We start from the raw sequence: 55,684 nt of genomic DNA, 5'->3' as shown, positions 1-55,684 counted from the left end.
ATGCCACGCCGTTCCACCGCGAGCTCTATGGCAAGAAGGCCTGCATCACGCTGGCCAGCCGGGAGCCGGTCTGCTTCGACACGCGCGCGGGACTGGAAGACATGGCGCACTGGTTTGCCGGGGAGCACCCACGCGCGTTGGCGGACGGATTTGTGATTACCGATGGCGGCCGGTATCTGGGCCTCGGCACGGGCGCGGACCTGCTGCGTGCGATCACCGAGGTGCGCATGGAAGCTGCGCGCTATGCCAATCCACTGACGTTTCTGCCGGGCAACATTCTGCTAAACCAGCATATCGACCGTCTGGTCGGTGCCGGTAGTCCGTTCCATGCATGCTACGTCGACCTGAATCATTTCAAGCCCTTCAACGATCGCTACGGATACTGGAGGGGCGATGAAATGCTGAAGGGTGCGGCCGCCATCCTCGCGGAGGCCTGCGATCCGGCACGGGATTTCCTGGGTCACGTGGGCGGCGACGATTTCCTCGTGCTGTATCAGGGCGATGACTGGGAGCGACGCCTCCGCGAGGCAATGACCCGTTTCAACGATGCCGCGCGGGCCATGTACGCACCGGCTGACCGCGCGGCGGGCGGCATTCACGGCGAGGATCGGTTTGGCCGGCCGGTGTTCTATGCTCCGGTCACGATGGCAGTCGGCGTGGTGCGCGTGAGCACGGAGGCCATGGCGGCGCAGCGGCTGGGCAGCCGGCACATAGGCGCGGCATCGGCCATTGCCAAGCGCGACGCCAAACGCGCGGCAAGCGGCATGGCGGTGATCGATCTGGGAGAGTTAGCCAGCCAAGGCGGCCTGGACAGCTGAGGCTGCCTGGGCAGGTCAGGGCAGGTGATGGGCGTTATCCGCTACGCCACTAGAAACGGCCGGGGTGTCTCGCCAAGGTCATGTCGGGCCACATGGTCGATGATATCGAGCCGGTAGCCCTGGGCGTAGACGACATTCACGGTAACGCCGCTCTCCGGACACAGGTTCAGTGTCCTACGCATGCGGGACACCAGTCCGGCCAGGGCGCGCGACAGGGGCGGGAGGTCGTGCCCCCAGATCGTATGTTCAATGCGCTTGCTGGCGAGGATCCGTCCCGCGTTGGCGAACATCAGCGTGGCGAGGTCGAATTCCTTCGGTGTCATCCGGATGCGTTTGCCGTTGAAGACAGCGAAACGTCCGATGTTGTTCAGTTCGTAGGGGACGGCACGGACGTGCATGGTGCCGCGAATGCGTGTGTCCGACATGCGCCGGCGCAGTGCGGCGATGCGCGCCAGCAGCACCCGGGGGGCAGCGGCCCGACTACGTAATCGTCAGCGCCCGCATGGAGGGCTTCGACGAGGTCGTCGTCATTGTTCTGGCTGGACAGCATGACGATGGGTACGTCGCGGGCACGCACCGAGCGGACCGCGCGAATGATGTCGATGGCGGAGACGTCGGGCAGTTCGCTGTCGATCAGCAACATGTCATAGCTGTCGTGCCCGAGGCCGTGGATCAGGTCCCGGCCGGCCCGGAAGAGACTGCATCGAAAGCCGGCGATGGACAGCATTTCCTGCAGAGGATGGCGGGGCGACTCGCGGGTGGCCAGCAGCGCGATGTTGGTGGTGACATTTATACAGCGGCTATCGGAACCTGAAACGGATTGAAAGACGTAAAAACACGGTTCAGCGTACCCAGCGCCCGGGGCACGAACAATAGGAGAATCTTGAAAAAATTCAGGGGACGTCGGCAAGCGACAAGCTGTTACATTGGATAGCCGGAACATTCTTATCCACAGATTGTGTGGATAACTGCCAGGCCCGGACGACCTGGCGCGCGTCCGCAAGCCGTGGCATCGGCGCGCCTAAAAATGAGGCAGCCCTGCCGAATGGAATGCGCCGGACGGGGGATGCCGGTCAGCGGCGCGCTATGCCAGAATAGCGCTCATCGTGTACGGGTCTGCCAAGGCTGAAACCTGCCCATGTTGCTGAGTCCTAGCGTGATTGCCGCGGTCGTCGTGACCTTCCACGCTGTCGGCGTACTGGCCGCGCTGCACGCTGTCATGACGGTGCGGACGGCGCCGGGCGCCATCGCGTGGGCCGGATCGCTGGTGATGATGCCGTACTTCGCGCTGATTCCCTACCTGATCTTCGGTCGCAGCACGTTCGCCGGGTACGTCAACGCGCGGCGCTTCAACAACGATCGCCTCCGCGAAATTCGCCAGGGGATGAGTGCGCCGGAGCGAGACGCCCTCAGGGCGTGCGTGGTGGCCTCGCCCGCGCAGGCCTGCATGCGGGCATTGCCGCGCCTGACCGGCCTGCCGTGCCTTGCCAACAACAACGTGCGGCTGCTGATCAACGGCACGGAAACCTTCGAGGCGATCTTCGCCGCGATCGAAGCCGCCACGCAGGTGGTGCTGGTCCAGTTCTTCATCGTCCATGACGACGAACTCGGGCGGGAACTCCAGCGCCGCCTGTGCGAGCGCGCCCAATCCGGCGTCAAGGTCTATTTCCTCTACGACAGCATCGGCTGCCATGGCCTGGGGCGCGGCTATGTGCGCGTCCTCCAGCAGGCGGGCGTGGAGGCGCGGCCGTTTGCCACGCATCCCGGCTTTGTCAATCGTTTTCAGCTCAATTTCCGCAATCACCGCAAGCTCGTGATCGTCGATGGCGCGCGCGCGTTCGTCGGTGGCCACAACGTCGGCAACGAATACCTGGGCAAGCATCCTCCGCTGGCGCCCTGGCGCGACACGCATATCGAAATTCGCGGCGCCGCCGTGCTGGAGTTACAGATGGCGTTCGCGGAGGACTGGTACTGGGCGGCACGCGACGTGCCGTATCTGATGCTGCCACCGCAGGAGGCGGTGGGGGCGATGGTGTGCCAGATCGTGCCTTCGGGGCCCGCCGATGCCCAGGAAACCTGCTCGCTGTTCTTTGTCGAGGCGATCCAGTCCGCGCGCGAGCGGCTCTGGATCACGTCGCCGTATTTCGTCCCGGACGAGGCCGTGTTCGCCATGTTGCGGCTGGCCGTGCTGCGCGGCGTGGACGTGCGCATCCTCATTCCGTCGCGGCCGGACCATCTGGTGGTCTACGCGGCCTCCACGCTCTACGCCTATCAGGCCATCTGCGCGGGTGTGCGGATCTACCGCTACCAGCCGGGTTTCCTGCACCAGAAGGTCATCCTGATTGACGACGAGGCCGCGGCAATCGGGACGGCCAATCTCGACAACCGCTCGTTCCGGCTTAACTTCGAGATGATGGTGATGACCGCCCATCTGGATTTCGCGCGTGACGTGACGCGCATGCTCGAGGCCGACTTTGCGCAGGCGCGGGAGATCGGCCGCGAGGAATTCTTGTCGTCACCGGCGATCATGCGGGTGGCCATGCACGTGGCGAAGCTGTTCGCGCCGATTCTCTGAAAGCTATTGCTCCGCGGCGGACTTCAGGCTGGCGAGTCCGGCCTCGAAGTCCTGCCCGACCATTTTGTCCATCGAAAAGAACAACTGCATGATCTTGCCGATAAAGGTATTGGGACCATGCATGGCCCAGGTGACTTCGGTGGCAGTGGCGCCAGCGGGGCGCAGCGTGAAGTCAACGTTGTTGTGCGCCTCGAACGGCTTGGTGAAGTCCAGCCGCAGGCTGACACGCGATGGCGCATGCGTATCGGTAATCTCCATGCTGCCCATGCCGATGTCCTTGTTGCCCTCCCACGCATAGGTGGCACCCTTGCCCTCGGGCGATCCGCCATAAGTGCGCTTCATCGATGGGTCTTTCTTCTCGTAGGGAGACCAGGCGTCCCAACGGTGGAAGTTCGCCAGGTACGGATATATCTTGTCGGGCGATGCCTGGATGGTGGTGCGGCGTTCCACGCGGAAGCTGTCGGGGCGGGTGGCCGCATAGAACAGCACAAGCGCGATCAGGGCAATCACAACAAGGGAAATGGTCTTCAGCACGGGCGTCTCCTGGGTCTCTTGCGTCAGTATCTGGCGGCATTTGTGTACACTGTCTACTATAAGCTAGCAGATAGTGTGGACAGCGTCCACATCGGAGTGGAAATGAACCGAACCGCCGCCGCAACGCCGCCCACGCCGCCTACGCCGCCCACGCGCACCACCTACCGGCACGGCGATCTCCGCCGCGCGTTGCTGGAAGCCGGCATCGACCTGGCCCGCACGGGAGGTCCGGACGCCGTCGTCTTGCGCGAAGCCACGCGCCGCGCGGGCGTGGTGCCCAATGCCGCCTATCGACACTTCGCCAGCCGCCAGGACCTGCTACAGGCGGTGCGCGCCGCCGCCTTGTCGGGGCTGGCGATGGCGATGGAGGCCCAGCTTGGCGCGCTGCCGCCAGATGCCTCGCCGGCGGACCGGGCGCGTGGCAGCCTGCGCGCCGTTGGGACCGGGTATTTGCAATTTGCGCTGGCGGAGACCGGCTTGTTTCGCACCGCGTTCTCGGTGCCGGATGACGTGGAAGACGATGCCGACCCCGCCAAGGCCGGTAACAGTGGACTCAATCCGTTCCAGCTGCTGGGCGCGGCGCTGGACCACTGGGTGGATGCGGGACTGCTGCCGCCCGAGCGCCGCCCCGGCGCGGAGTATGTCGCATGGTCCGCGGTGCATGGGCTTGCGATCCTCCTGATCGATGGCCCGCTGCGCGGCCGCGCGCAGGAGCAAGCGGGCATCATCGGGCAGCGGCTGCTGGACATGGTCGAGAACGGTTTGTAAATTCGCATACGACAAATCGTCCGATCAGATAAAAAAATGCCGCGTGGCGGGGACCACGCAGCATCGAAGGGTAGAACACCAGGGAGGGGTTGACCTTGGTGCCCATCGGGTTACCCGCATTGCGCGAGCGACGCCAAGTGTATTGAGACGAATCTGATCCGAAAATCGGAGATCGTCTAATTGCTCTGAGCAGGGAGTCGCGCCTGTCCGCATCCCGAATCGGACTTCCAGGCACGATTCCTGTCTAACATTGAGTCAGACCTTGCAGATATCGTCGCAGTCGAGGAGACCACGATGGGACGCGCCCGCAGGTGGGTATTGGGGGGGATCGCCGGAGCCACTTTGACTCTGGGCGGATGCGTGGCGTACCCGGGTTACGACGCCTATGGCTATGGCTACGCCGACGGCTACCCGCTGGGCTATTACGGCACGTACTACAACGGCTACGCGAGCGACTCCAGCTACTCCAGCTACTACGGCGGCAGCTATCCGGCCTATTCCGGGTACTACTACGGCGGCTATCCGTATTACTACGGTGGCTGGCCGGTCTACGGCGGGTTCTACGGCAGTGTCTGGTATCGCGGCGGGTATGGCGGCTACCGCGGCTACTACGGCGGCTATCGCGGATACCGGGGCTATCGCGGCTACGGCGGGTACGGTGGATACAGAGGGTACGGTGGATACAGAGGGTACGGTGGCTATCACGGCTACGGCGGCTGGCACGGCGGCGGACAAGGCAGCTATGGCGGCAGCCGTGGTGGTGGACGCGGCGGGCGCCGCTAGGCGATGGATCCGCCTGGCAAGCAGGCCCTAGCCGCACTACCATCAAAGCCTGCTGCTGCCGTCCACAGAGGAGTCTTGCGACATGACCAAGTCCAGCCCATCTCGGAAACCGGCCGCAAAGCCTCAGACCGGCAAGCCCGCTCCGTCACGCGACGACATGGTCGAAGCGGAGTTGGACGAAGCCTTGCGTGAGACATTTCCGGCCAGCGATCCGATCGCCGTGGATCCCAATCCGCGCAGCGCACCCGAAGGCGACCCGGCCAGGCGCTAAGGCGCTCTGGCCGTCGAGGTACTAAATCGCTGAGATGCCGGGTCGGCAGGCAGCCTATGGCAACTGCCGTAACTGACCGATGACAGACATCAGCCGACCGTGCGCGACGATGACCGATGACTCATCTTGCAGCGCCTCCTGGTAGCGCTTGCGGAAGGCTTCGTCGCCCCGTTCGCTGAATAGTTTCTGCGCGGCACCGGCCACGGCGCGGCAGGTGTCGTCGTGATGCTCATCGCCCTCGAGCTCCTCGTCGATCTCGATAATCAGACGCGATAACGGGTCCAGCCACCGGAAAAAGGTTTCCTCGGTGACCAGTTGCACGAATTGCCCCGCGGGGATCGGTCCATGAAGCCGCTCGTATTGGCCGCGGTCGTAGCCGATGACTTCCTTGTGCACCTGGAGCAAGGCCGCGCGCAAGGCGCGCAGTCCGGAACGGCGGGTTTCCTGGGTGGCAAGGAATTGTTCGCTGGGCATGCCCATCTCCACTTTCCTGTTCATGGGCAGGTTGTATCGACATGACCCGTCGGCAGCGTCCTCCCGGGAACCGCCTTCACCTGCCCGCTATTGTTGGGCCCACGCAACCACTCTTTTTGAGCGTGCACTGTGTGCAAGTCAGTATAGGTAGCAAGCGTGGGCCGATCTAGCGCGGCAGCCTAGCGAAATACCCGTATTGCGGCCCTGCGCCAAGGCGTGGCGGCCACGTCTGGCGCGGCGCCGCATCCTCGGCGCGTTGCAGTGCAATGCGCCTGCCTTTACTTCTGCGCAGGCAACTCCTGCATCAGTTGCACCAGGTAGCCCTTCCAGATTTCCGGATGCGCAAGCGTCTGGTGGCCGAAGGTGTGCTCGCTTTCCGGCATCTCCACAAACTTGCCTTGGGGCACCTTCGACACCGTACGCTGCATGACGCCAAGATCCACGGCGTTGATCATGTCATCCGCAAAGTTGACCGCAAAGAGCGGGGCGCGGATCTTGCCAAGGTCCGGCTCCGGGTTGTAGTCCCACGACGACTCGAACCAGTAGAGGTAGTCGTTCGCATCCAGGGTCCGGCTGTCCGATACGGCCTTGTCGAAATACTGGTTGACCTGGTCGCGCGTGGGCGCGGTGCGCTGCAAGGTGGCTGCGCTCTGCGTCATCAGCGCGAAGAGCGGCACGGTGTTGGTCCAGCGCGCGGGTTGCCGCGCGTAGTTGCCACCGTTCCACTCGGGGTCATTGCGGATTGCCTCGATCAGCGTGCGACGCCACAGCCAGTTTCGGCCGGACATCGCCACCGGCTGGCTGGCGATCGGCATCAGCGCATCCATCATCTCGGGGTGGCGCTGTCCCCATATCCACGTCTGCATGCCACCCATCGACGTGCCGAGCACCAGCCGCAGGTGATCCACCTTCAGCCCCTCCGTCAGCAGGCGATAGTGGCCTTCCACGACGTCGTTATAGCCATAGCGCGGAAAGCCGGCGCGCAGGCCATCGCTGGGTTTGCTCGAGCCGCCGCGGCCAATGCCGTCCGGCATGACGATGTAGTAGCGCGACGCGTCCAGCGGCTGCCCCGGTGCGAAGAGCTCCTTCTGCATCAGCGGCGTCAGAAACGCGCGGCCCGTCCCCGTGGTGCCGTGGAGCAGCAGCACGGCGTTGTTGACCTTGCCGTCGGCACCGCGCGTGGGGGTGCCCAGCGTGGTGTAGTGCAGCTTCAGGGTCGGCAACGTCTGGCCATCTTGGAAGCGGAAATCGCGTACCACTGCTTCGCCGTCCTTCGGCTGGAGGGCCGATGCGGGCGTCGCGGCCTGGGTCGGGCCCTGGCCCGGGGTTGAGGTCTGGGCCTGCGCCATGCCCCATCCCAGTGCCGCCGCGACGATCCATGGCGTCACGCCGCGCATTGCAGTCTTGCTCATCGAATATCTCCCTTGTGTTGTTTGAGTACGCGGGATCATACGCGCGGCGTGCGCGTTCTGCAGGCGCGCGTGTTGCGGCTACAACGCGGCCACCATGCGACCCTGATCCGAGCACAATGTAGCGCTTCAGCGATGCTGCGGCAGCCCCATCACGCCGGCTTCGGCGAGGCCTGCGGGTGCTGTCAGCCGCAGTTGCGCCAGCAGGGGCAAATGGTCCGATGCCAGGCGTGCCAGCGGGCTGCGATGGCTCGACACCGAGACCAGATGCGCGCGCGGCGAGGTCCAGATCCGGTCGAGTGCCAGCAGCGGCCGTCGCGATGGAAATGTCGAGACGTGCGGCGTGCGTTCGAAATACGCATGCAGCCAGCGCAGGGGACGGCCCCACAGGAACCACTCGTTAACGTCGCCCAGCAGGATCGTCGGTTGCGGGGGCGCCTCGGCTAGCGCAGTCAATAGCCTGCGCACCTGCCAACGGCGTTCGCTGGGGCGCAGGCCCAGGTGTGTGGCGATCACGCGCAGGGGAAAGGTGCCGTGCCCGATCGCGTCGCACGCCAGTAGCGTGTCGATGGCGCCGCGCGGCTCGCGGCCCTTGACGCTCAGGTCGATATGGCGGACGAGCAGGGGCTGGTAGCGTGTCAACAGCGCATTGCCATAGTCACCGTCGGCCCGCGCCAGCGTAGGACCCGGGATGGCAAGCAGACCACTGTGGCCGGCCAGGAAACGGAGCATGTCGAACCCCGTCTCCCGGGTTTCAACCTCTTGCAGGGCGATGAGGTCCGCGCCGAGCTCTCGCAGTACGTCCCCGATGCGATTGGGCACGAAACGGCCGTCCGTGCCGACGCCGCCGTGGATGTTGTAGCTGGCCACCGCGATGTCGGCGGGAAGTCCCGCCGTCTGCGGCGGCGCCGGGGCGTTCACGCGGCACCCTCGCGTGACGGCGTGCGCGCGCAGGCGCCGGACCGTGGCGGTGGTGCGGCGCCGTGGCCGTGGCCATTCGAGGCGTGGGCATGGCGTCGCCGGCGTCGGCGCAACACCCACAGCACGGTGGCAGGCACCAGCAATACCAGCGCCAGCAGGGCGAAGGTGAGCGCGCCGGGATTGCGCGCGACGGCGGCGATGCGGTCCACCAGCGACGCGGAGATGATGATGCCCGGCGTCATGCCAATCGCCGTGCCGAGCAGGCAGTCGCGCAAGCTGATGCGCGATGCGCCCACCGCCAGATTCACCAGCGTGAACGGCGCCACCGGAACCAGCCGCAGGACCACCATCGCCAGCAGGCCATGCTGCCCCACCTGCTGGCTCAGCCGGTTCAGCCGGCGTCCGCCAAAGCGGCGCACCGCGTTGCGTCCGAGCAATCGGCCCGCGGTGTGGCCGGCCGCCGTGCTCAGCACGGTGCCGCACAAGGCCAGCACGCCGCCGTAAAGCGGCCCGAACACCACCACCGTCACCACGATCAGCACGGTCACGGGCACCATCACCAACCCGCCCACGACATACGCCGCCATCATGGCCACCGGCGCCAGCGGCATGTCATCCACGCGGTGCACCAACGCCAGCAGGTGCCTGAAATCCGCCCATTCGCGCAGCGGCGTATAGCGCCATGCAAAGGCCAGCCCGGCGAGCACGACGACCAGCAGCACCACCATCGCCACGCGGCCCGCCACACGCGGGCGGGCTTCATGGCTGACGAACTCGGCCATGACCTCGTCACGGTCGATGGGTTCGATCGGGTCCAGCAGCGAGGCGTCCGGCAGGGCGGCATCCACATCCTCGGGCACCGTCGGCAAGAAGCGCTCAAGCGTGCGGCCGCCCCCACGGTGCAGCGTGGCGATGGCCGCGTGCAGGCCGTCGCTGCGCGCCAGGGCCGTGTCCAGTTCGCCGGGCGTCACGGCCAGATGCTCGCTCAGTAGCCGACCACGCATGGCGCGAATCGCCGATGCGATCCGTGCTTCGCCACGGCACTCGATCACGAGGTTGCATTCGGTATCGAGGCCGAACGAGCGGTTGCTCAGGTTGGCCGATCCGATCGTCAGCAGGCGGTCGTCGACCACCATGACCTTGCTGTGCACATTGACGCAGGCGTCGCCGAGATTCGGGACGTGCGGGCAGTAGAGCTGGAACCGCCCGTGCGTGTCGGCCTCGCGCAGTTGCCGGCAGATCCGTGCGCGCAGCACGCCCATGCTGGCTTCCTCGAGCCAGCCGCTTTCCGTGCGGCGCGATACCAGCGCGATATCCGGCCCATCGGGCTCGCGCAGACGTTCGGCCAAGGCATCGGCGATCAGGCCGGAGCTGAAGTACTGGTTCTCCAGATAGATGTCATCGCGCGCCGCGCCAATGGCGTCCTCGTAGAGCGCACGGATTTCACTGACGGCCGGCTCGTCGTCGCAGGCGGGCGCGGTGCGGCTGATACCGACGCGGGCATCGGTGAGATCGGGTTGTACGGCATCCGGCCAGGCGTCTCCCGCTGGTGCCACCGGCTCGCGCGGATGGCGACCCGTGGCACGCAGCCAGCGCGCCGCGGCCAGTTCACCCAGTGCCCCTGCGGCCGGACCATCGACCATGCACTGCACGTCGTGGAAAGGCGGATAGGGCTTGCCGTCCGGATCCACGCGACGGGGATCGTCGGCCAGGTGATGATGGGTATCCCAGCGTCGGATCGTGAGGTCCAGTCCGCCGACAAACGCCACCTGATGATCGATCACCACGACCTTCTGGTGATGCGATGCACCGGCCGGGTGGTTGCCGTCGAGCTGGAACGACAGGCGATGGTGCGTTTGCCAGTGCGTCCTCGCCGCCGGCAGCCATTCGCGTTCGAGGGCAAACACCATCGCGAAGTCCCAGCTCAGCACATAGACGTGCAGCCCGCGCCGGCGACGACACAGGGCATTCAGGAAATCGCGCAATCCGTCGGGCAGGCCGTCATCAGGAGCACCCGGAGCACCCGGAGCAAGTTGCATCCGGCTGTCGATGTCCCAGCCGAGGATGAACACGCTGTGCTCCGCGCGGATCAGCGATTGCCGCAGCGCCGAAAAATAGGCGTCCGCATCCACCAGCATCGCAAAGCGCTGGCAGGGCTTTACCCGCCAGCAGTTGGTGCCGGGTTGCAGGATTGAGGGGCTTGGGGTTGCGATCACGCCGGAGCCGGCGCAATTTCCGTACCGGTTGCGGCGACGCGGTTCGCCACCGCATCGCCGCGTGCGCGCCCGACGTACGCGTTACGGCGCCCGGTGCGATGGAGTTGCCGTTCCTACGAGCCTTGCCACCAGCCTTTGTAACTTGCCCTTGTAAATTCTTCCATCCCGTCCCCGGGACTTGTCACGAGGAATCGCCGGCGCGAGGCGTCGTGGCCGTCACGCAGGCGGCGCGATGGCAGCGGCTCGCCACGCCCCTGGCGGCATGCCGAAGCGCCGCGCAAACGCGCGCGTGAACGTCGTCTGGTCCGGATAGCCCACGGCAAAGGCAATCTCGGCCAGTGGCATCGTGCCAGCCATCAGCCACTGCACGGCCTGATCCAGCCGCAGACGGGTCTGGTAGCCATGCGGCGTGTCGCCGAACGCTTCGCAGAAGAGGGTATGGAAGCGCCGCGCGCCCCAGCCGAAATGCGCGGCCAGCTGGTCGCCGCGCAGGGGCGCGGCCAGGTTGGCTCGCAGGCAGGCATCGATCGCCATGACGGGGAAGCGGGCAGCCTCGTGCGATGCGGATTCCAGACCGAGCGTGGTCGCCAGATCTCCGGCCAGTGCCGCGGCATGTTGCCATGCGCGCTGCGGCGGGGCGCCGGGCGGGTCCGGACGTGCCGCCGCCAGCGACCGCACACGACTGGCGAACGCGCCTTCAATTGCAAACGTGCGCGGCCGCGCCATCAGCCGGCCGGGCAACGCGACCGAACCTGCGGGGAAGTCCGCTACTACCTGGAGGTTGGCGCGCAGGCCGACGCAGACGTGATGGTCGCCAGCGGGCACCACCAGTCCGTGCTCGCCATCCACGCGATAGGCGTGGCCGTCGATCTCCAGTTCGATAGCGCCATCCACGCCAAACAGCAACTGATGGTAGTCGTGCGCATGGCCGAGCGGCCACGGCTGGTAGCGCCGCAGGTCGACCAGCGGGGCGGCGTGATCAGCGCGCCTGGGCATGGCGAAGTCTGCCTTGTGTCTGGCACAGCCAGACGCCCGCGCCGGCCACCGCCATGCCGATCCACTGGACCGGGCCCAGATGGTCGCCAAATAGCAGTGCAGCCTGGACGGCCGCAAGAGGCGGCGCCAGGAACATCAGCGCCGCGGCATTGGCAGCCTGCCCGCGACGCACCAGGCCCAGCAACAGCCACGTGCCCGCACCGGACAGCACAAACGCCGCCCAGCCAAGCGATGTCCACAGCGTCAGGCCGGGGGTCCAACGCAATGTGTCGACATCGCCCGTTGCACAAACCAGGATGCCGGCCACCAGCATCGCACCGGCGTTCTGCCAGGCTGAGCTGGTGCGAATGTCTGCTCGCGAAATCGAGGTCTTCTGCAACAAGGTTCCCATGGTGATGGAAAGAATGGCCAGCACGCCAATCAGGACAATCCACGGCGACACCGCATTCGGCGCGCCGGCCCGCATCGCCGGCAGCACCACCAGGCCCACGCCGAAAGCGCCCAGTGCCAGCCCGCGCCACGTGCGCGGGGAAGGCAGCTCCTTCAGCAGCGGAATGGCAAGCAGCGCCGTCAGCAACGGCTGCAGCGCCCCCAGCAGCGCCATCACCGACGGGGAAAGCCCGTGTGCCACCGCGCCGTAACCGGCACACAGGTAGATCCCCTGCATCAACGCGCCGGCGATCAGATGGCGCGGCACTTCCCGCAGCGCCGGCCACCTGGCACCACCAGCCATGGCGGCGATGCCGAACATCACCGCCGCCAGCCCGAAGCGCGCCAGCAAGAACAGGTTGGTATCGGCGACGGGCACGACCGCCTTGCCGACGATAAAGCCGGTGGACCAGATCAGGACGAAGGCCAGGCCGGGCAGCCAGGCGGGGAGGGGGCGTGACATGATGCAACGGCCGTAAAGCAGCCAGCGTAGCGGAAATTGTGCGGAAGGGTATCGCGAGCGGGCAGGGCTGTCTTGGCAATTCCTGCAACGCACTGACAGGGAAATGGCTTCCCGTACTACAGGCCATGACGATTTGTGATCTGGACCCGCCTTTTTGGTGCCAGGATGCCGCGGATTGAGCGAAAATGCCGCTCGCACCTGGAAGCGGATCGCCCGCACCCGTGTGCGCCACGCCAACAACAAGAAAGGGGTCTTCGTGGTGAAACGATGGTGGATCGCGGTCTGCGCGCTGGCAAGCATCGCAGCCCATGCGGACGGGCTGCAGCCCGAAGTGCCGATATCCGGCCCACTCGCCGTCACGGCGATGGTGGAGAGCCTGTACGCCACCCGCGTGCAGGAGGATTTGCTGCGCAAGGCGCGTGACGCGACGGAAGGCGGGCCCTACCGGCCGGGCTTGTTCCACTGCCTTGCAACCGTGAGCCATGCGTCAGTCGGCGCAGCGCTTGCCCCCGTCGCCATGCAGAACCTGACTGCGGAGGAGATCGCGACGGTCACCACCTTCATCGCCAGCCGCACCGGCGAGAAATTCCGCTGGGTGCGCGGTCCGTGGCAGGCAAGGGCCGCCGCGCCGAACGTCGCGCCACTCAGCCAGGCCGATCTCGATACCCTGCGGGCCTTTGCTGACAGCACCGTCGGTACCAAGCTGACCATCGTCCCGTCCCTGCCGGCACTGGTGACCGCGATTGGCGATTTCGAAGAACGGACGCTTGCGCGTTGCATGGCCTTGCCCGTGGGCCCGCTATCGGAGCGTCGAAACGCTACGCTGGCGGAAGCGGGATGCACGCCGCCGCTGCCGGTGCGCTATCCGGCTTCGGCCCGCCGCAGCCAGCAGAGCGGCCGCGTCGACGTGGCATTCTGGGTGGACAAGCAAGGCGCCCTCGAGACGACCGCGGTGGTGCACTCGTCGCGCGTCGAGGCCCTGGATCGCGAGGCCGAGCGCGCCGTGCGCGGCATGCGATGCAAGGTGCTGGAGATTCAGGGCGTGCCAACATCGTTTACGGCGATTCAGCCGATCCAGTTCGAGCTGAAGTAGCCACAAGGAAGCATGATGACAATCCAGCCATCCAGCCCGCGGCACCGCCTGATCCGGGAACTCGGGCTGACGCCGCATCCCGAAGGCGGTTTCTATCGGGAGACCTACCGCGATGCCGCGCGGGTCGTGCGTCAGGCCGACGGCGCCGAGCTGAGCGCGTCGACGGCGATCTACTACCTCTTGTGCGACGACGCGTTTTCCGCGTGGCACCGCATCCGCGCGGACGAAGGCTGGCATTTCTATGCCGGCGATCCGCTCGACGTGCATGTGCTGCATGCGGACGGCACGCTGCTGACGCATCACCTGGGCAATCCGCTGGTGGCACCCGGCACCACGTACCAGGTAGTAGTGCCGGCGGGATGCTGGTTTGCGGCTGAACGCGCGCGTGGCGACAGCGGCTTCTCGCTGGCAGGTTGCACCGTGGCGCCGGGGTTCGAGTTCAGCGAATTCGAACTGGCCGATCCGGCAGCGCTGGCATCGGCCCATCCCGCCCATGCCAGCCTGATCGCGCGACTGGGCGCCCGAAGATAGAGAGCGCCGGGCGCTCAGGTAGGCCCTAAGCGGCTTCAAGAGGCCTCGGCGGCCTGCTCCGGCGCAGGCCGCATCGAAACTGGCACAGCGGATTTCCTCTTAACTGGACCGGTTCAAACGGCGATGGATTGCGCAAACTGCTCCCATCCGTCCTCATCGCCGAGGTGCCGAAATGATGGCTTCCTTCCTGACCACTAATCTGCTCATCGCCTGGTCCGCGTACTTCATCGGCGCCGCCAGTCCCGGCCCCAGCAACCTTGCCATCATGTCGATCGCCACGACATCGGGCCGCAAGGCCGCGCTGGTGTTCGCCGGCGGCGTGCTGTCGGGGTCGGTCTTCTGGGCCTCGCTGGCCACGCTTGGCTTGTCCGCTGCACTGGTGGCCTGGTCCGGTTTTCTGAGCGTGGCGAAAGTCCTGGGTGGGCTGTATCTGCTCTGGCTGGCATTCAAGTCCGGGAGGGCGGCGCTGAAGCCGGCGTCCGGCAACCATGCGCCATCCGCCGCAGAGCTATCGAACAGACGGCTCTACCTGCGCGGCGCGCTGCTGCAATTCACCAATCCCAAGACGATCCTGGTTTGGATCTCCGTCGTGGCGCTGGCGTCGCCGGCAGGCGGCGGCTCGGCCCATATGCTGACCGTGGTTGCCGGCTGCCTGTCGATTGCGTTCTGCGTGTTTGGCGGCTACGCGTTGCTGTTTTCGACGGCGGTCGCACGGCGGCTCTACCTGTCACTGCGTCGTTGGCTGGATGGCTGCCTGGCCGTGGCCTTCGGCGTGGCGGGATACCGGCTGTTGACCTCGCGCTGAGGATTGGCGTGCGGAAATGAAGCCGGCAACGACGCCGGATTAGCCGCGCGCCTGACTCTCGGAGCCCGCGAGGGAAAGGAGATGGTGGATCTGCGCCACGACGCCCGCGCCTTCGCCGACGGCCGAGGCCACGCGTTTCGTCGATCCTGAACGAACGTCGCCAATCGCGAAAACGCCCTCGGCACTGGTCTGGGAGGGCAGCGTTGGCACAAAGGCGTCCCCGAGATCGACGCCAGTCAGCACGAATCCGTTTGCATCGCGCGCCACGCTGCATTGCCGCAACCACGAGGTATTCGGCTGGGCGCCGATAAAGACGAACAGATGATGCGTCGTCATGCTCCCCTCGATACCACCCGCGCCACGGTAATGCACGCGCTCCAGGCGCTGGCCGCCTTCTAGCGCGGTGACTTCGACCCGCGTATGCAGCGTCACATTGGCAAGCGCGTTGATCCGTTCGATCAGGTAGTGCGACATGCTGCCGGCAAGGCTGGCGCCGCGAATGAACATGTGCACGTGCTCGGCGTGCGATGCCAGGAATACGACGGCCTGGCCCGCCGAATTGCCGCCGCCGAGCAGCAGCACCGGCTGCTTACGACACAACCGGGCCTCGATCGGCGTTGCCCAATAGTAGACGCCGCAGCGCTCGAAGCGCTCGAGATCCGCGACGTCGGGGCGTCGATACTCGGCGCCGCTGGCGATGACGACGGTGCGCGCGGTGATCCGACGATTGCCGGACAGTTCGACAACGCGTGGATAGGTATCGCAGTGCAGCGCTGTGACCTCGCACGGAATGCCGATATGGGCGCCGAACTTCTGCGCCTGGATGAACGCGCGGTTCGCCAGCTCCTGTCCCGTAATGCCGGTGGGAAACCCCAGGTAGTTCTCGATGCGCGCGCTCGTGCCGGCCTGGCCGCCGGGGGCGCGACAGTCGAATACCGCAACGGACAGGCCATCGGACGCCGCGTAGACGGCCGCCGCAAGCCCCGCCGGGCCGGCACCGATAATCGCCACGTCATACATTTTCGCGGGATCGAAGTCGGGGGTCATTCCCAGGCAGGACGCGAGCTGCTCCACGTCGGGGTTGTACAGCACAGTGCCGTTTGGGCAGACGACCAGCGGCAGGTCGTCGGGCTGCGGTGTCAGCCGTTGCAGGAGCGCAATCGCGTCGGCGTCGTGCTCCGCATCGATGGCCATGCTCGGAAACGCGTTGCGGCGCAGGAAATTCTGCAGCGCGACGAACCGGGCATCGCCGGTGGCCCCGACGATGACGACGCCGCGTCCGCGCTCCATCGCCAGGGTTCGCCGCAGGATCAGGGCTCGCATGATCTTCTCGCCCAGATCCGCCTCGCTGACCATCATGGCGCTCAGCTCGTCGGGGCGGATCAGCAACGCGTCCACATCCTCGATGACATGCGCATCGACCACCGCCGGCTTGTTCGACAACTGGGTGATATCCGACGTGAACTCTCCGCGCTGCCTGTAAGTGTGGATGACGCGCTTTGCACTCAGTCCTTCGGGGGCCACAATCCGCACGCTACCGGACAGGATTACGAACACGCCCGGGCAGAGGCTCCCCACTCGGTACAGGGATTCGCCCTTCGCGTAATGGCATGGGCTGCCGAAGCGGGAGGCGCGCTGGATCTCGTCCCCGGTAAGCACCGGGAACATCTGGGCGCGGCGAGGATGATCGCGCACACTGGGATCTTCATCGATGTCGTTGTCGGCCACGCTGCCGTCATCGATGCCCGCCGAGGGCTTGCCGGGTGTTGCGTTTCCGGACTCCGAAGCTCCACTCATCGCCTCATCTCCTCATTACCTACCCGACTCCGCGTTCAAAGCCTGGTCACGTCGAGCACTGCCTGAGCGAACGCCGTTGGCGCTTCCTGTGGAAGGTTGTGGCCGATGCCACCCGTCAGGTCCCGATGCTCATACTTGCCAGTGAACTTGCTGCGGTAGGCGCTGGGCGGAGGATGCGGCGCGCCGTTGGCGTCGCCTTCCATGGTGATCGTGGGCACGCCGATGGTGGGCCCCGTCGCCAGCCGCTTCTCGACGTCGTCGTATTTGGCTTCGCCTTCGGCAAGTCCTAGTCGCCAGCGATAGTTGTGTACGCTAACGGCCACGTGATCGGGGTTCCGGAACGCGGCGGCACTGCGTTCGAAGGTCGCGTCGTCGAACTTCCATCGCGGTGACGCCTGCTGCCAGATCAGCCGCGTGAAGTCGTGCGTGTATTTCTGGTAGCCATCGCGCCCACGGTCCGTCGCCAGGTAGAACTGATACCACCACTCCAGCTCGGCTGCGGGCGGCAGCGGCAGCTTGCCCGCTGCCTGATTGCCGATCAGGTAGCCGCTGACCGCGACGAGCCCGTTGCAGCGCTCCGGCCACAGCGCGGCAATGATGTCGACCGTGCGCGCGCCCCAGTCGAAGCCCGCGAGGACGGCTTTCTGGATACGCAGCGCGTCCATCAGCGCGACGATATCCTGCGCCACGGCCGCCGGTTGACCATTGCGCAAGGTATCGTTCGACAGGAAACGGGTCGAGCCATAACCGCGCAGATACGGAACAATCACGCGGTAGCCGCGCGATGCCACCAGCGGTGCAACATCGACAAAGCTGTGGATGTCGTAGGGCCAGCCATGCAGCATGACGACTGCGGGACCCTCAGCGGGGCCCGCCTCGGCGTAGCCGACATTGAGCAGGCCCGCGTTGATTTGCCGGATCGCCGGGAAGGCCGTATGCGTACCTGGCGTCGTGGCGGGCAGCGGCGTGGTTTTCGCCTGGCCGGTCTGGGCCATGGCGGGAGTCAGCGCGCCGAACTGCGCGGCGGCCAGCGTCAGGGCAGCAGTGCCCAGGAAGTCTCGGCGGGGCCGATCGATATCGTCTGTCATTGTTTTCCCCTGTTTGCGCGGAATGCGGCGAACGGCAGCCCGATAGTCAATCTAGTCTTGCAACGATCATTTGCAAACCAGAAAGTGACGTGCACCGCGTGAAGCATTTGGCGCTGGCAAACGGAACAAGGCCGGGCAGGCCGCGATGCTAGTGGCGCGAACGCTTGGGCAGCTCGCTGGCGATGTCCATGATGGCGTCGGCGCCCGCCTTGCCCATCAGGGCCCTGGCTTCGGCTTGCGCGGTCGACCATGCTGGCGCCGCGCGGCAGAGCAGTGTCTTGCCTTGCGCGGTGACGGAAAGCGGGCGTGTACGGCCATCCTGTTCCGGCGTGCCTTCGGCGAGCCATCCCTGAGCCAGCAGCGGCTGCAGGTTGCGTGTCAGCGTCGAGCGGTCATGATGATTCCGGCGCCCAAGATCCGCGCGACTGACCGGACCCAGCTCATGCACGAGCACGAGCACGAGCAGCGTGAACTGCGGCGCGTTGATGCCAAATGGCCGCGGTGCCTGATCGTAAACGGTGGTCAGACCCCGGGAGATCTGCCGGGTTCGGGTGAACAGGCAGCTTCGCAGGATCTCGCCGCCCACCTTGTCGCCCTTGCTCTACCAGGTATCTGAAGTCATGTCAGCCAATGTGTTGTACATGCAGCAATCCTGCCGGCGCAGACCCTGAGGGGGATCGCCGGACGACGGCTCGCCGCCCCGCATCGAAAGCATCAAGGAACGTATTTAAGACGGAGGTGGTATCGCGTCTGTATGGCGCCCGGCCCGGTCTTGTCGTGAATTGTGTCGACGCCAGCGCGGGATACAGACGCGTACAAAAAGGATCAATGCTTGTGCGGTTGTGAAGCCTTCAGATCCGGCACGTTGACGGAAACCGTCTCGGTGCCGAGGATCTTGTGGTTCGGGTCGGCGAGTTCGAGCCGAAGCTTGTGTGCACCCGGCGTCAGCCCCACCACGATGATGGGATCCTCGCTGGTATGGGCCCAGGTGCCCGGCGTGTTGTCAACGGTCACGTGAAGGTGCCCGACACGCGGCGATAGCTCGACGGCGGTCTTGCCGAATACCGGCATGACACGGAAATTCTCGGTCCGGAACTGCACGATAACGACGCCACGGGCCAGCGGTTCAGGCAGCGGCGGATATGGGATCAGCTTTGGCGCCGGTTCCGATTCGAGCGGAAGAAGTGCAGGGGGACGACCGGCATCCGATGCAGTCTGGGCGAAGGCCGTCACGCAGAATGCCGCGCCAGCCACAGCGGCTGACACCTGTCTCAGTAGGGAGCGCATGATTCTTGTCCTTTCGCAGAGGGGTTGCCTCGCGCGGGCCGAAATGGCCCCGCGCGTATGTACAGAGTAGGCGTGCGATGGCGTCCCGGATGCGATAGGGCGCAGCAAAATGCGTCGTCAGGCGCAGGGAGTGGCCTATCGCGTCCAATTGCTTTCACCCTGCGCAAGGAAGAACCGCGCTCACATACGCGCGAGAACGCCGCCGCGTGCCCGCAGTGGCGTTTCAGGCACGAGCACTGCGCTAGCTGAAGTCGGACATGAACAGATGAAAGGTTTATCGCCGATCCCCCGGCAAGTCCGCGGGGCGCTCGCGCGTCATCCATTTCATCATTCGCTCCGTGATGGTTTGCTGGCCGTGGGGTGACCATCTGCGACCCACTGTTCGATACCACCTTCGAGATACGTGACGCTATGTCCAGCCTTCTCCAGCCGCGTGGCACAGTCCTGGCCTACCTGATGGCCGCGGACGCAATAGACGACGACAGGTCGGGAGGCGTCGATGGCTGTGATCCAGCGCTCGATGTCGGCGGGATCGTGCCAGAGGGCACCGATCAGGATTCTTGCACTGGCCTCGAAAGCTTCCGGGCGTCGCACATCGATCAACTGCACGGCGACCGGACCTTGCATCGTCGCGGCAAGCTCGCTCGGGGAAATTGACTTGGGCATGTCCTGGCACCTCCGTCCTATTGTTGAGCCGCCGCCTCGAAACGAGCGGAGACTCATTGGAATCCTGACGGCAGCATAGGCCGTCGTGAACGACCGCTGCAATGCCGTAGAGATCGCTACAGGCAGAGTCGGCTGCTGGCGATTCCATTCACCCAAAAAAAGGAGCGCTCGCATACTGAGAGCGCTCAAGAGGACTACGGTTGGCGGCAGGCGCGATCGATGTCCCGCCGCAAAGATCGGCCTGCCCGGCGGCCATGCGCCGCCGCTGCACTCAGAACTTGTGGCGAATACCCAGCGCTGCCCCGAACTGATTGCTGTTGCCTTTCGACAGGAAATAGCCGTTGGCAAAGCTGATGGCCGAGGTGTCGAAGTTCAGGCCGGAGTTCTTCGAATAGGCCACGGTCAGGTACACGTCGGTGCGCTTCGAGAAGTTGTAGTCGGCAATGAACGACGCCTGCCACGGATTCGGCAAGTTGGTGTTCGCCTGCGCGGCGCTGAGGCGAAGCGTCTTCAGGTTGTCGTAGTAGTACGCCGCCGTCAGGCCCAGCGCCGGGGTCACCTGCTAGTTGGCGCCGATCCAGTAGTAGTCGTCACGCAGCAGCGTATTGCCCGCGGCGTCCTTGGTCTGGCCCCAGCGGTAGCCCGCCATCAGCTTGGCCGGGCCAAACGCGTAGCTGGCCGCGGCGCCTGCCTTCTTGGCGGTCCCCTGATTGCCGACCGTCACGGCGGGATTCCACTGGTCATAGGCGATGGCCACGCCAAACGGACCGCCGTTGTACGCCACGCCGGCACCGTAGCCGGCGTTGTCGCGGAAGTTGCCCGGCGTTTCTCCCGCGCCTCCACCAGCCAGCGGTGTGGTCCCGATGGCATCCACGCCGGTGCCGAAGGACCAGTGCGCTGCCGCCGTGACATCGCCGAACTTCGCCGAATACTTCGCGGTATTGTCCGAGCGGAAGTTCATGCCGACCTGCGCCACCACCGGCTCATACAACGTCGCGTAGCCGGTCGGCGAGAAATTCGCAAACAGGTCGAACATCGTCGTGTACCTTCGGCGCGGCAGCCTGCCTGGCCGCACTGCCGGTGTTCTGGACGGTTCCGCCTGCCTACCTTCGCGCGGACCAGGCCCCTGCGGGGATCGCATTCATCAGCAGCCTTGGCGGCCTTGCGGCCATGCTTAGCCCGATTGCGGTGGGTGCGATCAAGACCCGCACCGGCGATCTGTACCTGGCGTTCCAGCTCATTGCCGTGCTGTTGTCGATCGGTGGCCTGGTGCTGCTCCTGACCATTCCGGCCCGGTTGCTGGCGGACAAACGGCGCGGCCAGGGGGCGGTCGGCGCGGCGTAATGACATATCGGGCCGCTCCGCCATGTCGTCATAGCGGAGCGGCGCGCTGGCCCCGCGTCTGGCCGTCGACAGCAAGGGTCTGGCCAACACGACAGGCCGCTGTCGGCTATCCTCAGAGCGATGTACCTTTGAGAGGCCGATCCCATGAATACCGAGCATATTGAGATTCCCGGAAGCCACGGCAGCAAGCTGTCGAGCCGTCTGGACTTGCCAAGCGGTCCTATCCGCGCCTACGCACTGATCGCGCACTGCTTCACCTGCGGCAAGGACAGTCTGGCCTCCTCCCGCATTGCCCGCGCACTGACCAGTCATGGCATTGCCGTGATGCGCTTCGATTTCACCGGCATTGGCAGCAGCGACGGGGACTTTGCCAGCACGAACTTCTCCTCGAACGTTGCCGATCTGCGCGCGGTTGCGCAGTTCATGCGCGAGCAGGACCGCGCCCCGACACTGCTGATCGGCCATAGCCTCGGCGGCGCCGCCGTGCTGAGCGTCGCCAAACATATCCCGGAAGTCCGCGCGGTGATCACAATCGCGGCCCCCAGCGATCCCGGGCATGTGGTCGGCCTGTTTGGCGACAACGTGGCACGCATCCAGGAGGAAGGCGCCGTCGATGTTCGGCTGGCGGGCCGTCCCTTCCGTATCACGCGCCAGTTCCTCGAGGACGTCGGCAATCAGCGCCTGCTCGATGACGTCGCGAACCTGGATCGTCCGCTGCTGGTCCTGCATTCGCCGCAGGACACGACGGTCGGCGTGGAAAACGGCCTGCAGATCTTCGCGGCGGCGCGTCAGGCCAAGAGCTTCATGGCGCTGGATGGTGCCGACCATCTCTTGATCGACAAGTCGGCGGCGGCCTATGCCGCTGACCTCCTGCTGGCCTGGTCACGGCGCTATCTGCCGCAGGAGGCCGAGCCCGCCGCGCCGGAAGTGGTGGTCCCCGACGGCACCGTCCTCGTCGCGGAAAACCACCTGGGCCGTTACCAGCAGTCCATCAGGGTCGCCGGGCATCAGCTTGTCGCGGATGAGCCCGCCGCAGTGGGCGGCACTGGCGTCGGCCCGGGCCCCTATGACTTCCTGCTCGCTGCACTCGGCGCCTGCACCTCCATGACGCTGCGCATGTACGCGGAACGCAAGGAACTACCGCTGGAACATGTCTCCGTCGCGCTGCGGCATGCAAAGATTCACGCGCAGGACTGTGCGACCTGCGACACCAAGGATGGCCGGGTCGACTGGATCGAACGTCAGATCAGCTTGCGCGGCCCGCTAACGCCGGAGCAGCGCACGGCGTTGCTGGGCATTGCCGATCGATGCCCGGTGCATCGCACGCTCCAGTCCGAAGTGAGTATCGTGACGTCGGCAGACACGTCGGAGGAGGCTCTGGACAATCCGTCCGGGGCATAGCGGCGCAGACGGAACGGCGGCAGGGGCAGCGGCAGACGCTTGCCGATAGCTGCCGCGCCATGATTGCGGCATGTTCGCGGAATGCGTCGCGCAGTGCGTCCCGGACTAAGCGCGCGTGGCGCTCGCGGTCGCGCGTGCCGTGCAGCGCCTGCACGCGTACCACAATATCGAGGAGCGTCGCCAGCACCGGCGCCGCAGCCACCAGCGCGCCGGAGCCTTTGGCAAACAGCCGGGCATGCCGGAGCGCCTCGGACTCGGGCATGCGCCGGCCGATGGCCTGCAGGGCCGCCCCCAGCAACCTGGCAAGCGCGCCGGCTTCACGCGATGCGGCTTCCAGGCCGCCTGCAATTGGCGTGGCGGCCTGGTTCAGCAGACGTGTGAATCGCCACCGGGGCTGGGGAGGCGATGGCAGCGCCTCCAGCGCGTTCGCCAGCATCGGCTCGATGGTGCCGCCCGGGACGTCATCGCATCGCATGAGTGCGGTGGCGCGGCACGCGCATGACCATTCGCATGCCTCCACCTGAATCGTTTGCCACTGTGCGGCCACTGGCCCGGCGATCTGGCTGACTGTCTCGTCGAAGAAGGCGCGGGCCTGTGCGCCATTCATCGAAAGATCGATACGCGCCATCGCCTGCGCGGCACGGGCAAGCACCGTCGAGGCCAACTGCTGCCGCCAGAACGCCGTCAGCGCGCGCAGGCGCTCCGCGTCGGCATGCGGCTCCTCGTCTGGTGACGAGAACAGCGTGGCTGCGCCGTACACCCAGATTCGCTGGCGGCAATGCGCGAGGGTCAGCGCGTTCCGAAACGCATGGACGAGTTGCGTTCGCAGCGCCGTTTGCGACAGCGCTTCGGCGGCTTCCCGGCGAACGAGGATCTGGCAAAGCCATCGTTCCGCCATCCACGCCGCACCGATGGAGAGGGCGGTGGTGACGGCGGACTGCCAGGGCATGTCGGGCAACAGTTCGACCCATGCCAAACTGGCCAGCACCGCTGCGAGCGTGGACGAGACGCTACAGAGCACGATGTCCAGATATTTGCGCCAAGGCGCCCGGCCGGACGCGCAAGGGACACCGGCAACGACGCGCGGCCATGGCGTGGGCGTGGTGGGCGGCACGGGATGGTTGGCCGGGTCGCGCCCGATCTGCAGGATGTCCGCCATCTGATGCGTCGTGTCGCCGATGCCGTGATCATCCAGTAGGCGCTGCCAGCACGCTTCCAGATCGGTGTTCAAGCGTGTGCCGCGAAACAGCACGTCGACCATTCCCGGTACGGCGTCGTGCGCATGCTGGAACCGTAAGGACAGCAGCCGCAGCACATGCCGGCGGACGCGACGATGGGCAAGCGTGGAAGGAATCGAAGGGCTGTGCTGCATGGAGATCGCCCGATGACAGATGGCGGTAAGGTGAATCTAGCAGCCCGTCACGTGCCATCGCCACGGAAACGTGGCACCAGTTTCGGCCGACGGCACGCGCGCCACGGCCAAGGGAAAAGGCAGCCGGGAAACGGGTCGCCTCCTGACCGATTCCATGCCAACGTTGGCGCAGGATGCCGCCGGTTGGCACAGGCGATGCGTGGGACTACTGCTAGAGTCCATAGCATCTATAGGCACCAAGATGGGAAGGAACCGAATCGATGAACTGGACACTGGAAGAGATGGCTGCACAAGCCGCGCGCACGTTGCACGACGGCGAGTTCGTGGACCTGGGGCCCGGCATGCCGACGACCCTCGTAGCGCATATCCCCGATGACGTGGAGCTTTGGGTGCACCTGCAGGAGCCGCGAGCAGGCATGACCGTCTATCCGACCGATGACTACATGGATGCCGGCTTCATCGCCGCAGGACAGGAAGGTGTAGGGCACGAGCGGCAGCCGACGACGTACCACTCGACCGCATCCTTTGCCGCGATGTCGAGCACGCACGCGGATGTCGCCGTGGTGGAAGTGACGCACGCGGAGGCGTTGCAAGACGCCGTCGCCGGCGCAGTCGTCAGCGTTGGCGCCAGGCGTGTGCTGGCCATGCTCGCATCGCCGCAGGCGCTGGACCTGCTTCAGGGTTCCGGATACAGCTTGCCGGTGCGGATCGTCACCCCTGTGGCCGTCGCCGACGTGACTCCCCAAGGCTTGCGAATCCTGGCGGCTGCCGAAAGCTTCGCATCACAGCGCGTGCAAAACGGGGAGGACATGCTGGAAGGCCGATAGGCCCATGCCGCGCCATGCCGGCGACGGCATGGCAGCGACTACGCGGGATGCTGTGGACGTCCCCGCGTAAACGGGCCGAAAGCGCCGGCATGAACGTCGCGGCTGAAATGCTCCAGCCAGTCCGATTCGTCCCCGATCAGGTACTCGCGCTCGATGTTGTTGGACAACCGCCGCACCGTCAGCCAGCCTTGCAGCCCATAGATCTCATCGGACCTCGGGTCGGTGGTGTCGATTTCGATCAGCACGAAGTCGTGGTGCGGCAGGCCATGTCGCTCCAGCAGCGACAGGAACCGGGAATGTTCGTCCGCGTCGATCAATTCCATGATGCATATCCTTCAGAGTGCGTGGCGACACCGCGTCGCCATCTGGTACCTGTCACTCTAGCAATCGCCTGTCGCTGATTGAAGGCCGGCAACCGTCATTTCCGTGCCAACTGGACAGCGGATCCGGCCGGATCGCGCATTAGAACGTATAGCGCACGGCGGTCAGCGCCAGCACCGAGGTCCGGCGCTCCACGATCGGGCTCTGCGCTGCGTTGCCGATCAGTGTGGACACGGCCAGGCTGTTCATCAGCGACCAGTGGCGATCGAAGCGATGCCGCCACGCCAGTCCGACGTCTGCTGCAAATGGTCCACCCCGCATCCCATATTCCTGGAACCCCGATCGGGCGGACTGCGCGGCATCGACGCCGAAGTAGCTCTGGTTGTACCGTCCGTTGCCGAGCAACAGCCCTCCGCTCACGACGATCTCGTCAAGCGGCCCCTTGTAGGCGATGTACCTGACCGTGGCGTTACCCATGATGCCGCGTTCGCGATGGGTTAGCGGGATATCCACGGTGCCGGATACCGAGAGACGATCTGTCACCGCGTAGCCGAGCATCAGGCGATTGACCACCGAGCCGCGGATCTTGCCCATGCCTTCCAGGTGATCGGAGCCGGGCAGGTCCGCGCGATTGTGGTCCTCCCGGCCGAGCGCATAAGCCAGTGCCGCCGACCCAAAGATGCCCGTGGAGGACGAGAAGCGATAGCCAAGGCCATCCGGAAAGGAGGCAAACAAGCCGTTCTCGGCCTGGGCGGAGAGCAGCGGCGCGATGACCGGACGGTAGTCCTTGCTGCCCAGGTATCGGGGTGCAACGCCTCCGGCCAAGCCGATGCTGACACTGCTGCCGCCGGATTGTGCATCGTCGGTAGTTGTGCGCGCGAAGGTTGCCGCAAAGGTCGAGCTTGCAACGGGAATCAGAAGTAGGGCGAGGGTGCGCATGTGGGCGGCTGAGTTGGAAAAGTCGCCCACTGTATGAGGCCGGAATCGGCAAGTCTGTCGCGATTCCGTCTGGAGTTGTCGAAATCTGTGACTCGTCCGCGCGCACCCCGCAAGTGCATCACGTGCGGCGCCGCCGTGGCCGCATTAGCTTGCGACGTCTTCCGTAGTCATCTGCCGGGCAACCAGCGTCGCCACATGCCCCCCCTGGAACTCGGCCAGCGCCAGTTCCCGCTCGCTCGGCATCCGCTCGCCCATCATGCCAGCGATGGTGGCCGCACCGTAAGGCGAGCCACCGCGCGTTTCGCTGATGTCCCGCAATTCGGGCGCCGTGTACGGCAAACCGACGATGACCATGCCGTGATGGATGAGGTTGTGCCAGAACGAGGTGATGGTGGTCTCCTGCCCGCCGCCGGTGCCGGTGGACGTGAAGACGCTAGCGAACTTGCCGACCAGCGCATTGCGCATCCACAGCGCGCCGGTCGTATCGAGGAACTGGCGCATCTGGGCTGCCATGTTGCCGAAGCGAGTCGGCGTGCCAAAGATGATGGCGTCATAGGCCTCCAGCTCGTCCGGCGTGGCAATCGGCGCGGGCTGCTCGAGCTTGAAGCCATGACGCACGGCGGTCTCATGCGGCACCGTCTCGGGCACGCGCCGGATCGCAACTTCCGTTGCGGAAACAGAGGCGGCGCCACGGGCAATCGCGTTGGCCATCAGCTCGACATGGCCGTAGGTGGAGTAGTACAGAACAAGGATCTTCTTCATATTGGCAAGACGAAATCGTTGGAGGTGCGCAGCGAGGCATCCGGTGCCCGCGCCAGGCCGGTGCCAGTCTATGTGGGCACGCGTGCAACGACGCGCCAACATGGCGTCGATACCGGCCAACGCCGCGATGTGGCTGAAGGCGCCACCGTCTTGGCTGACGCGGTGCAATATCAGTGCCTATGATCGCCAGGTCAATTACGCTTGCACGAGGCTGGTCATGCTATCGCCCCAACTGGACGACATCGTTCATCTTCTTAAGACGCACAACGCTCGCCTCGCAAGCGAGCCCTCCGTGCTGCAACTCCGCGAGCATGCCGATGCCCTCTACGACGCCCTCGACATTCCACAAGGCGTGCGGTTTATCGACGGCGATGAAGTTCACGGCACGTGGACCACTTTCCACGGAGCGCGCCGCAATCAGGCCATCCTTTACCTGCACGGCGGTGGCTATGTCATGCATACCCCGCAGCAGTATCGGACGCTGACGGCCGCGCTGGCGCTGGAAGCGCAGCGCGAAGTGTTCGCCGTCGACTACCGCCGTGCGCCGGAGCATCCGTTCCCCTATGCGCTCCACGATGCATTCAACGCCTACAAGTGGCTCTATGAGCGGCTCGGCGAGGACCCGTCGATCGTCATCGCCGGCGATTCCGCGGGCGGCGGCCTGGCAGTCGCGTTGATGCTGATGTGCGATCAGCACGGCATGCCGATGCCACGCGGTGCCTTTCTGATCTCGCCGTGGACCGATCTCAGCCTTAGTGCGGAATCGATCCGCTCGCGTGCGGCGCTGGATCCGATCGTCTCAGAAGCGGGGCTCCGGTTCTTTGCGCGAAGCTACCTGCAGGAACACCAGGATCCACACCATCCGCTGGCGTCGCCGCTCTTCGGCGACCTGGCCGGGCTGCCACCGATGCTGATCCACGTCGGCGGCAACGAGGCGCTACTGGATGATGCGACGCGGCTCGCCGCGCGTGCCGCCGCAGCGGGCGTGGACACCTCGCTCAAGGTGTGGCCGTCGATGTTCCATGAATGGCATATGTGGCACACGCGCCTGCCGGAAGCCCGCGCGGCCGTGATGGAAGGCGCCGCGTTTATCCGCGCGCGCTTCGACGCCTGAGCCATGACCATGGAATCGCTGGCTGCGGGCGTGACGCAGGAACCCATGCGCCCCCTACACCCCCCAAGTCCCATACACATTCCTATCCGCATCACGCCGGGCAGGCCGGGGTTCAGCCGCATCGCGTGCGGCGATGCAGCGCATCCGCTCGACGCGACCGGTGCATTGAGAGCGCAACTTGCGCTCGCGTTTGTGCTGGAGAACATCCTTGGCCTGCCGCAGCGCGTCGCGTACGGCATGCAGCTTGCCAATGTCGAGGTCAAGGCCGATGTGGCGATGGCCTGCGCGCTGGCGATGGAGTCCACATTGTGCTTTCTCGGCATGGATGCTCGGATCGCCCCCCCGAACAAGGAATCAGATCATGATTGAACTCCGGCGGCTGGATGGCCCGGCCGGCACCGAGATCCTCGAAGTCAGCTGCATCGGCTACACGCCCGATGACGTCTTCACGCGCTTCGTTCGCATCAAGGTCAGCATGGAAAACCTCCTGCCGGCTGCGTCCATCCTGCAGACACCCCACACATCGGCGTCGGGAGAGGTCGGATTGCGATGGTGCGTCGGGCTTGGCGAGAGCCCTCGCTACCTCACACTGATCCGCGCAGCACTGGATGTGCTGGGGCTCAGGTATCGCGATGGGGCGATGGGCCAATCGTCGAACCGCGGGAGAGAACTCAAGTGAACGCCCCCGATAACACGCCGATGGCGGTCGAAAAGATTCTCTTGCTCAGGGACCCTCGTGATCTCGAAGCCATGCTCAAATGGCTCGATGTGGCCTGGGCGGATCTCCATAACCCTTTTTCGCTGCGCTATGACGAACTGATCGGCAGCGGCATGGCAGCGAGCGTATCCACCTGCCTGTCGACGGCCGTTCTGGACGTGTCGATCGACGACCCCGGTAGCTGCGGGAGCAAGGCGCGCGTCCGGATTGCCGCGCGAAGCACTGCCGCCCCGACGCCCGACCGGCTGCGTTGCCTCGATGATGTGGTGACCACCGTCTTCCTCCAGCACGTGGCTTCGGCGTTCGCCTTCGACGTCGAAGCGAATGCCCTCGCGTCCACGCCGCTATGAAAGTCGCCGTGCTCGCTTTTCCCGGCATCCACATGCTCGATCTGGTCGGCCCGATCGACGTCTTCAACGAGGCGGCGCGGCAGGCTGGCAGTCCCGGCGCGTATCGCTTCGAGATCATCTCCGCCGCGCCCGGGCCGCTCACCGCTTCCAACGGCATGCAGGTCACGCCCGACGCCACGCTGGCGACCAGCAGCCGGGACATCGACACCTTGCTGGTCGCCGGCAATCCGTTCTCGGATTCGAAGACGGACGATAGGCTCGTGCAAGCGTGGCTGCATCGCCATGCCAGTACGGCGCGGCGAATCGGCACCGTGTGCGCCGGGACGCTGCTGCTGGCGAAGGCAGGCCTGCTCGACGGCAAACGTGCCACGGCACACTGGCGCGCAACGCCGCGGCTGGCTCGTGCGTTCCCGAACGTCAACGTGGAACCCGATCAGATCTATGTGAAGGACGGCAGCGTCTACACGTCTGCGGGCGTGACTGCGGCGCTCGACCTCGCGCTTTCCATGGTGGAAGAGGACTTCGGGCGGGCAGTAGCGCTCGGTGTGGCGCGCGAGTTCGTCATGTTCCTGAAGCGCCCAGGAGGGCAATCGCAATTCAGCGCCCATCTGGCCGCGCAGACGGCGGAACGGAGTGCGATACGGGAGACCCAGAACTGGGTGATCGAAAACCTGGAGATGCCGATGTCCGTGGATAGCCTGGCGGCCCATGCCGGCATGAGCACACGCAATTTCTCGCGCGTGTTCAAGCAAGAGTGCCAGGTCACGCCTGCGGATTTCGTCGAGGGCGCCCGGGTCGATGCCGCGCGCAGGTTGCTCGAGGAAACACGTAACCCGCTCAAGCGCGTGGCGGCGCTGACGGGATTCTGCGACCCCAACGGCCTGCGGCGTGCGTTCGTGCGTCGGCTCGGGGTTTCGCCGGGCGAGTATCGGCGGCGCTTCCGCGTCGCCGCTTAGTAGCCGAAAGGGCTGGAAGGCCCGCAATAGCCGGAACAGGAACCCATCACATGTACGTCAAAGTCAACGGCATCGACATTAACGTCGAGACACAAGGAGCCGGCGCGCCGCTCGTCCTGGTCCACGGGCTGAGTGCGAGTCTTGGCGTCTGGCAAGCGGACGTCGCGCGCTATGCGCCGCATTTCCGCGTGATGACCTACGATACGCGCGGCCACGGAAAGTCCTCCCGTCCCGCTCGCTATACGCTGCAGGACCATATCGAGGACCTGAGAGCGCTGCTGGATACGATGAGCAATGGGCCGGTCACGCTGCTGGGCGCGTCGATGGGCAGCTACATCGCGCAGGGCCTCGCGTCGCACTATCCGGCTAGCGTCGCCAAGCTGGTGCTCGTGGCGCCGAAATGCCACGGCACGACATCGTCCTCGGCCCGAATATTGGCCGAGCATGCCGATGCCATCGCCGGCATGACGCATCGCGAGCGACAGGCTTTCCTGCTCGACAAGGCGTTTTCATCGGCTGCGCCTGTCTCGGTCCGGGAGGCGGTCCTGGCCTTGGAGCTGTCCGACCTCCTGGATGAGCAGGCGATGGCCGCCGCCAGTGACGCGCTGGCAGGCTTCGATTTCCGCAAGATGCTGCCACGGGTCAGCGCGAGCACCCTGGTGATTTGCGGGCGCGATGACATCCTTAATCCGCCCCAGGCGGCGCAAGAATGCGCGGCGCTGATTCCGGAGTGTCGATACGTCGAGATCGCCGACGCTGGCCACTTCCCCGGCGCGGAAGCACCGGACCGCTACTACGCGGCGCTCGATGCGTTCCTTGGGGTGCCATCCCGGCCGTAGGTGCCGGAAGAATGGCCGCGCGCCACCCTTCGCGGCCATACGCCATCCGAAAGGGGACTCCGATAATCGAAGCACCACGGCTCGCTCTCTCATCCGGGAAGCAGCGCGCGTGTTTCGTTATTGGAGGACCCCATGAAAAGCGAAGTAGTGCTGTATCACGACGGCTGCAAGGTCTGCCTTGCAGTGGTCGATGCGATGACCGGCCTGATTGACAGTGACCGGCATGACCTGAAAGTCATCAACCTCGCCGCCAACCACGCGCTGACCGCGCAGGCGGAAGCGGCCGGCGTCAAGCGCCTGCCCAGTCTGGTCATCGACGGAAAGGTGATCGAGGTCCAGCCGCATGCACCGGTGGCAGAGTTCCGCGAGGAGCCGATGCCGCAATGAAATCGAGTCGACTTCCCCTCTACATTTTTTCGGCGATGCTGCTCGGCGTGATCGTCGGCGCCAGCCTCCACCATACGCTGAGCCCGGACGACGCACGTTCGGTCAGCGGCTACCTTTCCATCCTGAGCGACATCTCCCTGCGGCTGATCAAGATGATCATTGCCCCGCTGGTCTTCGCGACGCTCGTGGGTGGCATCGCCGGCATGGGCGATGGCCGCGCCGTGGGCCGAATTGGCCTGAAGGCGATGTCCTGGTTCCTCCTGGCCTCCATCGTGTCGTTGCTGCTGGGGCTGGTGATGGCGAACCTGCTCGCACCCGGCGAGGGCATGAACCTGCCGCTGCCGGCCGCGGATGCCGGCACGGGCGTGAAAACCGCCGGCCTCAACCTGCGCGACTTCATCGGCCACATGTTCCCGAAGAGCGTGGTGGAGGCGATGGCAACCAACGAGATCCTGCAGATCGTGGTGTTCTCGCTGTTCTTTGGCGTGGCGCTGGGGCGGCTGAAAGATGGCGCAGGGCAGCCGGTGCTCCATTCCATAGAAGGCATCGGGCAGGTCATGCTTGGCCTGACCAACACGGTCATGGCGTTTGCGCCGGCAGGCGTCTTCGGCGCCGTGTCATCGGTCATCGCCACGCAGGGGCTCGGCGTCCTGCTCGTCTATGGGAAGTTGCTGGGCAGTGTCTATCTGTCGCTGGCGATCCTTTGGGCGGGGTTGATCGCGGCGGGCTATCTGTTCCTTGGCCGGCGGGTATTCGCGCTGCTGCGGGACATCCGGGAGCCGCTGCTGGTGGGTTTTGCGACGGCGAGCAGCGAATCCGCGTACCCGAAGCTGATGGCGCACCTGACACGCTTCGGCGTCAGCGAGCGCATCGTCAGCTTCGTGCTGCCACTCGGCTATTCCTTCAACCTGGATGGGTCGATCATGTACACGTCGTTCGCGGCGCTGTTCGTGGCGCAGGTATACGGCGTGCAGCTATCGGTGAGCCAGCAGCTCACCATGCTGCTGGTCCTGCTGGTCACCAGCAAGGGGATTGCGGGCGTTCCCCGCGCGTCGCTGGTGGTCGTGGCGGCGGTGTTGCCGATGTTTGGCTTGCCGGAAGCCGGGATCCTGCTGGTACTTGGCATCGACCACGTGCTCGACATGGCGCGCACGGTCACCAACGTCCTCGGCAACGCGCTGGCGACTGCCGTCGTCGCCAGAAGCGAAGGAGCGCTTGCGCGATCGTCGGACCCGGCCGATGCGCGCGGTGCCGGACAGGTCGGCTATTCATGATCTGACGACGCCCGTGCAGTCCCAATGAAAAAGCGGCCACCTTGCGTGGCCGCTTCGACATGGATGCAACAGGTATGAGTCAGGATACGGTCGGCGAAACCAGCTTCAGCCCGATCACCCCGCAAAGAATCAGCGCGATGCAGGCGATCCGTGCGGCGGAAGCCGATTCGTCGAGGACCAGCATGCCGATCAGCGCAGTGCCTGCCGCACCGATCCCGGTCCACACCGCATAGGCGGTGCCCACGGGCAGCGTGCGCAATGAAAGGGTCAGCAGAAAGATGCTTGTGATGCCGGTCACCACGGCATAGGCACTGGGCCACGGACGGCTGAAGCCGGCGGACCACTTCATGCCGAAGGCAAACGCAATTTCAAGCAGCCCGGCGATGGCGAGCAGGATCCAGGGCATGGCAAAACTCCAGAGAGGCGGGAAAGGAAAGATAAGAGGCCCCGGGTGGGGCCTCTGCGTTGCGGATGTGCGGATTCGTCAGCCGACCAGCAGGCGATGCGTGAAGAGCCGATGCAGGGTGCGGATGAACAGCACAAGGATCGCCACGCTGAGCAGGAACAGGATGACGCCGGCCAGCAGCGTCAGCACCCAGGTATTGGCGTACATCGCGTACTTCAGTGCGGCATTCGACAACGCGGCCATGGGGAAGCTGATGGCCCACCACGATGCGGCAAACGGAATCGACCGCCGGAAGACCTTGAACGCCAGCGCGATAAAGAGGAACAGGCCGAAGTAGAACAGCAGCGCCGCAAACATATCCACGTGCTGGGTGACGTTGACGTACGCGAGGAAGCCCACTTCGAACGGCGCGATCATGATGATCAGCGACGGCACCATGCCGTTTGGCAGCGGGTCGTGATGCACGACGCGCGAGAAGATCATCGTGAAGAAGACCAGCGCGACCATCGTGCCGACGGAGAGGGCAAACATGTTGACCTCGTGCGCCCACGCCATGGGCATCGTGCCGCCCGCGACGGCGATGTCCAGCGTGGCAACGCCGGGAATCAGCCAGGCCGGCGCGGCGTGCGCGGGGTCCTCCTTGCCGCGGAACAGGCGCCCCGCGATCACGAAGGTCAACCCGATGGTCAGGATCGTGCCGATCGTCCACACCACTTGCCCCACGGCCTCGCTGTAGACGCCCACGACGGAGGAGAGCAGCAGGATGGCGATGGTGACCGTTCCGAAGAAGTTGCCCGAGATCGGGTGGGTGAATTCGGCCCTGACGGTGGCAGGGTAGCGCCGCCATTTCGTGAGGTAGCCGGCGGCCAGCGCAAAGAAGGTGCCAAGGGCCACGAGGCCGATGACCTCGGCGATGATCGGATCGGCGCCGAACACCTTCTGCGCGCCGCGCCATGCCAGGGAGAGCCCGGAGAGGCCCATCACGGCGCCGAAAAGATTGACGGGAAGATGCTTGACCGAACTGCGTGGATGCGGTGCATGTACCGCGGTGGTGGAGGCGCTGCTCATGATGTTCTCGCTGTGTCCTTCGGGTTGGCCAACCGCTCCCGGGTGGCCGGAGTTGCAGTGCGATGCCGGCGCTGCCGGTATCGGGTCACCCGATTATGGGATGCGGGGGCCCGGACCGAAAGCACGCCGATGGTGCAGTGACGGCCAAACTGGGGGACGCATAAGCCAGCCCGGAGCGGGTCCGGATTCGGCACCTGCCGGGGCCCATCCGCTTCGGCGCGCGAGATACTTCTATACAACTTGGCGCGTATCCGGCCGCTATGCTGGCGCACCCTTATTCGTTCACAAGGAGTCGCCGGATGTTGCGTCTTGTATGGGTGGCCCTGGCCACCGCAATGCTGTCAGCGTGCGTCATCGCACCGCCCCGGGAAGATCATCGCCATGACCACCAACGGTGGGAGCATCGCGATTGGGACCGCGATCGTCGCTAGCCTGGCGAGCGGGGCAGCGTCGGGCTGCCCCAGGCGGTGGGGCTCAGCAGATAACCCTCGCCCCATACGGTCTTGATGCGCTCGGGGTGCGCCAGGTCGTCCTCGAAGCGCCGGCGCAAGCGGTGGATATAGTTGTCGACCGTGCGGTCGAAGCCGTCGAAACCGAAGCCCCGCAGCGCTTTCAGGATCTCGTCCCGGCTCATCACCGTCCCGGCATGCCGCGCCAGCACCACCAGCAGGTTGAATTCCTTGGTGCGTAGCGCGACCGGCGTATTGCGCCAGATGACACGCCGGTCACGCACGTGGATTTCCAGCTCGCCGAGGCGCAACGCATCCTCCTCCACCATTGGCGCGGCCGACTGGCTGCGCCGGAGCAGCGCGCGCACGCGTGCCAGCAGCAGACGAGGAGAGAAGGGCTTGGCCAGGAAATCGTCGGCACCGATCTCCAGCCCCAGGATCTGGTCGAAGGGGTCCGTGCGTGCGGAAAGCATCAACACGGGGACGGGCGAGACGCCGCGCAACTGGCGGCAGACTTCCATGCCATCCAGCCCGGGCAGACCAAGGTCGAGGATCACTAGCTCGGGCTGCTGCGCGCGGAATGCCGGCAGCGCTTCATCGCCGCGGGGGCAAACCGACGTGCAGATGCCAAAGCCGCGCAGATAGCTGGCGACGCTGGCAGCGACGCGCGCATCATCTTCCACCATCAGGATCCGGTGCGTAATGGCGCGTGATTCGGCAAGTTCAGTGGGCGTGATCTCACGGGGCGATGCCGTGAGGATCGTGTTATCGGACATGTGGAAAGAAAAAGAGCGGTCCACGAGGGACCGCTTTGGAAGCAGTTGAACGCGCCAGGCGAGCCCCGCATGCTGACAGGCAGGCGGCGGCCGGTACCGGGGAGGAACACGCGGGCCGCACTTGACGGAGTGACAAGTTGCCTGCTGCGCTGGCGCGGTCGATACGTGCGGGTCTGCGCGCATCGACACAAACACTTTACCGATTCCCGTTCGCTGGCGTCGGCCAAGCTAGGCGCGGAAACGGCCAGCCTGCTCACGCCGCCATGCGTTCGCTGTCATGCGCTGCAGCCGGTGCGCGGCATGGCGCCGGCGGAGATTCCCGGTATCGCCGCCGGTAGGCGACTGGTGCCAGCGCCAGTCGCCGCATCAGGGCACGACGCAAGGCATTCTGGTCGCTGAAGCCGCACAGGAAGGCGATCTTCTTGATCGGCATCTCGCTCTCCCGCAGCAGGCGCCCGGCGGCCTGCACGCGCGCGATCTCGACGAAATCCGCCGGCGTGTGGCCGGTATCGCGCTTGAAGGTGCGCGAGAAATTGCGCACGCTCATGCCCACCTGGCCTGCCAGCGCCCCGACGGTCAGGTCGGCCGAGAGATGACCGGGGATCCAGTCCTGAACGTCCGCCACGGCGCGGCGCTCGCTGAACTGCGCGTTCAGGTGAAGGCTCAATTGCGGCTCGCTGCCGGGACGCTTGAAGACCATGACCAGCTCCCGCGCCACCTGCAGTGCCACGCGTCGCCCGTAGTCTTCCTCCACCATGGCGAGGGCCAGGTCCATGCCGGCCGATACCCCGGCGGAGGTGTAGATCGAGCCGTCCTTGACGTAGATAGGGTCCGTCTCGACGCGGATCTCCGGATAGTCACGTGCCAGGCGCGCCACCGATCCCCAATGCGTGGTCGCGTGTCGGCCGGTAAGCAAGCGCGCGTGCGCCAGCAGGAACGTCCCCGAACATACCGATCCCAACCGGCGCACGCGCCGCGCTTGCCGGACGAGCCAGTCGGTCAGGCCATCGACCGCGAGATAGTCCCCGAGGCGCGGACTCCCCGTGACAAGCAGCGTGTCGATGTCGTCACAGGCATCGGCCAGCGAAGCATCGGGCAGCAATCGCACGCCGCTCGACGCGGTCACCGTGGTGGTGCTTAGCGATATGACCTGCAAGGTGTAGGCATCCGGCTTGCCGAGCAGGCGGCAGGCTTCACTGAACACATCCATGGGGCCGGCGACGTCGAGCATTTGCACGCCGGGCAATACCAAGAGGGCGATACGCATCATGACAACTCCCGCCGTCGCATGGCGTGCCTGCCGGCTTCCATGTCGCGGCCCTGCATCGTGGTATGCCGATCATAGGCAGCCGCGCCCTCCGGACCGTATCGGAAAACCGCGCTGCATGATGAAATCCTGCGCCGCACGGCGACCGATTGCACGGATGCGTCAGGTGTCGTGGACGCCTGCTCGTCCGGCCAGCAAGGAGAGGGCTGCGACCTGATCCGGCGTGGTCCGGCCTTCGGCGAAGCGTCCCAGGCAATCCGTCAGGCGGTGCAAGTCACGGGCGTCGGGCACGTCGGCGGTCGCGTGCGTTTGCGTCAGGCCGATGGCAGCGCGCAGCTCCCAGGAGACCGCCCGCATCGCGCGTGCCGCCTCCGCGGCCGCCAGATACGCATGGCGGGCGGCATCAAGCTGCGCGTCGACCGCAGCCGCGGTAGCAGTGTCCCGGGCGACGCCCTGCGCAAGCAACGCCCCGTGCAGCCGGTGCAACTCGGGGAGCCAGAAGCGCTCCTCGCCGGCGCTTGCCACGGCGAGCCCTTGCTCCACCACGGCAAGGCCGCGTTCGGACTGTCGGGTGGCAAGGCAGGCCTCCGCATAGAGCCCCAGGACCCGCGTGCTGCCAATCGGCGCAAGCGCCAGGCGTGCGCGTGCCGCTTGCTCGAGTGCATCCACGGCGCCCCCATCACCCCCATCGCCGGCTTCCATCGCCGCTGCCCAGGCCTGGACCACTTTTGCCTCGGCTTGCCAGAATGCGAACTCCTGCGCGGTGCTGATCTCCAGTTGCGCGGCGGCGGCCACCGCTGCCGGGCCGGGTTCGTGACGCAGCACATGCGTGATGGCCAGCCAGTTCAGTGCATTCGCGTGGACGAACGGCACGCCGCCCGCCTGGGCTGCGTCAAGCGACGCCCTGGCCCGCTCGAGCGCCAGATCGGGATGGCCGAGCATCCACAAGGCCCACGCGCCGGCGCCCCGGCCCACCACGACGGCGTCGTGCGCGGTCAAATGCGGGGTCCTAACGGGTCCTGGGGCAGCACGGATCGCATCGATCTCGTCGAGTCGTTGCAGGCCCGTCGCCAGCTCGCCGCGGTAAACGTGGGAAAGGCCGATCGGCCACAAGGCATCCGCGAGGACAGCGGCATCATGGCCTGCGTGCGCCATCGTGGCGAGTTCGGACGCGTAGGCCTCCGCCTGCGCAAACCGGCATCGCGCCAGTGCCGCCACGGCGAGCCCGTGCAGCACCTGGCCTAGGTGCGCCGGCTGATCCAGTTCGCGAATCAACAGCAGGGCCCGGGCATAGGCCGCCTCGAACGCCGGGCTGGCGATTCCCGACATGGCAACGAGCGATGGGCCAATCCCGATCTGGATGCGCAATTCCAGCGCATCGCGATCCGGGGAGGCGGGCATCTGCGCCAGCATGTCCAGGCTGCGGCGAAACTGGCGGACGGCCTCGCGATGCGCAAAGCGCAGCGCAGCCCGTTCCGCCGCCATGGCGTAATAGTGTGCCGCGCGTGCATGCGCGCCGGTGCATTCCAGATGGATGGCGAGCTCGGCCGCCGCGTCGTCCAGATGCCCGGCACACTGGGTCTCGATACTCGCGGCAATGCGCTGGTGCCAGAGCGCGCGCTGCGCCGGCGCGCTGCGCTCAAGACCGACCTGCTGATACAGCCCATGCACGAAGGCATAGCGCGAGGGCGGCGCGCGTGTCGATTGCGTGGCGGCGTCGGCGCGCCGCAGGAATCGCTGCTGGTGCACCAGCCGGTCGCATTGCGCCGCGACCTCCATCTCATTCGTCACGAGCGCGCCAGCGAGCGTGGCGGTATCGAACTCGACGCCGGCCACGCTCGCTGCGGCGAGCAATTCCTGCTGGGCGGGGTCGAGCCGATCCATTTCCGTATCGATCAGGTCATGCAGGCTTTCGGGGATATGAGAGCCGACATCCTCGGCGGCGACGGTCAGCGTCCACCGGCCGTCAACGTCGCGAAGGCGCTCCTGGGCGACCAGGTCATTGAGCACCGCCCCAATGAAGAGCGGATTACCGTCGGTATTGCGCAGCAGCCCTGCAGTCAGCATCGGCGCGACGGCGGTGCCGGGAAAGCGCTGGTCGAGCAGCCGGACGACGTCGGGTCCCGTCAGGCCCTGCGGTTTGATCACCGTGCAGTGCGCCTGTGTACCCAGCGCCTGCACCACGTTGCGCAGCGGATGTGCGCTGGCCAGGATCTCTGTCTGGCGGTACGTGCCGAGCAGAAGCAGGTGCGCGCGTGAGCGTCCGCGAGACAACAGCGAGATAAGGTCGACCGTCGAATAGTCGCTCCACTGCAGATCCTCCAGGGCAACCACCAGCAACTGGTCTTCGCTGAGGACTTCCAGCATCGTGACCAGTTCGCGGAGCATGCGTGCCTGGGTGGCACCGGCCACGCGCTGCTGGACGGCCGCCCGTTGCAACTCGGTCAGCGGGCCGCCCAGTTGCGCCATCCAGGCCGGCGCGTACTGCGTCAGCAATTCGACGATGCGGTCGCGGCAGGCGCTGCGGCACAAGGCATTCAGGGCCTGCAGAAGCGGCAGATAGGGTTCGCCTTCGCCATACAGCTCGATGCACTGGCCGACTGCAATGATTGCCCCGTCACGGCGGCGACACGCGTCCAGGAAGGCGCCGAGTACGGCTGTCTTGCCAATGCCGGGCTCCCCGGCGATAAAGACCACCTGGCGCAATCCCTGCGCCGTCCTGACGAGGCACGCCTGCAGCGTCGCCATTTCCTGGTCGCGGCCCACCAGATGGCAGGTGGCCGTCGACGGCTCGTGCGCCGGGGTGCCGGCGCCATGCGCGTCCTCGGCAGTCACCGGGGCGATAAAGCGATAGCCCCGGCGCGGAACGGTCTCGATGAATGCGGGGGAGGCAGCGTCATCGCCCAGCACCTGCCGCAATTCGCGGACATAGCCGCGCAGCAGGCTCTCGCTGACATGGGAATGGCCCCACACATGGCGAAGAAGCTCTTCGTGCGTGACCAGTCTTTGCGGGCTTTGCAACAGGTAGACCAGGGCGGCAAACGTCTTCGGCCGGATTTGCAGCACGACGGATTCGCGCCACAGCCGTTCGTTCGCGACATCGACCCGGAACGGTGGAAACGAGAATGCGTCGGCCATCATGCGTCCCGATGCCGTTCCGGTCGGCCAGATTTCACGGTGCCCTCACGCAAGTTGCACGCCTTCATAGTAGCCGCTCCACGGGCGCGCTCCTACGCTTGGGACAGCAGACCGGCAGGCGGTCAGGTCACCCCGGCAGTGCTCGGCAAAGTGATGGACACAGTGCTTCCGACGAGCGGTGCTGGTGTGTTATGCGGGAAGCCATTGGCGAAGCAATTGGGGAGGCAATCCATGCGTAACCGAATGATCGAAAGAAGGCGGAATATCCGGTCACGCGCGTGTGCCACCCGGCCGTCGATGGCACGCCTTCGCATCACGGGCATGCGCTGCGCAGGCTGGCACGCCATCGACGGCATTGACTGGCCGGACCTGGACGACATGCTGAGCGGTGACCGGCGCGTGTCGCCGGCGTGTCGGGTGCGCAGGAGGCAACATGTCTGATCGCCATGCTTCCCACCGCCCGTCGTCGGTCCTGGCGCACGCGCCGGCCTGCGCGTCGGCAGGCATCGAGGTCGTCTTCGGCGGGCCGGAGATCGGCCCACGCCACGAAACCACGCACGACAACATCGAAATCGCCATCCCTTGTGCCGGGGCCTGCGTGGATATTCGCTACCACACCGATGGTGCTCGCGCCGGACATGCGCAGGTGTCGGGGCACCACGTGTCGGTGATCCCCGCAGGCCAGCCGCACGCCGTGGACTGGCGACAACCGGCGGAGCTCGTGGTGGTATTCGTCGCGCCGCATGTGCTGGATGATCTTGCCGAGACGTGGGGCCGGCATCGCTGGCTGCTGCCCGAGCAGTACATGGCGATCGATGCGTTTGTCCGGCATATCGGCATCTCGCTGCGCGCTGATCTTGCTGCGGGGCATCCGCTATCGGCGCTGTACCTGGATGCGCTCGCGCAAGTCTTGGCCGCGCATCTGCTGCGCACGTATTGCGTGGGGGGCCACGACCGGCCCGCGGAGGACGGCTTGCCGCAATACGTGCTGCGTCGCGTGGTCGACTATATCCAGGCGAATCTGGCCAACGACGTGCCGTTGTCCGGGATGGCCGCCGTCGCGGGCGCCAGCCCATCGCATTTTTCGCGGCGCTTCAAGCTCGCAATGGGGGTGGGTCCCCATCGCTACGTCACGCTGTGCCGGATCGAGCGGGCCAAGGAATACCTGCGGCACAGCGAGCAGGGCATTCTGGAGATTGCGTTGAACGTCGGCTTTGCCAGCCAAAGCTATATGACCGCCGTCTTTCATCGGACCACAGGGGTGACGCCAGCGGAGTTCCGCCAAAACCAGTGCGCGCACTCGCCGGGGTTCCCGCGACGTGACCCCGCACCCGACTCGGGCCAGGGCGAATTCATCGCCATGCTGTCGTAGGGAAGCGATTCGGGTGAGGGTGTTAGCGAGCACCCGACAGCCTGGCAAGCAGCACAATGACGTCCTACGGGTGTTGGGTCGGCGCCGTCGCGCATCCGACGCGTGTTGGCCCGCACCCAACACCTGTTCCGAGTTTTCGGCGAATTTTCGTCCGGATTGCGTCAGCCCCGGCACATCTGGCCGCTGCATCCATTTGGCATGGCACGTGCGTATATGGGAAGGAACGCCCAGCGCGTTCCTACTCCCCATCCCAATCGGAGCACTGCCATGTCTCGCAAGTTCGTCACCACGTTTTTCTCCGCCGCCGTCTTTGCCGGCGCATTCCTCGCTGGCGCCGCCCATGCCTCGGGCCCGCGTGACAGCACGTTCGCCGGCGACAAGTACGGCTACAACTTCCGCATCGACGCGCGTGATGTGTTCAGCGATGGCGCACGCGCCGGTCGCTTCGACACCTTCAGCGAAGGCGCGCGCGACATCGCGCCCGCCACGCGCGAGATCAACAACGCACGTTCGCTGGCCGGCATGGACCGCAGCGGCGTATCGGCCGAGCCGTCGCGCATGATCGACGTCTTCACCGACGGCGCGCTGGCTGGCATGGACCGCAGCGGTGTTTCGGCCGAGCCGTCACGCAAGATGGACGTCTTCACCGACGGCGCGCTGGCTGGCATGGACCGCAGCGGCGTATCAGCCGAGCCGTCACGCAAGATGAACGTCTTCACCGACGGCGCGCTGGCCGGCATGGATCGCAGCGGCGTATCGGCCGAGCCGTCGCGCAAGTTCGATGTCTTCACGGATGGTCAGATCGCCTGAACTCGTCAGCCGCGCTTCCCACTGTGGCACCGGATCCTCGTCGTCTTGCCTATAGTGAGACGCCAACGACCACTTGGCGACAGTACCCGGAGAGAACCGACGCGGGGCAGCCTGGATGATGCTGCCTGCGCAATGTCGGTTCTCTCGCGTCGTTTGTGGTCGGCGATCGTGACGCAACGTCACCTGTTCAAACCGAGGATCCGAAATGGCCAAGAACAACCCCGCACAGCAGATCTTTCTGGAACGCCGTACGCCCGCCTACTGGAGGGTCACGATCAATCACCCTCCCTTCAATATCTTCGGTCCTGACAGCATCCCGCAATTGAATGAAGTCGTCACCGCGCTCGAGGCCGACAAGGAGCTCAGGGTAGTGGTGTTCGAAAGTGCCGTGCCCGGGTTCTTCCTGACGCACTATGACTTCACGCGTGACCTTGAAGAGTCGACGAGCATGGCGCCCGGGCCGACGGGCCTGCATCCGCTGCCCGACATGCTGGTACGCCTGAGCCGGGCGCCGGTGGTGTCTATCGTGTCGATTCGTGGCCGGGCGACCGGCGTGGGCAGCGAGCTGGCGCTGGCCAGCGACATGCGCTTCGCGAGCCGGGAGAAGGCCATTCTGTCGCAATGGGAGGTGGGCGCCGCGCTAGTGCCGGGTGGCGGGCCGATGGCGCGGTTGCCGCGCCTGATGGGGCGTGGCCGCGCGCTTGAGGTGCTGCTGGGCGCCGACGACATCAATGGCGACATCGCGGAGCGGTACGGCTATGTGAATCGCGCGTTGCCGGACGCCGAGCTGGACGCGTTTGTCGAGGCGCTGGCCGTACGGATCGCCGGGTTCGACAAGGAAGCCATTGCCGAGGTCAAACGGCTGGTCGATCACGCCAGCTTGCCCCCCAACGCCGATATCCGCAAGGAATGGGATGCATTCATTGCTTCTGTCAATCGCCCTCAGGGGCAAAGGAAGGTGGGCGAGTTGATGAAGCTGGGGTTGCAGGAAAACGCGGATGTCGAGGCGCGGCTTGGCTACTACACCAGTACGCTGGGACGCTGACGGATTCGCAGCGGTGCCGCGTGGCATGAGGTGCGGCAGGAAGTGGGGCATGAAGCGGGGCGGAGCCGGCCCCTGATCGGGCGACGCGGGGGCTGGGGGCCTGCCGCGGCGATCGCCCGATGTGGCCCGGGACCTCGTCCGGGGGGCGCGTCAGCCCTGTGACTGCTGCGCCGCCATTTCAATCATGGCCGCGACCTCTTTGGGGTGCGATTCATAGACCGAATGGCTGGCGCCATCGATTTCCACCTTGTGGCTATGGGCGCGCGCCGCATACATCCGCTCAAGGTCCGGATTGATGATCCGGTCGGCCTTGGCGACCATATACCAGCTTGGCTTGACCTTCCAGGCCGGGTTCGCGATCTGGGCGGTGAACACCTGCGCGGCCGTGGGCATCTGCGCATGGGCTTCATATGCTGCTTGCTCGGGCTGCAGATCGGCAGCGAAGTCGGCAGGAAAATCCTTCGGGTTCAGGAAGAGGAAATCATCGGGCGTCTTCACGACTGCCTTGGTCATGTTCGGCCACTTCTTGCCATTGCCGACTTCAGTCTCGCCAGTGTCGAGGGCGTGCGCCGCGATGTAGACCAGGGACGCCACATGGGGGTCATTCCCGGCCTCGGTGATGATCGCGCCGCCGTAGCTGTGGCCCACCAGTACGCACGGACCGTCCTGGCGATCGAGGATGCGCTTCGTTGCGGCCACGTCGCCCTCGAACGATGTCAGCGGCTCCTGGACCAGGGTGACGTGGTAGCCGTCCTTGGTCAGGATGTCGTAGACGGGCTTCCAGCCAGACCCATCGACAAATGCGCCGTGGACCAGTACGACATTCTTTACCGGAGCGGCCATTGCCGGAATGGCAACGCCCAGTGAGAGAAGGGCGCCGATTGCCGAGGCGAGGCGAAGAAGGCTTGGCTTCATGGTGGTTTCCTTGCTTGGGGCGGATCAGGGTCCGCCGGGTATCCGGGCACAGTCGAAAAATGGATGCGTGGGGACATTCTCGCCGCTGCAGCGGGTCCCATCGTCGATGCCGCGTTCCGCGTCTGCGGATGGCGACGGCAAGGCAACCGGGACGCGCGGCGTGCAGCGGCGCGGGTGCGCCAGTTACGCGCCGTAGTAGAACGGGCTGCGCACGTCGTCGATGCGGTAGTGGGGGGTAGCGCTCTTCGGCATGCTGACGGCAGCCTGCATTTGGCCCGGCATCGGCGCTTGCGTGGTCGCCACGGCATTCTTGCCGGCTGCGGCGGCAGCATCTTCTGCCGCGATCTTGGCTTCGGCCGCCTGGATATCCGCGGGATAGGTCGAGTCATCGCCGACGCCCGGGTGGTAGCCGGCCTGCTCCACGCGGATCAGATCGGCGCGCACCTCGGCGCGGGTCACCGGGCCTTGCGTGCTTTGTGCGAAGGACGCGACCGGTGCGACCAGGGCGATGGAGATCAGAAGGGTGCGAGTGAGTGCGTTCATGATGGATTACCTCTTTGAGTTGGATTCGCCCGGAACCGCCGGGTCAGCTACGCTTTCATCATGTTGGTGAAGCGTTGCACGTAGTTTTGGCTTTGAGCACTGACCTCACTCTGTCTATTTCATTACGATCCTGTCATTCTTGGATTGAGCGGTTCGCGCGCGCGTGCGCAGGCAGCGGCCATGAAGATCGTTTTCCGCCACATGGCGGCGGTCGGTGCAACGATGGCGGCGACAGCCCTTCGCCGATGGCGGCGACCCGGCGTGGAATAAATCGTGGCCATCGTGCGTTTAGTCAGACGGACCATCGTTCTTCTGTCGAGGGAAGCATCGTGAGCGATCCGCCACTCCGGTTGGGGCAGACCCGCAGGCGCAGGATCGCCGGACCGCTGTTTGCCACGCTGTTTGTTGCGTTGTTCGTCATCGTCCCCACTGCATTCGCGGCGGAGGTGGCGCTGATCGACCCGGCCCGACCCGCCGAAAAGGAAGCGCCGCTCGATCAGTACGTGCTGGCGCCGCAGCGCTCAAGCGTCACATTCGACGTGGACGCCTTCTCGCATTCCCGTATCCGCATGCGCTTTGGCCGCATGCGTGCGCAACTCGAAGGCACACGCGCGGGTCTGGACGCGGGACGCGTTACCGTGACGATCGACGCCGCGAGCGTGGAGGCGCGTCCGCGCTTTCTCTCTCCGATCATCCGGGGTGGCGGCATGCTGGATGTGGAGCGCTATCCGGAGATCCGCTTTGTCAGTACGCGGTTTGAAAGAGCGGAAGAAGGCGGCGGATGGCTGCTCGGCGATCTCACCATCCGCGATATCACGCGCCAAGTGCGCCTTCGCGTCGCGCCGGGCGACGGCATCGGCAGCCCGTTGCGCGGCGGCACGCTTGCATTTTCCGCTGCCGGAGAAGTCAGTCGGCGCGAGTTTGGTTTTTCGGCATGGTTCCCCACTGTTGGTGACGCCGTGCACATGAATATCCAGGTCGAGTTCGTGCTTGGGCCGTGATGGAGCTGGCAGTACTACCGGGGGTTTCGACGGGGGTTTCCGCAGTACGACACGGGAGAACATCATGTCGATTCGAATTGTCGCGGCATGGCTTGCCGCGTTCCTGCTTGCCGCGTTTTTCATTGCGGCGTGCGGCGGAGGCGAGGACGACTCCGGCACCACGTTCGCACAGGCGCCCGGTCCGGGATCGGCCGGCGGGGCGTTGGTCGGTGGCCCATCGTCGGGGGCCTCCGCTCCGTTTGTCCCGGCGCCGACGACCGGCGCAGGCGGGTCGGGATCGGGATCAGGGGGCGGCATGTAGCGCGGACAGTCGGGATCGGTCGAACGCGGCGGGAAATCACCGCGCGTAGCCGTGATTTCCTGCTGGTCTCTCACGCCCGCTTGATTTCGCGGATGCCCTTGCCCAGGCGACGGCGCAGCAGCGTCCGCAGGGTCACGCCGTCTGCATAGCCCACCATGTCGGCAATCCTGTCGACGCTGTTGCTGCTCGTCTTCAGCAGATGCACCGCGCGCTCGATACGCAGGTCTTGCACGTAGGAGACCGGCGTCTTGCCCAATACCTCCCGGATGCGCCGCGCCAGCGTGCGTTTGCTGGTGGCCAGCTCGCTGGCCGCGTCGTCCAGGCGGAAGCCCTTGTCCAGATGCGCGCGGGCCCAGCGATCAAAGCGCTCGACCAGCGGGTCGGCGTGCGACAGATGATCCGCGATGATGTAGGCCGATTGCGAGGGTCGCGAGTCCACGACGAGGTAGCTGGCCACCAGCGCGGCCAGCTCGGGGCTGGTCTGGCGGATCAGCCACAGGGTCATGTCGATGTGGCTGAATGCCGCGCCGGCCGTCACGAACTGCCCGGAGTTGACGATCATATGGCTCGTGTCGAGCCGCACGCCCGGATAGCGCTGCCGGAACAGCGGCGCCAGCCACCACGTGGTGGTGGCATCGTGCTGGTTCAGCAGGCCGCTTTCCGCAAGCACGAAGGTGCCGATACACGCCGCGGCGATGCGCGTGCCGGCATCGGCCCAGTCACGCAGCGCGGCAGCGGCCTCGGCAACGTCTGGTCGATCCAGGGCCTGCTGCAGCGCGTCGGGCATCTTGTAGCCCAACGCAGGCACGATCACCAGATCGGGCGGCGGGCAGTCGACGGTCCGGAGCACCGGCACGCCCATCCCCAGCGCGCTTTTTACCCGGCGCCGCGTGCCCACCACGGAAACCTTGAAGGGCGGGCCCGGCCAGGCTTGCAGCGCCGACAGTTCATTGGCCGTCGCCAGTGCGTCCAGCACGATGGCAAGGCCCGTATCGAAGACCCCGTCCAGGGCCAGGACCGTGATATTCATGGCGAGATCGATACCAAAGTTGTCAATCTTGCCAGCATCCCAGAGGCGCGCCCGGCTGTAAAGTGAATCCCGTCGCAGCCATTGCGATTCACTCCCCAAGGAGACTCACCATGATCAAGTACGCACTGTTCGCCCGTCTGGAAGCAAAGCCTGGCAAGGAATCGGAAGTCGCCGCGCTGCTTGAGACGGGCCTGAAGCTGGCGAATCAGGAAGCCACCACGCCCATCTGGTTCGCGTTGAAACTGTCGGAGCGCACGTTTGGCGTTTTCGACGCCTTCACCGACGAGGCGGGTCGCCAGGCCCACCTGGCAGGACCGATCGCCCAGGCCCTGATGGCGAAGGCCGACGAGTTGTTCACGCAGCCGCCGAGCATCGAGAAGATCGAAGTGCTGGGCTTGAAGAATCAACCCGCGTAACCACCACGGCCGGCAGGGCTGCCCTCGAAACACTCACTGGATCTGAGCCAATAACATGTACGAAAAAGTGCTGGTCGCAGGCTGGGGCGATATGGACTTCAACGCCCACATGCGCAATACCGCCTATCTGGACAAGGCCGCGGACGTGCGGATGATGTACTTCTCAAGCTGCGGCTTTTCGATGAGCGAGTTCATGCGCATCAAGCTGGGCCCGGTGGTCATGAAGGACGAGATCGAGTACTTCCGCGAGTTCCAGCTACTCGACGACGTCCGCATTACCTTGAGCCTTGCCGGGCTTTCCGATGACGGCAGCCGCATGACGCTGCGCAACGACTTCTTCCGCCAGGGCACGCTGGCGGCGCGCGTTACATCGACGGCGGGCTGGCTCGATCTGAACCGGCGCAAGCTGGTTTGTCCCCCGGAGGCGCTTTTGCAAGCCTTGCAGGAACTGGCCCGGAGCGAGGATTTTGTCGTGTTGCCGGATAGCAGCCGCTGACGTCCCGAGGCTCGCCGCTCGTTGATCAATGCGTGAGCGGTCGAGCCTCGCCTGATGCGGGTCGCCGGGGTGGCGGCCGTCGACCCTATAGCAGATCCAGTGCCGTCAACAAGGACGTAGCCAGCGCGAACAGCAGTCCGGTGGCGCCGAGGCGCTCGTAGACGATGCCGAACTTCTCGCGGCGCTTCTGCGACGGGTAGGTCGCGCTAAGCCCGCTTTCCTCGATCGACGACAGCGGCACTTGCACGTAGCGAAACGCCTTGGCCGTGAATCGCTTGTAGTACTGGATGACGAAGTCCAGATCGGAGTAGATCCGCCACTTCTCTTCGTAGCGCAGGTCGCACACACGGAAGGCCATGGCCTGGTGGCAGGCATGGATCACGCCGGCGCGCAGCCGGCTCAATGGCGCCGCCGGCTCCAGGCCGCGCGGGCTGATGTTGTCGCCGTAGATCAGCCACGGCGTCTCGCCCTGCCGGGCGCTGCGCACGACTGTGGACAAGGCATCGGGTGTGGCGAAGCAGTCGCCCGAGTTCATGAACACCGCCCATTCGCCGGTCGCAAGGTTCAACCCCTTGTTCATGGCGGGATACACGCCGCCATCCGGCTCGCTGACGAAGACGTCGATCTCGGCCTGGCGCGTGCGCGCCAGCTCGACGGAGCCATCGGAGGAACCGCCGTCGATGACGAGATACTCGAGCACATAGTCATCGCGGCTCTGCATCTGCACGCTGTCCATGGTGCGGCTCAGGCCGTCACGATTGTTGAAATTGATGGTGATGACAGAGATTCGGGTCATAGCTTGCGTTCCAGGCGCACAAACGTGATGAATAAACCGCGCTTCCGACAAAAAATGACGCCTGGTGGCAGGTGGGGGCCTGACACTTCTTTTTTCGACTGAACTTTGGATTTACCGACTTCAGCGTGTCATTTCGACAGCAAAGGCTCTCACACCGCCCCTTATGGCTATGTGGGCCAACGCACGAAGTCATCGTGGTGTCGTGCCGGCGTGACAGATCGCCGCGACGGATTGAATGTTGCCGGCTGGCGCTAGCCAGCCACCAGCGACGACCATCCCGTGCCGGGTATGAAGTCGGCGCGGCACGGGCGGCCGTCGGGCAAGACCGCGAAGACCATTGCCCGCTCGCCTTGCGTGACCACGGTGGCACCGGCGAGTGGGCTGACGGACGTGTAGGCATCGATCGTGATCAATGGCGTCCAGGCGGCGCCCGGGGTCAGCGAGAGAAATGCGGCATGAAGCAAGCCGTCCACGCTGACGGCGGCCACCACCAGCGTGTCACCCGGCAGCATGGCCAGCCCTACTTGCCCTTCCTGCGCGAAGGCCGGGGCCAGGCCGACCGGCGTCAGCGCTTCGAACAGCAAGGGCTGCAAGCCGAAACCGCACGCGTAGAGAAGACCGTCCGTGCCCACCGCCACGGCCGCCACGCCACCAAGATTGCCGGCCAGACCGGGCTTGACGCCGGGCTGCATCGCGATTTCCGACTGGGCGGCCACACCTTCGTGCCAGAACGTGGTGTAGCCGTCCGGACCCGGCACACCGGCCACCCAGCGCAACGCGCCGCCGTCGTCGATGGCCACCACGTCGAGCGTGCCCGGTTTGCGCACCACCATCACGGGCCCCGGCGTACGACGGTAGGTACTGAGCGCATCGAGATCCACCGGATCGGAAAAATCGTGGTCGCCCATCACGGTGGCGTCATAGTCCACCACCACCAGCCGTCCGTTCGGCGTGATGCCGGCGACGGCCGTGATCTCGTTGACGGGATGACCTGCCGCGAGGTCATAGCCCGGCGCCAGGGTGCCGATCGGCGTGCGCAGGCGCGCGATGTCGCCGGTGTTGCCGAGGGTGTCCCAGTAGTAGTAGCGCAGCGAGCCGTCCGCGCCGGTGATCAGCACCTCGAATACGGTGCGCAGCAGTGGCGCCAGCTCGAGCGACAACAGCACGGCGGGCTGGGCGTCCGAGAGCTCGAACGCCTTGCCCGGCGGCTGCGGCAACTCCGGGCCGAGACCGAACAGGGCGGACCACGTGCGCAGGCTCAGCCGGTCGTCGGCGCCAAGCTGCACGATGATGGCGCTGTCGCCCGCCACCGGCACGGCGGCGGGTGCGGGCAGGATGCGCGGCCACCCCATGTAGGCGGCGATCTTGCGCAGATTCGGCATGCCGCCGATGCCGCCACCGGGGTCCGGGCCGGCCGGCGTGCAGAGCTTTGAATTGCGGAACAACGCACGGATGTCGGTCGGAGACAGGCACTGTCCGTCCCGGGCGGCCGCGCACATGCCCTGGATCGCGCACACCACGCCGGCGATGACCGCCGACGCGCCCGAGGTACCGCCAAAATCCCGATACGGATAGGCGGCGTTGTCGTAGGGGGCGTGCGGCTTGTCGAAGTCGGCAAAGCAATCGACGCGCGCGCCAAAGCTGGAGCCGCGCTTCCACGGCGGCACCACCGCGCCGGGGGTGACAGCAGGCCGGTCCTGTATCGCGCCGCCCACCATGATCGCCAGCGAATCCCGGTAGCTGGCCTTCACTGGATTGAAGTGATCGCACTCCTGGCGGTTATCCATGTCGACCCCGGCATTGCCTGCCGGCTCGACCACCGTGATGCCGAAGAACACCAGCAATTCGATGGCCGTCTGCACCTGCCGTGACAGTTCCACCGGCAGCGCCGGATCGTCGTCGTTGTGCACCATCCACGGCCGGGCACTCGCCAGTTCGATCAGGACGACGCCGCCGGGCCGCGCGGCGTTGCCGGCAACGCGCAAGGCCCGGGCCGTGTCGCCCTGGCCGTCCGCGCGCATGTCCGTCACCAGATAGCCGTCGGCATCGGGCGTGATCCCGACGATGCCGCCGCCGTTATCGCTCGCCAGCACCACGCCCATCGCGGACGTACCGTGGTCGATGTACTTCTGGGCCTGGGTGGCGACGCCGAACACGGAGAACGGCGTGATCCGTGCGGTCGCCAGGTCCTCGTGAGCAGTATTCCAGCCGTGCTCCAGATCGGCCACGCGCACGCCACGCCCGGTGCCGCCGGGCACACGCCAGGCATAGCGCGCGTCCACGCCGCGTGGCGCGGGCCGCAACTGCAACGCCACCAGTGTTTCGGAATTGGTGCCATAGGCGACGCGGCTCGCCGGATAGCGGTCCTGCCGCGGCTCGGCCCACTCGACGAACGGCAGCGCCTGCAACAGCGCGGTCAGCCCTTCGGCGTCGGCGGCATCGCAGACCACCCGGTACCACGCGAACGGATCGGGGGGCTCCGCGCCTTGCATGCGCGCGGTGTCCACCATGTCGGCCAGCACGGGCACGTCTTCCTCCGCGAATCCCGGGTCGAGCCGCAGGTCGGGATAGGTAGCGGCAAGATCGTCCCAGTAGGGTTTCAAATCGCCCAGGGATTGCTCGGCCCCGCTGGCATAGGGCAGCACAAACCCATCCAGCAATTTCACGTCGATCCACGTATCAGCCATGGCTGTCTCCGGGCGGCTCGACGTCCTCGGTCATGACGTCGAAGCGCAAGTGAGAGACCGGCGGGCCCGCGAGCGGCGTGCGGCTGCGCTCGACCCACAGCACCGGCCTGCCGTGGGTGTCGCGCGCCAGCCGCGCACGGCGCCGCAAGGCCACGCCGCTGCTGGCGATGGCTTCGGCGGCAATCTCATGGCCGCGCCCGAAGCCCGGCCCGGATGGCCCGCCGATCAGGCGCGAGGCCGGACCGGGCCGCACACGCGGCATGGCCCCGGTGAGGTCCGCCACGATGCCCTGTTGCCAGTCGCCATAGAGCCCATCGGGATGCGTGCGTCGATAGGGATGCCAGTGCGCGGGCAAGGTGGTGGATGGCAGGTAGCGAAACCGACGCGTGCCCGTGCGCGTGGTCTCGCGGACTGCGGCATCGGTCTTGTCGTCGGGCAACAGCACGCGACCGTCGGCGCGCAACTCCACCGCCCACGCCGCGTTGGCGTCTTCGTCGATCCCCAGCGATACGTCGCCCAGCAGCGGGCCGGCGTGAGGCGCAACGGCCACCGGCCAGATCAGCAGCGCGCCGGCGTCCAGCCCGGCCGTGTGAAACAGCGACCAGGCCTGCGGCCCGTCCACCGGCGGCAGCGCCAGCGCCCAGGTGTCGCCGAAGCTGTCGCGCACGACGGCCTGGCGAATCGTGACGAGCACGCCGGACGAGGGCGATGCCGTGCCCCCGGCACCCGGCAGTGGCGATGGCACGGGAATCCAGAACCAGTCGTCGGCATGTGCCAGCGCCACGTCCAGCAATAGAGCCGTGCCAAGGTGCGAGCGGTCGGGCGAGAAGGCACCGATGTCCACCGCCTGATCTTCGATCTGCCACCAGCGCGGATTGGGTGCGCCCGGGTAGGACAGGCGGCTGGCCAGCACGTGGCGCGCCGGTGGCGGTTCCGCCGGCGTGCCGCCGGTCGGGCGCAAGACCGTGCCGCCGCCATCGGCAGAAAACCAGTCCAGGTCTCCGCCATCGTGATCGCGGATTTCCAGCCGGCGCGATCCTGCGCTGAAGCGGGCATCGTGCGTCAGCCTGCGGGAAGACCAGTTATCGGCGGGCGGCGAGGGCACCTCCGCCCACAGCGCATGGCCCGCCAGCACGCCGGCCGTGAAGACGGCGCGCCCGTCGAGCGTGCCGGACAACGCTTCATATGGCGGTGGCAGGTCGCCAAAGCGCAGCGTCGCCAGCTGCTGCGGCGGCAGTGCCGCAAGCAATGGCGCCGCAGCGCGGCCCAGGCGCGCGCGTCGGCCCAGCGTCCACCAGTCGCCTGGCTCCGCTTCCACCAGCGGTTCGGCGGGGACCACGGTCGGATCGAGGTCGGGCCGGCGCGGTGCGTACTGCAGCGGCTCATGCGTGACGCTGAGTGCCACCGATATCGGGCTGGAGGCATCCTCGCCCTGCAACTCGCCGAGCTGCCATTGCCGCGTCAGGAACCACACCGGGTCCGCCACGCGGGCGCGCAAACCGTTCTCGAAGTCCGTGGGCGGGCTGAGGGGTTCGAGCCAGAAATGAAAGGGCATGGTCATGGCCGCAATCCGGTCGGGGGCGAGGGCGGGAGTGACATCAGGTCCACGGGGACCAGAACATCGCCGGGAACGATGACAACGCGGCGGGCGTGGCCACGCGGGCGCCCGGTCGCGGCCGATTGGCCCGCGCGCGGGCAAGCAGCCGGGTTTCCAGCACCAGCGCGGCCAGTTGCGCATCCGTCAGGCGCTGGGTGGCATCGGGCGGGACCGCCAGCAACACCGCCTGCGGCGCACGCGACTTGGGGCCGTTGAAGCCGAAGGCAGCGCTGGTGACATGCTGATCCGACGGAATCGCATCGTTCCACGCATCCAGGCAGGCAACCGCCATGCTGTCCGGCAGGGCACCCGGATTCGGCCCGTAGGCCACGGTGACCGGGCCCGTCCGGGTCCATGGATCGGCTGACCCGGACGGCGTGGCCACCACCGCGCGCCAGGGGATCGCGGTCGCATCCAGCTGCCGGGCTTCGAGCAGCGCCAGCCGGGGCCGTACCGCCGCAACGATTTCGAGCCATGTGCGGTCGGTCTCCGGGTGGTCGTCGGCATTGACCGCCGCCACGGCCATGGTGGGTGCGAGATTCGACGGGACGACTGGCAGCACGGGCAGGCGCGGTTGGCCCGCCAGCACGCGGATGGCCTGGCGGAGCCCGTTCACGCCCGGCCCCGGCACCACGGGTGCGCGCGCCTGCAGGCGCGCACGGGCTTGCGCCAACGGCTCTTCATCGCCGGCCTGCGTGGCTTGCCATAGCCGGCATTGCGCCAGGCACCAGTCTCCACTGGCAGGATCGTTGAAATCGATGCCGTCGAAGGTGGCGAGCAGCCCTTGCAGGCGCGTACGCAAGGCCACCAATCGGGCGGACAGGTCAGCCAGCATGGTGTCGCGCAGCGGCGTGGCGGGTGCGTGTTCGTCGTCGCGCCCGTCTGTGGTCCCCGGCACGGGCGGGTTGCTGTCGCCGCCGCCGAGCAGTTCAGCCAGCCGGCTGGCCCGTGCGAGCTTGTCGGCCCCAGACCCCGCGACAACCGGCAGCGTCGCGTCAAGGTTGCCGCGCAGCAGGCGGGTGAGATCGGCATCGCCGAGTGCCAGTGCGTCCGCGCCATGCAGGCCCCGGTCGGCCAGACTGACCGTGTTGGCGCCGATGGTCCAGGTCCAGTCCTGTGGCGGCCCGAGTTCGGCATCGAGCAGGTCTGCGAACGCCGGGTCGGCCTGTAGCGCGGGCGAGGCGGACGGGCCGCGCGCATGGCCCGGTGGCAGCAGCGCCCAGGCCGACACGCGTACGCTGGTGGCCTGGCGCGGCGTGCGGATGGCGCGGAGGTCCGGCGGCGCGCCGAGCCCGGCGGCCGCTTCCATGGCGGCGTTGCCCACGCCCCCTTGCCCCGACACCAGCGCGTGAATGCCATCGGCGACCAGCAGGTCGGCATAGGTATCGAGTGCCGCGTCGCATACCACCAGGGCCGCGCGCACGTCGGCGTCGAAGGCGGGTGCAGGCGGGTCGCCGGGCTGGGGACGAAACAGCTGGCGCAGCACGCGCGCGCCGTCGCAGCAGCGTTGCCCGGCGTGCGTGTCGCGCAGCGGAAACTGCTGGCGCAGCGCGCGCACGGCGTCCCAGTCGCCAACGATGCGTTCGACTTCGAGCCCCAGCGCCTCGTACGGATGCAGGCCCATCCGCACGCGTTCGGCCAGCCGGGCGGCGGCGCGCACCTTGCCGGAATCGATGGCAATCTGCCACCGCGTGTCGCCGGGGTAGCGGATGGCCGCGTCGCGGAGCAACGCCGCCGTCATCGCCTGCGTGGGCGAGGGGGCGTGCAGCAGCCCGGCAGCGGTGGGGCCCGGGGGCAGGCCTTGCCCCGGATTGGCCGCGTCGTAGGGCGTGGGACTGTCGACCCAGCCATAGGCCCCGAGCCGCCACGGCGCGCGTGCGGCGTGGAGCTGGCGCAGGCGTTCAGTCGCCAGCCCCGTGATCCACGGGTCGACGCGATGGCTGGCGGTGTCCAGCGCGGCCAGCACACAGGCAAAGACGTCATGTCCATCGCTGGCATAGACCTCGACCAGACCGATAAGCGCTTCCATGCCGGTGATGTAGCGCTTGGCCACGCGCTGCGCGCCGGCATCGCCCGATAGCAGATCGTTCAGATGCGGATTGGCCAGCGCGCCGGAGTACCCGCGCTGCACGAGCTTCACCAGCACGTCCGTGCCGGCCTGCAGCGGCAGCGGCGCGGTCGGGTCGACGGGCAGGCCGGCGTCCATGGCTTCGCGCGCCTGGCCCACGCTGGCGCGCAGCAGGCATACGGTTTCGAATATGAGATGGCCCAGCAAGCCGAGTTTGCGCTGCCAGCGCAGGGGAAATGCCTCGCTGTCGGTGTCGAGCAGCGCGCGCAGGGTGTCGGGGTCGTCGGCCTCGCCATCGGGCGTGGAGCCGGGCAGGTCGGCAACCTGCCAGAACGGCGCAAGGGGCGCGAGCGGTGTCTTGCGTCCGCCGATGCTGGCGGCCGTCTCGTGATCCCACGGGCTCGGCATGGAGGGCGCAAGGCCGCGCATGGCCTGCATGGCGTTGACCACGGGCAGCGTGGACAACGGCCGCAGCCCCCATCTGCGCGTGGGCGCGTGCTGCCCGAGCAGTTCGACGGCCTCTGCGGCGGAGGCCCCGACCACCGTGCCGGGGTAGACGCAGGCATCGGCCGCTGCGGCGTCCCGCCAGGGCACGACCCAATCGCGGACATGGCTGGCCGTGAGGTCGGGGTCCGACCAGTCAGTGAGCAACGTGGCCGGCAGCAGGCCGTAAGGTTGAGGGCCCACGCGGATGGCCGGATACGGGCCTTCCGGGGAAAGGTACGCGGCGGCCCACTCGGCCAGTTGCGCTTCGGCGTCGCCGGCACCGGTCACGTCGCGCAGCGCATGCCCCCATAGCACCGGCCACAGAGCGCGCACGACGGTCGGGCCGTAGCCCTCGGCAGGCGCGTCGCCACCTTGCAGGGCCACCGGGGCGGCGTCCGGGCCGGCCAGCGCGGCCATCACGGCTGCCGAGGCGCTCTGCGCGACCGGCATTGCACTATCGACGTTCGTCCATGCGGCCGGGTCCGCGCC

Annotated in this window: 55 protein-coding genes and 1 pseudogene (2 of these 56 cut by a window edge); 26 read left to right on the top strand and 30 right to left on the bottom strand. The window is 66.2% G+C overall.

From position 1 onward, the window contains the following. Positions 1 to 818, top strand: the 3' end of a protein-coding gene (locus AC1DOX_RS17745; RefSeq protein WP_441618242.1) for a phosphodiesterase. The gene continues 1,015 nt to the left of window position 1, outside the view; the window shows 818 of its 1,833 coding nt (coding positions 1,016-1,833); the start codon falls outside the window, past its left edge; it ends in the stop codon at positions 816 to 818. Between the two features lie 41 nt (positions 819 to 859). On the opposite strand, the gene AC1DOX_RS17740 is transcribed toward AC1DOX_RS17745, so the two are convergent. Together AC1DOX_RS17740 and AC1DOX_RS17735 are read right to left on the bottom strand one after the other, a co-directional pair. After that, positions 860 to 1,279, bottom strand: a complete 420-nt coding sequence (locus AC1DOX_RS17740; RefSeq protein ID WP_441618240.1) for a winged helix-turn-helix domain-containing protein — start codon at positions 1,277 to 1,279, stop codon at positions 860 to 862. Then, a complete protein-coding gene (locus AC1DOX_RS17735) occupies positions 1,186 to 1,545 on the bottom strand; it encodes a response regulator transcription factor (RefSeq protein WP_441618238.1) in 360 nt (119 codons plus the stop codon). Before AC1DOX_RS17735 ends, AC1DOX_RS17740 begins: the two co-directional genes overlap by 94 nt. A 411-nt stretch (positions 1,546 to 1,956) precedes the next feature. Here AC1DOX_RS17735 and cls point away from each other — a divergent pair, with 411 nt between their 5' ends. Beyond that, positions 1,957 to 3,393, top strand: coding sequence for a cardiolipin synthase (gene cls, locus AC1DOX_RS17730; RefSeq protein ID WP_441618236.1), 1,437 nt, complete (start codon positions 1,957 to 1,959; stop codon positions 3,391 to 3,393). A gap of 3 nt (positions 3,394 to 3,396) precedes the next feature. Here cls and AC1DOX_RS17725 read toward each other — a convergent pair whose 3' ends face one another. Beyond that, positions 3,397 to 3,927, bottom strand: coding sequence for an SRPBCC family protein (locus AC1DOX_RS17725; protein WP_441618234.1), 531 nt, complete (start codon positions 3,925 to 3,927; stop codon positions 3,397 to 3,399). 102 nt (positions 3,928 to 4,029) lie between these two features. Between AC1DOX_RS17725 and AC1DOX_RS17720 the strand changes: the two genes are divergently transcribed. The 3 genes from AC1DOX_RS17720 (at position 4,030) to AC1DOX_RS17710 (ending at position 5,749) form a co-directional block, all read left to right on the top strand. Further along, positions 4,030 to 4,695, top strand: coding sequence for a TetR/AcrR family transcriptional regulator (locus AC1DOX_RS17720; RefSeq protein WP_441618232.1), 666 nt, complete (start codon positions 4,030 to 4,032; stop codon positions 4,693 to 4,695). A 342-nt stretch (positions 4,696 to 5,037) separates the two neighbouring features. Then, entirely contained in the window at positions 5,038 to 5,478 is a 441-nt protein-coding gene (locus tag AC1DOX_RS17715) for a hypothetical protein (protein ID WP_441618230.1), read from the top strand. A gap of 82 nt (positions 5,479 to 5,560) precedes the next feature. Further along, complete coding sequence (locus tag AC1DOX_RS17710; RefSeq protein ID WP_441618228.1) at positions 5,561 to 5,749, top strand: hypothetical protein; 189 nt, start codon at positions 5,561 to 5,563, stop codon at positions 5,747 to 5,749. Between the two features lie 54 nt (positions 5,750 to 5,803). Here the strand turns inward: AC1DOX_RS17710 and AC1DOX_RS17705 are convergent, their stop codons facing one another. The 6 genes from AC1DOX_RS17705 to AC1DOX_RS17680 form a co-directional block, all read right to left on the bottom strand. Next, positions 5,804 to 6,229, bottom strand: a complete 426-nt coding sequence (locus AC1DOX_RS17705) for a hypothetical protein (protein WP_092140277.1) — start codon at positions 6,227 to 6,229, stop codon at positions 5,804 to 5,806. A gap of 272 nt (positions 6,230 to 6,501) precedes the next feature. Continuing rightward, positions 6,502 to 7,635, bottom strand: coding sequence for an alpha/beta fold hydrolase (locus AC1DOX_RS17700; protein WP_441618226.1), 1,134 nt, complete (start codon positions 7,633 to 7,635; stop codon positions 6,502 to 6,504). Positions 7,636 to 7,761: 126 nt separating this feature from the next. After that, complete coding sequence (locus AC1DOX_RS17695; protein WP_441618224.1) at positions 7,762 to 8,553, bottom strand: endonuclease/exonuclease/phosphatase family protein; 792 nt, start codon at positions 8,551 to 8,553, stop codon at positions 7,762 to 7,764. Then, on the bottom strand, positions 8,550 to 10,769 hold the full coding sequence (locus tag AC1DOX_RS17690) for a VTT domain-containing protein (protein WP_441618222.1): 2,220 nt from the start codon (positions 10,767 to 10,769) through the stop codon (positions 8,550 to 8,552). Before AC1DOX_RS17690 ends, AC1DOX_RS17695 begins: the two co-directional genes overlap by 4 nt. Positions 10,770 to 10,985: 216 nt before the next feature. Continuing rightward, positions 10,986 to 11,765, bottom strand: coding sequence for a helix-turn-helix transcriptional regulator (locus AC1DOX_RS17685; protein ID WP_441618220.1), 780 nt, complete (start codon positions 11,763 to 11,765; stop codon positions 10,986 to 10,988). After that, complete coding sequence (locus AC1DOX_RS17680) at positions 11,749 to 12,657, bottom strand: DMT family transporter (protein WP_441618218.1); 909 nt, start codon at positions 12,655 to 12,657, stop codon at positions 11,749 to 11,751. The genes AC1DOX_RS17685 and AC1DOX_RS17680 overlap by 17 nt, the downstream gene beginning before the upstream one ends. Positions 12,658 to 12,832: 175 nt before the next feature. Here AC1DOX_RS17680 and AC1DOX_RS17675 point away from each other — a divergent pair, with 175 nt between their 5' ends. From AC1DOX_RS17675 to AC1DOX_RS17665, 3 genes are all read left to right on the top strand, one after another. Continuing rightward, entirely contained in the window at positions 12,833 to 13,750 is a 918-nt protein-coding gene (locus tag AC1DOX_RS17675; RefSeq protein WP_477101440.1) for an energy transducer TonB, read from the top strand. A gap of 15 nt (positions 13,751 to 13,765) precedes the next feature. Then, positions 13,766 to 14,281, top strand: coding sequence for a cupin domain-containing protein (locus tag AC1DOX_RS17670; RefSeq protein WP_441618298.1), 516 nt, complete (start codon positions 13,766 to 13,768; stop codon positions 14,279 to 14,281). Between the two features lie 172 nt (positions 14,282 to 14,453). Beyond that, entirely contained in the window at positions 14,454 to 15,086 is a 633-nt protein-coding gene (locus AC1DOX_RS17665; RefSeq protein ID WP_441618212.1) for a LysE family translocator, read from the top strand. A gap of 39 nt (positions 15,087 to 15,125) precedes the next feature. On the opposite strand, the gene AC1DOX_RS17660 is transcribed toward AC1DOX_RS17665, so the two are convergent. From AC1DOX_RS17660 to AC1DOX_RS17635, 6 genes and pseudogenes are all read right to left on the bottom strand, one after another. Then, a complete protein-coding gene (locus AC1DOX_RS17660; RefSeq protein ID WP_441618210.1) occupies positions 15,126 to 16,883 on the bottom strand; it encodes an FAD-dependent oxidoreductase in 1,758 nt (585 codons plus the stop codon). A 35-nt stretch (positions 16,884 to 16,918) separates the two neighbouring features. Beyond that, on the bottom strand, positions 16,919 to 17,971 hold the full coding sequence (locus AC1DOX_RS17655) for an alpha/beta fold hydrolase (protein ID WP_441618208.1): 1,053 nt from the start codon (positions 17,969 to 17,971) through the stop codon (positions 16,919 to 16,921). A 148-nt stretch (positions 17,972 to 18,119) separates the two neighbouring features. Further along, positions 18,120 to 18,557, bottom strand: coding sequence for a MarR family winged helix-turn-helix transcriptional regulator (locus AC1DOX_RS17650; protein WP_441618206.1), 438 nt, complete (start codon positions 18,555 to 18,557; stop codon positions 18,120 to 18,122). A 239-nt stretch (positions 18,558 to 18,796) separates the two neighbouring features. Beyond that, positions 18,797 to 19,258, bottom strand: coding sequence for a DUF6130 family protein (locus AC1DOX_RS17645; protein WP_441618204.1), 462 nt, complete (start codon positions 19,256 to 19,258; stop codon positions 18,797 to 18,799). Between the two features lie 327 nt (positions 19,259 to 19,585). Then, positions 19,586 to 19,924, bottom strand: coding sequence for a rhodanese family chromate resistance protein ChrE (chrE, locus tag AC1DOX_RS17640; protein ID WP_441618202.1), 339 nt, complete (start codon positions 19,922 to 19,924; stop codon positions 19,586 to 19,588). 271 nt (positions 19,925 to 20,195) lie between these two features. Next, positions 20,196 to 20,975, bottom strand: a pseudogene (locus AC1DOX_RS17635) (porin); the annotation flags it as partial. A gap of 119 nt (positions 20,976 to 21,094) precedes the next feature. Between AC1DOX_RS17635 and AC1DOX_RS17630 the strand changes: the two are divergent. The 3 genes from AC1DOX_RS17630 (at position 21,095) to AC1DOX_RS17620 (ending at position 24,868) form a co-directional block, all read left to right on the top strand. After that, positions 21,095 to 21,268 carry a hypothetical protein gene (locus AC1DOX_RS17630; protein WP_441618200.1) on the top strand — a complete coding sequence of 58 codons (174 nt, stop codon included), beginning with the start codon at positions 21,095 to 21,097 and terminating at the stop codon, positions 21,266 to 21,268. 144 nt (positions 21,269 to 21,412) lie between these two features. Continuing rightward, positions 21,413 to 22,669, top strand: coding sequence for a bifunctional alpha/beta hydrolase/OsmC family protein (locus AC1DOX_RS17625; protein ID WP_441618198.1), 1,257 nt, complete (start codon positions 21,413 to 21,415; stop codon positions 22,667 to 22,669). 1,632 nt (positions 22,670 to 24,301) lie between these two features. Next, entirely contained in the window at positions 24,302 to 24,868 is a 567-nt protein-coding gene (locus tag AC1DOX_RS17620) for a hypothetical protein (RefSeq protein WP_441618196.1), read from the top strand. Positions 24,869 to 24,906: 38 nt separating this feature from the next. On the opposite strand, the gene AC1DOX_RS17615 is transcribed toward AC1DOX_RS17620, so the two are convergent. From AC1DOX_RS17615 to wrbA, 3 genes are all read right to left on the bottom strand, one after another. After that, positions 24,907 to 25,191, bottom strand: coding sequence for a transcriptional regulator (locus AC1DOX_RS17615; protein WP_092140319.1), 285 nt, complete (start codon positions 25,189 to 25,191; stop codon positions 24,907 to 24,909). 139 nt (positions 25,192 to 25,330) lie between these two features. Beyond that, positions 25,331 to 26,128 (bottom strand): MipA/OmpV family protein, encoded by a 798-nt coding sequence (locus AC1DOX_RS17610; RefSeq protein ID WP_441618194.1) that lies wholly within the window; start codon positions 26,126 to 26,128, stop codon positions 25,331 to 25,333. A 144-nt stretch (positions 26,129 to 26,272) separates the two neighbouring features. Next, positions 26,273 to 26,890, bottom strand: a complete 618-nt coding sequence (gene wrbA, locus AC1DOX_RS17605) for an NAD(P)H:quinone oxidoreductase (RefSeq protein ID WP_477114046.1) — start codon at positions 26,888 to 26,890, stop codon at positions 26,273 to 26,275. A gap of 217 nt (positions 26,891 to 27,107) precedes the next feature. On the opposite strand from wrbA, the gene AC1DOX_RS17600 reads away from it, so the two are divergent. From AC1DOX_RS17600 to AC1DOX_RS17565, 8 genes are all read left to right on the top strand, one after another. Then, positions 27,108 to 28,004, top strand: a complete 897-nt coding sequence (locus tag AC1DOX_RS17600) for an alpha/beta hydrolase (RefSeq protein WP_441618190.1) — start codon at positions 27,108 to 27,110, stop codon at positions 28,002 to 28,004. Between the two features lie 9 nt (positions 28,005 to 28,013). Continuing rightward, on the top strand, positions 28,014 to 28,373 hold the full coding sequence (locus AC1DOX_RS17595; protein ID WP_441618188.1) for a hypothetical protein: 360 nt from the start codon (positions 28,014 to 28,016) through the stop codon (positions 28,371 to 28,373). Further along, the gene (locus AC1DOX_RS17590) at positions 28,366 to 28,683 is read left to right on the top strand and encodes a hypothetical protein (RefSeq protein ID WP_441618186.1); all 318 of its coding nucleotides are present in this window, start codon (positions 28,366 to 28,368) and stop codon (positions 28,681 to 28,683) included. Before AC1DOX_RS17595 ends, AC1DOX_RS17590 begins: the two co-directional genes overlap by 8 nt. Beyond that, complete coding sequence (locus tag AC1DOX_RS17585; protein ID WP_441618185.1) at positions 28,680 to 29,072, top strand: hypothetical protein; 393 nt, start codon at positions 28,680 to 28,682, stop codon at positions 29,070 to 29,072. The genes AC1DOX_RS17590 and AC1DOX_RS17585 overlap by 4 nt, the downstream gene beginning before the upstream one ends. After that, positions 29,069 to 30,028, top strand: coding sequence for a GlxA family transcriptional regulator (locus AC1DOX_RS17580; RefSeq protein ID WP_441618183.1), 960 nt, complete (start codon positions 29,069 to 29,071; stop codon positions 30,026 to 30,028). The genes AC1DOX_RS17585 and AC1DOX_RS17580 overlap by 4 nt, the downstream gene beginning before the upstream one ends. 50 nt (positions 30,029 to 30,078) lie before the next feature. Then, positions 30,079 to 30,867 (top strand): alpha/beta fold hydrolase, encoded by a 789-nt coding sequence (locus AC1DOX_RS17575; RefSeq protein ID WP_441618181.1) that lies wholly within the window; start codon positions 30,079 to 30,081, stop codon positions 30,865 to 30,867. Positions 30,868 to 30,999: 132 nt separating this feature from the next. Next, entirely contained in the window at positions 31,000 to 31,254 is a 255-nt protein-coding gene (locus AC1DOX_RS17570) for a hypothetical protein (protein ID WP_441618179.1), read from the top strand. Continuing rightward, positions 31,251 to 32,528, top strand: coding sequence for a dicarboxylate/amino acid:cation symporter (locus AC1DOX_RS17565; RefSeq protein ID WP_441618177.1), 1,278 nt, complete (start codon positions 31,251 to 31,253; stop codon positions 32,526 to 32,528). Before AC1DOX_RS17570 ends, AC1DOX_RS17565 begins: the two co-directional genes overlap by 4 nt. A gap of 79 nt (positions 32,529 to 32,607) precedes the next feature. Here AC1DOX_RS17565 and AC1DOX_RS17560 read toward each other — a convergent pair whose 3' ends face one another. The 5 genes from AC1DOX_RS17560 to AC1DOX_RS17540 all read right to left on the bottom strand — a co-directional run bounded on the left by AC1DOX_RS17560 (position 32,608) and on the right by AC1DOX_RS17540 (position 39,635). Next, a complete protein-coding gene (locus AC1DOX_RS17560; RefSeq protein WP_441618175.1) occupies positions 32,608 to 32,934 on the bottom strand; it encodes a DMT family transporter in 327 nt (108 codons plus the stop codon). Between the two features lie 78 nt (positions 32,935 to 33,012). Next, a complete protein-coding gene (locus AC1DOX_RS17555; RefSeq protein WP_477114045.1) occupies positions 33,013 to 34,002 on the bottom strand; it encodes an SLAC1 anion channel family protein in 990 nt (329 codons plus the stop codon). 427 nt (positions 34,003 to 34,429) lie between these two features. Next, positions 34,430 to 35,137: a winged helix-turn-helix domain-containing protein gene (locus AC1DOX_RS17550; RefSeq protein ID WP_441618296.1), complete on the bottom strand. Its 708-nt coding sequence runs from the start codon at positions 35,135 to 35,137 to the stop codon at positions 34,430 to 34,432. A 343-nt stretch (positions 35,138 to 35,480) separates the two neighbouring features. Continuing rightward, a complete protein-coding gene (locus AC1DOX_RS17545) occupies positions 35,481 to 36,494 on the bottom strand; it encodes a GlxA family transcriptional regulator (RefSeq protein ID WP_441618294.1) in 1,014 nt (337 codons plus the stop codon). A 162-nt stretch (positions 36,495 to 36,656) separates the two neighbouring features. After that, entirely contained in the window at positions 36,657 to 39,635 is a 2,979-nt protein-coding gene (locus AC1DOX_RS17540; protein WP_441618171.1) for an ATP-binding protein, read from the bottom strand. A 430-nt stretch (positions 39,636 to 40,065) separates the two neighbouring features. Between AC1DOX_RS17540 and AC1DOX_RS17535 the strand changes: the two genes are divergently transcribed. From AC1DOX_RS17535 to AC1DOX_RS17525, 3 genes are all read left to right on the top strand, one after another. Further along, positions 40,066 to 41,004: a helix-turn-helix transcriptional regulator gene (locus AC1DOX_RS17535; RefSeq protein ID WP_441618169.1), complete on the top strand. Its 939-nt coding sequence runs from the start codon at positions 40,066 to 40,068 to the stop codon at positions 41,002 to 41,004. Between the two features lie 267 nt (positions 41,005 to 41,271). Next, on the top strand, positions 41,272 to 41,814 hold the full coding sequence (locus AC1DOX_RS17530) for a hypothetical protein (protein WP_441618167.1): 543 nt from the start codon (positions 41,272 to 41,274) through the stop codon (positions 41,812 to 41,814). 205 nt (positions 41,815 to 42,019) lie between these two features. Further along, on the top strand, positions 42,020 to 42,859 hold the full coding sequence (locus AC1DOX_RS17525) for an enoyl-CoA hydratase/isomerase family protein (protein ID WP_441618165.1): 840 nt from the start codon (positions 42,020 to 42,022) through the stop codon (positions 42,857 to 42,859). 150 nt (positions 42,860 to 43,009) lie between these two features. Here the strand turns inward: AC1DOX_RS17525 and AC1DOX_RS17520 are convergent, their stop codons facing one another. Next, on the bottom strand, positions 43,010 to 43,774 hold the full coding sequence (locus tag AC1DOX_RS17520) for an alpha/beta hydrolase (protein ID WP_441618163.1): 765 nt from the start codon (positions 43,772 to 43,774) through the stop codon (positions 43,010 to 43,012). A gap of 183 nt (positions 43,775 to 43,957) precedes the next feature. Continuing rightward, positions 43,958 to 44,317 (bottom strand): DUF4148 domain-containing protein, encoded by a 360-nt coding sequence (locus tag AC1DOX_RS17515; protein WP_441618161.1) that lies wholly within the window; start codon positions 44,315 to 44,317, stop codon positions 43,958 to 43,960. Positions 44,318 to 44,331: 14 nt separating this feature from the next. Here AC1DOX_RS17515 and AC1DOX_RS17510 point away from each other — a divergent pair, with 14 nt between their 5' ends. After that, positions 44,332 to 45,318, top strand: coding sequence for a YceI family protein (locus AC1DOX_RS17510; protein WP_441618159.1), 987 nt, complete (start codon positions 44,332 to 44,334; stop codon positions 45,316 to 45,318). Between the two features lie 64 nt (positions 45,319 to 45,382). Further along, the gene (locus tag AC1DOX_RS17505) at positions 45,383 to 45,619 is read left to right on the top strand and encodes a hypothetical protein (RefSeq protein ID WP_143018514.1); all 237 of its coding nucleotides are present in this window, start codon (positions 45,383 to 45,385) and stop codon (positions 45,617 to 45,619) included. A 70-nt stretch (positions 45,620 to 45,689) separates the two neighbouring features. Here the strand turns inward: AC1DOX_RS17505 and AC1DOX_RS17500 are convergent, their stop codons facing one another. After that, on the bottom strand, positions 45,690 to 46,649 hold the full coding sequence (locus tag AC1DOX_RS17500; RefSeq protein ID WP_441618156.1) for a GlxA family transcriptional regulator: 960 nt from the start codon (positions 46,647 to 46,649) through the stop codon (positions 45,690 to 45,692). A 110-nt stretch (positions 46,650 to 46,759) separates the two neighbouring features. Here AC1DOX_RS17500 and AC1DOX_RS17495 point away from each other — a divergent pair, with 110 nt between their 5' ends. Further along, entirely contained in the window at positions 46,760 to 47,065 is a 306-nt protein-coding gene (locus AC1DOX_RS17495) for a putative quinol monooxygenase (protein ID WP_441618154.1), read from the top strand. A gap of 55 nt (positions 47,066 to 47,120) precedes the next feature. After that, positions 47,121 to 47,561 carry a thioesterase family protein gene (locus AC1DOX_RS17490; protein ID WP_441618152.1) on the top strand — a complete coding sequence of 147 codons (441 nt, stop codon included), beginning with the start codon at positions 47,121 to 47,123 and terminating at the stop codon, positions 47,559 to 47,561. Between the two features lie 85 nt (positions 47,562 to 47,646). Here the strand turns inward: AC1DOX_RS17490 and AC1DOX_RS17485 are convergent, their stop codons facing one another. From AC1DOX_RS17485 to AC1DOX_RS17470, 4 genes are all read right to left on the bottom strand, one after another. Then, entirely contained in the window at positions 47,647 to 48,357 is a 711-nt protein-coding gene (locus AC1DOX_RS17485; protein ID WP_176861045.1) for a glycosyltransferase family 2 protein, read from the bottom strand. A 251-nt stretch (positions 48,358 to 48,608) separates the two neighbouring features. Continuing rightward, entirely contained in the window at positions 48,609 to 51,044 is a 2,436-nt protein-coding gene (locus AC1DOX_RS17480) for a S8 family serine peptidase (RefSeq protein ID WP_441618149.1), read from the bottom strand. Then, positions 51,037 to 52,605 carry a hypothetical protein gene (locus AC1DOX_RS17475; protein ID WP_441618147.1) on the bottom strand — a complete coding sequence of 523 codons (1,569 nt, stop codon included), beginning with the start codon at positions 52,603 to 52,605 and terminating at the stop codon, positions 51,037 to 51,039. The genes AC1DOX_RS17480 and AC1DOX_RS17475 overlap by 8 nt, the downstream gene beginning before the upstream one ends. Before the next feature lie 37 nt (positions 52,606 to 52,642). Beyond that, on the bottom strand, positions 52,643 to 55,684 hold the 3' portion of the coding sequence (locus AC1DOX_RS17470) for a hypothetical protein (protein WP_441618145.1). The gene runs 735 nt beyond the window's last position; 3,042 of the gene's 3,777 nt are visible here — the last part of the coding sequence; its start codon lies beyond the right edge, outside the window; the stop codon is at positions 52,643 to 52,645.

The sequence above is a fragment of the Cupriavidus sp. 01L415 genome (genome assembly GCF_056400065.1).
Note: the sequence above shows the minus strand (reverse complement) of the source record. Positions and strands in the feature narration are given on the sequence as shown.

Bases quoted from the DNA above. Each gene is read 5' to 3' on its own strand.
- AC1DOX_RS17735 (WP_441618238.1), bottom strand. From the start codon at position 1,545: ATGCTGTCCATCGCCGGCTTTCGATGCAGTCTCTTCCGGGCCGGCCGG.
- cls (WP_441618236.1), top strand. From the start codon at position 1,957: ATGTTGCTGAGTCCTAGCGTGATTGCCGCGGTCGTCGTGACCTTCCAC.
- AC1DOX_RS17720 (WP_441618232.1), top strand. From the start codon at position 4,030: ATGAACCGAACCGCCGCCGCAACGCCGCCCACGCCGCCTACGCCGCCC.
- AC1DOX_RS17710 (WP_441618228.1), top strand. From the start codon at position 5,561: ATGACCAAGTCCAGCCCATCTCGGAAACCGGCCGCAAAGCCTCAGACC.
- AC1DOX_RS17705 (WP_092140277.1), bottom strand. From the start codon at position 6,229: ATGGGCATGCCCAGCGAACAATTCCTTGCCACCCAGGAAACCCGCCGT.
- AC1DOX_RS17700 (WP_441618226.1), bottom strand. From the start codon at position 7,635: ATGAGCAAGACTGCAATGCGCGGCGTGACGCCATGGATCGTCGCGGCG.
- AC1DOX_RS17685 (WP_441618220.1), bottom strand. From the start codon at position 11,765: ATGCCCAGGCGCGCTGATCACGCCGCCCCGCTGGTCGACCTGCGGCGC.
- AC1DOX_RS17680 (WP_441618218.1), bottom strand. From the start codon at position 12,657: ATGTCACGCCCCCTCCCCGCCTGGCTGCCCGGCCTGGCCTTCGTCCTG.
- AC1DOX_RS17670 (WP_441618298.1), top strand. From the start codon at position 13,766: ATGACAATCCAGCCATCCAGCCCGCGGCACCGCCTGATCCGGGAACTC.
- AC1DOX_RS17665 (WP_441618212.1), top strand. From the start codon at position 14,454: ATGATGGCTTCCTTCCTGACCACTAATCTGCTCATCGCCTGGTCCGCG.
- AC1DOX_RS17660 (WP_441618210.1), bottom strand. From the start codon at position 16,883: ATGAGTGGAGCTTCGGAGTCCGGAAACGCAACACCCGGCAAGCCCTCG.
- AC1DOX_RS17655 (WP_441618208.1), bottom strand. From the start codon at position 17,971: ATGACAGACGATATCGATCGGCCCCGCCGAGACTTCCTGGGCACTGCT.
- AC1DOX_RS17645 (WP_441618204.1), bottom strand. From the start codon at position 19,258: ATGCGCTCCCTACTGAGACAGGTGTCAGCCGCTGTGGCTGGCGCGGCA.
- chrE (WP_441618202.1), bottom strand. From the start codon at position 19,924: ATGCCCAAGTCAATTTCCCCGAGCGAGCTTGCCGCGACGATGCAAGGT.
- AC1DOX_RS17630 (WP_441618200.1), top strand. From the start codon at position 21,095: ATGCTTAGCCCGATTGCGGTGGGTGCGATCAAGACCCGCACCGGCGAT.
- AC1DOX_RS17625 (WP_441618198.1), top strand. From the start codon at position 21,413: ATGAATACCGAGCATATTGAGATTCCCGGAAGCCACGGCAGCAAGCTG.
- AC1DOX_RS17620 (WP_441618196.1), top strand. From the start codon at position 24,302: ATGAACTGGACACTGGAAGAGATGGCTGCACAAGCCGCGCGCACGTTG.
- AC1DOX_RS17615 (WP_092140319.1), bottom strand. From the start codon at position 25,191: ATGGAATTGATCGACGCGGACGAACATTCCCGGTTCCTGTCGCTGCTG.
- AC1DOX_RS17610 (WP_441618194.1), bottom strand. From the start codon at position 26,128: ATGCGCACCCTCGCCCTACTTCTGATTCCCGTTGCAAGCTCGACCTTT.
- wrbA (WP_477114046.1), bottom strand. From the start codon at position 26,890: ATGAAGAAGATCCTTGTTCTGTACTACTCCACCTACGGCCATGTCGAG.
- AC1DOX_RS17600 (WP_441618190.1), top strand. From the start codon at position 27,108: ATGCTATCGCCCCAACTGGACGACATCGTTCATCTTCTTAAGACGCAC.
- AC1DOX_RS17595 (WP_441618188.1), top strand. From the start codon at position 28,014: ATGGAATCGCTGGCTGCGGGCGTGACGCAGGAACCCATGCGCCCCCTA.
- AC1DOX_RS17590 (WP_441618186.1), top strand. From the start codon at position 28,366: ATGATTGAACTCCGGCGGCTGGATGGCCCGGCCGGCACCGAGATCCTC.
- AC1DOX_RS17580 (WP_441618183.1), top strand. From the start codon at position 29,069: ATGAAAGTCGCCGTGCTCGCTTTTCCCGGCATCCACATGCTCGATCTG.
- AC1DOX_RS17575 (WP_441618181.1), top strand. From the start codon at position 30,079: ATGTACGTCAAAGTCAACGGCATCGACATTAACGTCGAGACACAAGGA.
- AC1DOX_RS17570 (WP_441618179.1), top strand. From the start codon at position 31,000: ATGAAAAGCGAAGTAGTGCTGTATCACGACGGCTGCAAGGTCTGCCTT.
- AC1DOX_RS17565 (WP_441618177.1), top strand. From the start codon at position 31,251: ATGAAATCGAGTCGACTTCCCCTCTACATTTTTTCGGCGATGCTGCTC.
- AC1DOX_RS17560 (WP_441618175.1), bottom strand. From the start codon at position 32,934: ATGCCCTGGATCCTGCTCGCCATCGCCGGGCTGCTTGAAATTGCGTTT.
- AC1DOX_RS17555 (WP_477114045.1), bottom strand. From the start codon at position 34,002: ATGAGCAGCGCCTCCACCACCGCGGTACATGCACCGCATCCACGCAGT.
- AC1DOX_RS17550 (WP_441618296.1), bottom strand. From the start codon at position 35,137: ATGGTGGAAGATGATGCGCGCGTCGCTGCCAGCGTCGCCAGCTATCTG.
- AC1DOX_RS17545 (WP_441618294.1), bottom strand. From the start codon at position 36,494: ATGCGTATCGCCCTCTTGGTATTGCCCGGCGTGCAAATGCTCGACGTC.
- AC1DOX_RS17540 (WP_441618171.1), bottom strand. From the start codon at position 39,635: ATGATGGCCGACGCATTCTCGTTTCCACCGTTCCGGGTCGATGTCGCG.
- AC1DOX_RS17535 (WP_441618169.1), top strand. From the start codon at position 40,066: ATGTCTGATCGCCATGCTTCCCACCGCCCGTCGTCGGTCCTGGCGCAC.
- AC1DOX_RS17530 (WP_441618167.1), top strand. From the start codon at position 41,272: ATGTCTCGCAAGTTCGTCACCACGTTTTTCTCCGCCGCCGTCTTTGCC.
- AC1DOX_RS17525 (WP_441618165.1), top strand. From the start codon at position 42,020: ATGGCCAAGAACAACCCCGCACAGCAGATCTTTCTGGAACGCCGTACG.
- AC1DOX_RS17520 (WP_441618163.1), bottom strand. From the start codon at position 43,774: ATGAAGCCAAGCCTTCTTCGCCTCGCCTCGGCAATCGGCGCCCTTCTC.
- AC1DOX_RS17515 (WP_441618161.1), bottom strand. From the start codon at position 44,317: ATGAACGCACTCACTCGCACCCTTCTGATCTCCATCGCCCTGGTCGCA.
- AC1DOX_RS17505 (WP_143018514.1), top strand. From the start codon at position 45,383: ATGTCGATTCGAATTGTCGCGGCATGGCTTGCCGCGTTCCTGCTTGCC.
- AC1DOX_RS17500 (WP_441618156.1), bottom strand. From the start codon at position 46,649: ATGAATATCACGGTCCTGGCCCTGGACGGGGTCTTCGATACGGGCCTT.
- AC1DOX_RS17495 (WP_441618154.1), top strand. From the start codon at position 46,760: ATGATCAAGTACGCACTGTTCGCCCGTCTGGAAGCAAAGCCTGGCAAG.
- AC1DOX_RS17490 (WP_441618152.1), top strand. From the start codon at position 47,121: ATGTACGAAAAAGTGCTGGTCGCAGGCTGGGGCGATATGGACTTCAAC.
- AC1DOX_RS17485 (WP_176861045.1), bottom strand. From the start codon at position 48,357: ATGACCCGAATCTCTGTCATCACCATCAATTTCAACAATCGTGACGGC.
- AC1DOX_RS17480 (WP_441618149.1), bottom strand. From the start codon at position 51,044: ATGGCTGATACGTGGATCGACGTGAAATTGCTGGATGGGTTTGTGCTG.
- AC1DOX_RS17475 (WP_441618147.1), bottom strand. From the start codon at position 52,605: ATGACCATGCCCTTTCATTTCTGGCTCGAACCCCTCAGCCCGCCCACG.